The sequence below is a fragment of the Rhodococcus sp. NPDC059968 genome, assembly GCF_042738615.1.
Taxonomy (GTDB): domain Bacteria; phylum Actinomycetota; class Actinomycetes; order Mycobacteriales; family Mycobacteriaceae; genus Rhodococcus_F.
The window spans coordinates 1-57,671 of record NZ_JBHWUE010000001.1 but is presented as its reverse complement, the minus strand read 5'-3'; the positions used below and the strand labels follow the sequence as shown (position 1 = coordinate 57,671).

Annotated in this window: 53 protein-coding genes and 3 pseudogenes (1 of these 56 running past the window's edge); 31 read left to right on the top strand and 25 right to left on the bottom strand. The window is 68.4% G+C overall.

Going from position 1 to position 57,671, the window contains the following annotated elements:
- The 4 genes in view from ACFWAY_RS00280 to ACFWAY_RS00265 are tightly spaced (each overlapping or abutting the next) and all read right to left on the bottom strand, a layout consistent with a single transcriptional unit that may run on beyond the window.
- A protein-coding gene (locus ACFWAY_RS00280; RefSeq protein WP_378509486.1) for a DUF58 domain-containing protein crosses the window boundary here: on the bottom strand, positions 1–523 show its 5' end (the start). It extends 701 nt beyond the left edge of the window; 523 of the gene's 1,224 nt are visible here — the first part of the coding sequence; its start codon is at positions 521–523; its stop codon lies off the left edge, out of view.
- Positions 520–1,476 carry a MoxR family ATPase gene (locus ACFWAY_RS00275; protein WP_005263839.1) on the bottom strand — a complete coding sequence of 319 codons (957 nt, stop codon included), beginning with the start codon at positions 1,474–1,476 and terminating at the stop codon, positions 520–522. Before ACFWAY_RS00275 ends, ACFWAY_RS00280 begins: the two co-directional genes overlap by 4 nt.
- Complete coding sequence (locus tag ACFWAY_RS00270; RefSeq protein ID WP_378453469.1) at positions 1,473–1,955, bottom strand: hypothetical protein; 483 nt, start codon at positions 1,953–1,955, stop codon at positions 1,473–1,475. Before ACFWAY_RS00270 ends, ACFWAY_RS00275 begins: the two co-directional genes overlap by 4 nt.
- Entirely contained in the window at positions 1,937–2,911 is a 975-nt protein-coding gene (locus ACFWAY_RS00265; protein WP_378509485.1) for a DUF4129 domain-containing protein, read from the bottom strand. The genes ACFWAY_RS00270 and ACFWAY_RS00265 overlap by 19 nt, the downstream gene beginning before the upstream one ends.
- 115 nt (positions 2,912–3,026) lie before the next feature.
- On the opposite strand from ACFWAY_RS00265, the gene ACFWAY_RS00260 reads away from it, so the two are divergent.
- Positions 3,027–4,343 carry a TrpB-like pyridoxal phosphate-dependent enzyme gene (locus ACFWAY_RS00260; protein ID WP_378509484.1) on the top strand — a complete coding sequence of 439 codons (1,317 nt, stop codon included), beginning with the start codon at positions 3,027–3,029 and terminating at the stop codon, positions 4,341–4,343.
- 43 nt (positions 4,344–4,386) lie between these two features.
- Here ACFWAY_RS00260 and zapE read toward each other — a convergent pair whose 3' ends face one another.
- A complete protein-coding gene (gene zapE / locus ACFWAY_RS00255) occupies positions 4,387–5,304 on the bottom strand; it encodes a cell division protein ZapE (protein WP_378509729.1) in 918 nt (305 codons plus the stop codon).
- 78 nt (positions 5,305–5,382) lie between these two features.
- Between zapE and ACFWAY_RS00250 the strand changes: the two genes are divergently transcribed.
- From ACFWAY_RS00250 to ACFWAY_RS00220, 7 genes are all read left to right on the top strand, one after another.
- Positions 5,383–5,961 carry a TetR/AcrR family transcriptional regulator gene (locus ACFWAY_RS00250; RefSeq protein WP_378453472.1) on the top strand — a complete coding sequence of 193 codons (579 nt, stop codon included), beginning with the start codon at positions 5,383–5,385 and terminating at the stop codon, positions 5,959–5,961.
- A 61-nt stretch (positions 5,962–6,022) separates the two neighbouring features.
- Positions 6,023–7,270 carry a DUF6986 family protein gene (locus ACFWAY_RS00245; RefSeq protein ID WP_378509483.1) on the top strand — a complete coding sequence of 416 codons (1,248 nt, stop codon included), beginning with the start codon at positions 6,023–6,025 and terminating at the stop codon, positions 7,268–7,270.
- 88 nt (positions 7,271–7,358) lie between these two features.
- On the top strand, positions 7,359–7,514 hold the full coding sequence (locus ACFWAY_RS00240; RefSeq protein ID WP_378509482.1) for a hypothetical protein: 156 nt from the start codon (positions 7,359–7,361) through the stop codon (positions 7,512–7,514).
- Positions 7,511–8,443, top strand: coding sequence for an allantoinase PuuE (gene puuE / locus ACFWAY_RS00235; protein WP_378453475.1), 933 nt, complete (start codon positions 7,511–7,513; stop codon positions 8,441–8,443). Before ACFWAY_RS00240 ends, puuE begins: the two co-directional genes overlap by 4 nt.
- Before the next feature lie 10 nt (positions 8,444–8,453).
- Entirely contained in the window at positions 8,454–9,167 is a 714-nt protein-coding gene (locus ACFWAY_RS00230; protein ID WP_378509481.1) for a GntR family transcriptional regulator, read from the top strand.
- Positions 9,168–9,346: 179 nt separating this feature from the next.
- The gene (locus ACFWAY_RS00225; RefSeq protein ID WP_378509480.1) at positions 9,347–10,885 is read left to right on the top strand and encodes an NCS1 family nucleobase:cation symporter-1; all 1,539 of its coding nucleotides are present in this window, start codon (positions 9,347–9,349) and stop codon (positions 10,883–10,885) included.
- 12 nt (positions 10,886–10,897) lie between these two features.
- On the top strand, positions 10,898–11,626 hold the full coding sequence (locus ACFWAY_RS00220; RefSeq protein WP_378453478.1) for an aspartate/glutamate racemase family protein: 729 nt from the start codon (positions 10,898–10,900) through the stop codon (positions 11,624–11,626).
- A gap of 3 nt (positions 11,627–11,629) precedes the next feature.
- On the opposite strand, the gene ACFWAY_RS00215 is transcribed toward ACFWAY_RS00220, so the two are convergent.
- The gene (locus ACFWAY_RS00215; protein WP_378509479.1) at positions 11,630–12,193 is read right to left on the bottom strand and encodes a helix-turn-helix domain-containing protein; all 564 of its coding nucleotides are present in this window, start codon (positions 12,191–12,193) and stop codon (positions 11,630–11,632) included.
- 140 nt (positions 12,194–12,333) lie between these two features.
- Between ACFWAY_RS00215 and ACFWAY_RS00210 the strand changes: the two are divergent.
- The 11 genes and pseudogenes from ACFWAY_RS00210 to ACFWAY_RS00160 all read left to right on the top strand — a co-directional run.
- Positions 12,334–12,645 (top strand): annotated as a pseudogene (locus ACFWAY_RS00210) (solute carrier family 23 protein); the annotation flags it as partial.
- A 265-nt stretch (positions 12,646–12,910) separates the two neighbouring features.
- A complete protein-coding gene (locus ACFWAY_RS00205) occupies positions 12,911–13,141 on the top strand; it encodes a recombinase family protein (protein ID WP_378509728.1) in 231 nt (76 codons plus the stop codon).
- Between the two features lie 170 nt (positions 13,142–13,311).
- On the top strand, positions 13,312–15,117 hold the full coding sequence (locus ACFWAY_RS00200; protein WP_378509478.1) for a zinc ribbon domain-containing protein: 1,806 nt from the start codon (positions 13,312–13,314) through the stop codon (positions 15,115–15,117).
- A 3-nt stretch (positions 15,118–15,120) separates the two neighbouring features.
- A pseudogene (locus ACFWAY_RS00195) lies at positions 15,121–16,202 on the top strand (solute carrier family 23 protein); the annotation flags it as partial.
- Positions 16,183–17,143, top strand: a pseudogene (locus ACFWAY_RS00190) (isopenicillin N synthase family dioxygenase). The pseudogenes ACFWAY_RS00195 and ACFWAY_RS00190, both read left to right, overlap by 20 nt.
- A gap of 121 nt (positions 17,144–17,264) precedes the next feature.
- Entirely contained in the window at positions 17,265–17,777 is a 513-nt protein-coding gene (gene uraD / locus ACFWAY_RS00185) for a 2-oxo-4-hydroxy-4-carboxy-5-ureidoimidazoline decarboxylase (RefSeq protein ID WP_378509477.1), read from the top strand.
- Positions 17,777–18,106, top strand: a complete 330-nt coding sequence (gene uraH, locus ACFWAY_RS00180; protein ID WP_378453482.1) for a hydroxyisourate hydrolase — start codon at positions 17,777–17,779, stop codon at positions 18,104–18,106. Before uraD ends, uraH begins: the two co-directional genes overlap by 1 nt.
- 3 nt (positions 18,107–18,109) lie before the next feature.
- Entirely contained in the window at positions 18,110–19,021 is a 912-nt protein-coding gene (gene pucL, locus ACFWAY_RS00175) for a factor-independent urate hydroxylase (RefSeq protein WP_378509476.1), read from the top strand.
- A complete protein-coding gene (locus ACFWAY_RS00170; protein WP_378509727.1) occupies positions 19,021–20,388 on the top strand; it encodes an 8-oxoguanine deaminase in 1,368 nt (455 codons plus the stop codon). Before pucL ends, ACFWAY_RS00170 begins: the two co-directional genes overlap by 1 nt.
- A 4-nt stretch (positions 20,389–20,392) precedes the next feature.
- Positions 20,393–21,202, top strand: coding sequence for an FAD binding domain-containing protein (locus ACFWAY_RS00165; RefSeq protein ID WP_378509475.1), 810 nt, complete (start codon positions 20,393–20,395; stop codon positions 21,200–21,202).
- Complete coding sequence (locus tag ACFWAY_RS00160) at positions 21,199–23,910, top strand: molybdopterin-dependent oxidoreductase (RefSeq protein ID WP_378509474.1); 2,712 nt, start codon at positions 21,199–21,201, stop codon at positions 23,908–23,910. The genes ACFWAY_RS00165 and ACFWAY_RS00160 overlap by 4 nt, the downstream gene beginning before the upstream one ends.
- A gap of 32 nt (positions 23,911–23,942) precedes the next feature.
- On the opposite strand, the gene ACFWAY_RS00155 is transcribed toward ACFWAY_RS00160, so the two are convergent.
- Together ACFWAY_RS00155 and ACFWAY_RS00150 are read right to left on the bottom strand one after the other, a co-directional pair.
- Positions 23,943–24,407: an NUDIX domain-containing protein gene (locus tag ACFWAY_RS00155; RefSeq protein WP_378509473.1), complete on the bottom strand. Its 465-nt coding sequence runs from the start codon at positions 24,405–24,407 to the stop codon at positions 23,943–23,945.
- Between the two features lie 9 nt (positions 24,408–24,416).
- Positions 24,417–25,721: an NAD(P)/FAD-dependent oxidoreductase gene (locus ACFWAY_RS00150; protein ID WP_378509472.1), complete on the bottom strand. Its 1,305-nt coding sequence runs from the start codon at positions 25,719–25,721 to the stop codon at positions 24,417–24,419.
- Positions 25,722–25,875: 154 nt separating this feature from the next.
- Here ACFWAY_RS00150 and ACFWAY_RS00145 point away from each other — a divergent pair, with 154 nt between their 5' ends.
- Entirely contained in the window at positions 25,876–26,775 is a 900-nt protein-coding gene (locus ACFWAY_RS00145) for a LysR family transcriptional regulator (protein WP_009477562.1), read from the top strand.
- Here the strand turns inward: ACFWAY_RS00145 and ACFWAY_RS00140 are convergent.
- Complete coding sequence (locus tag ACFWAY_RS00140) at positions 26,772–27,773, bottom strand: alpha/beta fold hydrolase (protein ID WP_378453489.1); 1,002 nt, start codon at positions 27,771–27,773, stop codon at positions 26,772–26,774. The two genes, ACFWAY_RS00145 and ACFWAY_RS00140, sit on opposite strands and share 4 nt — an antisense overlap.
- Before the next feature lie 114 nt (positions 27,774–27,887).
- Between ACFWAY_RS00140 and ACFWAY_RS00135 the strand changes: the two genes are divergently transcribed.
- Positions 27,888–28,469, top strand: coding sequence for an NTP transferase domain-containing protein (locus ACFWAY_RS00135; protein ID WP_378509471.1), 582 nt, complete (start codon positions 27,888–27,890; stop codon positions 28,467–28,469).
- 30 nt (positions 28,470–28,499) lie between these two features.
- Positions 28,500–28,928: an ester cyclase gene (locus ACFWAY_RS00130; RefSeq protein WP_378509470.1), complete on the top strand. Its 429-nt coding sequence runs from the start codon at positions 28,500–28,502 to the stop codon at positions 28,926–28,928.
- Between the two features lie 10 nt (positions 28,929–28,938).
- On the opposite strand, the gene ACFWAY_RS00125 is transcribed toward ACFWAY_RS00130, so the two are convergent.
- Positions 28,939–29,757: an ABC transporter permease gene (locus tag ACFWAY_RS00125; protein ID WP_378453492.1), complete on the bottom strand. Its 819-nt coding sequence runs from the start codon at positions 29,755–29,757 to the stop codon at positions 28,939–28,941.
- On the bottom strand, positions 29,754–30,710 hold the full coding sequence (locus ACFWAY_RS00120; RefSeq protein ID WP_378453493.1) for an ATP-binding cassette domain-containing protein: 957 nt from the start codon (positions 30,708–30,710) through the stop codon (positions 29,754–29,756). The genes ACFWAY_RS00125 and ACFWAY_RS00120 overlap by 4 nt, the downstream gene beginning before the upstream one ends.
- A gap of 147 nt (positions 30,711–30,857) precedes the next feature.
- On the opposite strand from ACFWAY_RS00120, the gene ACFWAY_RS00115 reads away from it, so the two are divergent.
- Positions 30,858–32,498 (top strand): LuxR C-terminal-related transcriptional regulator, encoded by a 1,641-nt coding sequence (locus ACFWAY_RS00115; RefSeq protein ID WP_378509469.1) that lies wholly within the window; start codon positions 30,858–30,860, stop codon positions 32,496–32,498.
- A gap of 109 nt (positions 32,499–32,607) precedes the next feature.
- Entirely contained in the window at positions 32,608–33,717 is a 1,110-nt protein-coding gene (locus ACFWAY_RS00110) for a flavin-containing monooxygenase (RefSeq protein WP_378453495.1), read from the top strand.
- Here the strand turns inward: ACFWAY_RS00110 and ACFWAY_RS00105 are convergent.
- From ACFWAY_RS00105 to ACFWAY_RS00080, 6 genes are all read right to left on the bottom strand, one after another.
- Entirely contained in the window at positions 33,689–34,858 is a 1,170-nt protein-coding gene (locus ACFWAY_RS00105) for a lipid-transfer protein (RefSeq protein ID WP_378509468.1), read from the bottom strand. The two genes, ACFWAY_RS00110 and ACFWAY_RS00105, sit on opposite strands and share 29 nt — an antisense overlap.
- Positions 34,855–35,277, bottom strand: a complete 423-nt coding sequence (locus tag ACFWAY_RS00100) for a MaoC family dehydratase (RefSeq protein ID WP_378453497.1) — start codon at positions 35,275–35,277, stop codon at positions 34,855–34,857. The genes ACFWAY_RS00105 and ACFWAY_RS00100 overlap by 4 nt, the downstream gene beginning before the upstream one ends.
- Complete coding sequence (locus tag ACFWAY_RS00095; RefSeq protein WP_378509467.1) at positions 35,274–36,284, bottom strand: bifunctional MaoC family dehydratase N-terminal/OB-fold nucleic acid binding domain-containing protein; 1,011 nt, start codon at positions 36,282–36,284, stop codon at positions 35,274–35,276. The genes ACFWAY_RS00100 and ACFWAY_RS00095 overlap by 4 nt, the downstream gene beginning before the upstream one ends.
- Positions 36,285–36,298: 14 nt before the next feature.
- Positions 36,299–37,450, bottom strand: a complete 1,152-nt coding sequence (locus tag ACFWAY_RS00090; RefSeq protein WP_378509466.1) for an acyl-CoA dehydrogenase family protein — start codon at positions 37,448–37,450, stop codon at positions 36,299–36,301.
- Positions 37,435–38,475: an acyl-CoA dehydrogenase family protein gene (locus ACFWAY_RS00085; RefSeq protein ID WP_378509465.1), complete on the bottom strand. Its 1,041-nt coding sequence runs from the start codon at positions 38,473–38,475 to the stop codon at positions 37,435–37,437. Before ACFWAY_RS00085 ends, ACFWAY_RS00090 begins: the two co-directional genes overlap by 16 nt.
- Positions 38,476–38,558: 83 nt before the next feature.
- Positions 38,559–40,724, bottom strand: a complete 2,166-nt coding sequence (locus tag ACFWAY_RS00080; protein ID WP_378509464.1) for an acyl-CoA dehydrogenase — start codon at positions 40,722–40,724, stop codon at positions 38,559–38,561.
- A gap of 94 nt (positions 40,725–40,818) precedes the next feature.
- On the opposite strand from ACFWAY_RS00080, the gene kstR reads away from it, so the two are divergent.
- Complete coding sequence (gene kstR / locus ACFWAY_RS00075) at positions 40,819–41,457, top strand: cholesterol catabolism transcriptional regulator KstR (protein WP_005566090.1); 639 nt, start codon at positions 40,819–40,821, stop codon at positions 41,455–41,457.
- Between the two features lie 68 nt (positions 41,458–41,525).
- Entirely contained in the window at positions 41,526–44,066 is a 2,541-nt protein-coding gene (gene otsB / locus ACFWAY_RS00070) for a trehalose-phosphatase (RefSeq protein ID WP_378509463.1), read from the top strand.
- A gap of 13 nt (positions 44,067–44,079) precedes the next feature.
- On the opposite strand, the gene ACFWAY_RS00065 is transcribed toward otsB, so the two are convergent.
- A complete protein-coding gene (locus tag ACFWAY_RS00065) occupies positions 44,080–45,168 on the bottom strand; it encodes a LacI family DNA-binding transcriptional regulator (RefSeq protein WP_378453503.1) in 1,089 nt (362 codons plus the stop codon).
- Between the two features lie 138 nt (positions 45,169–45,306).
- On the opposite strand from ACFWAY_RS00065, the gene ACFWAY_RS00060 reads away from it, so the two are divergent.
- Genes ACFWAY_RS00060 through ACFWAY_RS00050 form a run of 3 tightly spaced genes read left to right on the top strand, consistent with a single transcriptional unit; the run spans position 45,307 to position 48,045 of the window.
- Positions 45,307–46,263 carry a metal ABC transporter solute-binding protein, Zn/Mn family gene (locus tag ACFWAY_RS00060; RefSeq protein WP_378509462.1) on the top strand — a complete coding sequence of 319 codons (957 nt, stop codon included), beginning with the start codon at positions 45,307–45,309 and terminating at the stop codon, positions 46,261–46,263.
- A gap of 13 nt (positions 46,264–46,276) precedes the next feature.
- Positions 46,277–47,155: a metal ABC transporter ATP-binding protein gene (locus ACFWAY_RS00055; RefSeq protein WP_378453505.1), complete on the top strand. Its 879-nt coding sequence runs from the start codon at positions 46,277–46,279 to the stop codon at positions 47,153–47,155.
- Positions 47,152–48,045 (top strand): metal ABC transporter permease, encoded by an 894-nt coding sequence (locus tag ACFWAY_RS00050; RefSeq protein ID WP_378453506.1) that lies wholly within the window; start codon positions 47,152–47,154, stop codon positions 48,043–48,045. The genes ACFWAY_RS00055 and ACFWAY_RS00050 overlap by 4 nt, the downstream gene beginning before the upstream one ends.
- 76 nt (positions 48,046–48,121) lie before the next feature.
- Here the strand turns inward: ACFWAY_RS00050 and ACFWAY_RS00045 are convergent, their stop codons facing one another.
- The 4 genes from ACFWAY_RS00045 to ACFWAY_RS00030 form a co-directional block, all read right to left on the bottom strand.
- The gene (locus ACFWAY_RS00045) at positions 48,122–48,658 is read right to left on the bottom strand and encodes a DUF3558 domain-containing protein (RefSeq protein ID WP_378509461.1); all 537 of its coding nucleotides are present in this window, start codon (positions 48,656–48,658) and stop codon (positions 48,122–48,124) included.
- Complete coding sequence (locus tag ACFWAY_RS00040; protein ID WP_378509460.1) at positions 48,655–49,068, bottom strand: hypothetical protein; 414 nt, start codon at positions 49,066–49,068, stop codon at positions 48,655–48,657. Before ACFWAY_RS00040 ends, ACFWAY_RS00045 begins: the two co-directional genes overlap by 4 nt.
- A 63-nt stretch (positions 49,069–49,131) precedes the next feature.
- On the bottom strand, positions 49,132–49,932 hold the full coding sequence (locus ACFWAY_RS00035) for an ESX secretion-associated protein EspG (RefSeq protein WP_378509459.1): 801 nt from the start codon (positions 49,930–49,932) through the stop codon (positions 49,132–49,134).
- Complete coding sequence (locus tag ACFWAY_RS00030; RefSeq protein ID WP_378509458.1) at positions 49,929–51,086, bottom strand: hypothetical protein; 1,158 nt, start codon at positions 51,084–51,086, stop codon at positions 49,929–49,931. The genes ACFWAY_RS00035 and ACFWAY_RS00030 overlap by 4 nt, the downstream gene beginning before the upstream one ends.
- A gap of 116 nt (positions 51,087–51,202) precedes the next feature.
- Here ACFWAY_RS00030 and ACFWAY_RS00025 point away from each other — a divergent pair, with 116 nt between their 5' ends.
- Positions 51,203–51,961, top strand: a complete 759-nt coding sequence (locus ACFWAY_RS00025) for a LamB/YcsF family protein (protein WP_378453511.1) — start codon at positions 51,203–51,205, stop codon at positions 51,959–51,961.
- Positions 51,961–52,581, top strand: a complete 621-nt coding sequence (gene pxpB, locus ACFWAY_RS00020) for a 5-oxoprolinase subunit PxpB (RefSeq protein WP_378509457.1) — start codon at positions 51,961–51,963, stop codon at positions 52,579–52,581. The genes ACFWAY_RS00025 and pxpB overlap by 1 nt, the downstream gene beginning before the upstream one ends.
- 44 nt (positions 52,582–52,625) lie before the next feature.
- On the opposite strand, the gene ACFWAY_RS00015 is transcribed toward pxpB, so the two are convergent.
- The 3 genes from ACFWAY_RS00015 to ACFWAY_RS00005 form a co-directional block, all read right to left on the bottom strand.
- Positions 52,626–55,907, bottom strand: a complete 3,282-nt coding sequence (locus ACFWAY_RS00015) for an NAD-glutamate dehydrogenase domain-containing protein (RefSeq protein WP_378509456.1) — start codon at positions 55,905–55,907, stop codon at positions 52,626–52,628.
- A 130-nt stretch (positions 55,908–56,037) separates the two neighbouring features.
- The gene (locus ACFWAY_RS00010; protein WP_378509455.1) at positions 56,038–57,426 is read right to left on the bottom strand and encodes an aspartate aminotransferase family protein; all 1,389 of its coding nucleotides are present in this window, start codon (positions 57,424–57,426) and stop codon (positions 56,038–56,040) included.
- Positions 57,427–57,446: 20 nt separating this feature from the next.
- On the bottom strand, positions 57,447–57,671 hold a 225-nt coding region (locus ACFWAY_RS00005), incomplete at its 5' end, for an aldehyde dehydrogenase family protein (RefSeq protein ID WP_378509454.1).

Below are 57,671 nucleotides of genomic sequence, written 5' to 3'. Positions count from 1 at the left end.
TGCGGTGCGCGCCGATGCGGTCCGGAAGGGTGGCGTGGGGCAACGGAGTCGGCATGGGTGGCGCCAGCGGGAACACCCGCAGCTCCGCGACGGGAACCGGCAGCGAAGCGGTCAGCAGGCCGCCGCCGGCACGTGCCGTGACCGTCAGTGCGGGTTCGTACCGGCCCCATCGATCCGCCGACACCACGTAGTCGCCCTCGCCGACCTGATCGACCGTGTAGCCGTCGGACGGTGCCGGTGTCACCGCGAGCTCCGCCGCGCCACAACACGCCGTCACATCCACCGAGAAGTGCACGGACTCGGATTCGAAACACCGCAGCATGTGCGCCGACGCCTCGACCCGGACGCCGGTGGCCGGACGGGGCAACCACGTCACCGTGCCGAGCGCACCCAGCATCGGGGCGGCGAACACGATCAGTTCCCACCACCGCCCCACGACACCCGCCGTCAACGCCACAGCGGCGCAGGTCGTCAATGCGAGGGCTGCCGGCGACGCCCGCCACGTCAGCTGGTGCTCCGTCATCGTGCCCTCGGCGCGGGGAGACGGCGCAACAGTTCCGCGAGGACGTCGTCGCTGCGGATACGGCGCACCCACATCTCCGGGCGCAGGCTGATGCGGTGCGCGACAGCGGGAACGGCCAGGGCCTTGATGTCCTCGGGAATGACGAAGTCCCGGCCCGAGAGGAGGGCTCGCGCCCGAGCCAGCTGGACGAGGTCGAGCTCCGCGCGGGGGCTGGCCCCGACCTCGACCTGCGGGTGATGCCGGGTGGCGTTCGCGAGCGCGACGACATATCCGAGGACGTCGTGATGAACACTGACCTGCTCGAGCGATTCGCGCATCGCCAGGAGGTCGGCGGCATCGACCACCTGCTCGACGACGACGGCGGCGGATCCCCGGTCGAGCCGTCGGCGAAGCATCTCGTGCTCGTCGGTCTCGGTGAGATACCCGAGCCGCAGGCGGAGCGCGAACCGGTCCAGCTGCGCCTCGGGTAGCGGGTAGGTGCCCTCGTACTCGATGGGATTGTCGGTGGCGAGCACGATGAAGGGACGCGGCAGGATCCGGGTGGTGCCGTCGACGCTGACCTGCCCCTCGGCCATGGCCTCGAGCAAAGCGGCCTGGGTCTTGGGCGGGGTGCGGTTGATCTCGTCGGCGAGGAGCAGGTTGGTGAAGATCGGGCCCGGACGAAATTCGAAGCGTCCCGACGGCATGTCGTAGATGGTGGCGCCGAGCAGGTCGGCGGGCAGCAGGTCGGGGGTGAACTGGACGCGCGTGAAGTCGAGCCCGAGCGCGGCAGCGAAAGATCGTGCCACCAGAGTCTTTCCGAGTCCGGGCAGATCCTCGATGAGCACGTGTCCGCCGGCGAGTACCGCGAGCAGGATCGACGTGAGTTCGTCGTGCTTGCCGACCACCGCCCGTTCGACCTCTGCCAGCACCGCGTGGGCGCGCGCGGTGGTGACCTCGGCGGGCATCGTCACAGCTGCTCCAGCCGTTGCAGGATCCGGTCGAGCACATCCCGGCCCGGACCGGGTGCGGCCCTGTCGGAGCGCTGCACGCACTCGGGATCGACCCACTGCCACAAGTCGCCGAAGAACACCTCACCCGCGGCGGCGGTGTCGGCGGGGTCGAGTCCCTGCCGCTGTCCGGTGGACTGCTGGAACTCGCGCGCCAGAAGCGGACGCAGATGGTGATCCCAGTCGCCGCGCGTACCGTCCGCCCAACTGATCAGTGATTCCGTCCGCGCCATCCAGCGGGCCGTGGCCTCGGCTCGTTCCGCCTCCAGGCCGGGCGGCTGGTCGTCGACGTCCCCGGGTGCCATGCGTCGCCGAATCTCGAAGAGCACCAGCGCGGTCACCGCTCCCGCGATCAGCACGGCCGCACTGTACCGACCGGCGGCCACCAGCGGGACCTCCACGGCCAGCACCGCCCCGACACCGGCTACCGCGACGGCGAACATGCGCCGCTCCCCAGGTCGTCGAGCACGCGCCGGAGCAGATCCGCGGCCTCGTCACGGTGCTGTTCGCCCATCGGATGCAGGCTGAACCGCGCCTCGGAGAACAGCCGCACCAGCGGCGCCGCAGCCTCGAAGTGCAGCGCTCCGAGTTGCACTGCGCGAGCCAGCACTTCGGACGGGGTGTCCGACTCCCGCGGTTCGGCGCCCGGGGCCCCGCGCAGCGCATCTTCCATGGCGGCGTAGCTGGCGATGATGGCCTCACGCGGCGGCAGAGTCGGGGCCACGACCACGGCGAGACCTTCCTCCGCCGCCCGGGCCAGCGACTGCGAGGCGGCCGGACTGTCGGGGGAACTCGCCGCGGTCCAGGCGCCGGCCCGAGCCCGGAGGGGGCGCCGGGCCACGGCACCGAGGATCAGCACGGTCACCAGCATCGGCCCGACAATCGCTGCCGCGGTCCACAATTCCGTCAGGTCCTCGCGGGCCTCCTCCACCGTGTCGGGTGGCGGACGTGTGTCGGCGGGCACGGACTCGTCGGTTCGGCCGGCCCCATTGTCGGTGGCCGGGCTCGCCGGCGACGGTTGACGGTCCGGTGGCTGGTCACCGCCGGCGGACCCGAGGAAGAACGCCGCGGCCACGAGGAGCGAGGCGAACGCAGCCCATCCGAGAATGTGCCGGCGCGAGACCGAGGACCCGGTGTCTCCGGTGAGCCCTACCGGCGGCGGGTCGGGCGCGACCCGCGGCCGACCGCTGCGAAGGGCGGACGCCAGCGCCACCGCCGCGACGACGACGGCGATCGCCGAGAGGATGATGAGAGCGCGCGTCGCACCTGCGCCCGGCTCCGACGGTGTCGCGGGGGTGTCGGGCGCGGGGACCACCCGGACGGCAAGGGTGACCGTCACGACGGCCGCCAGCAGGGCGACCGTGTGGACGACCCTGCTTCGCACGCGACGGTCCGGCATCCTCACTCCCGAGTTGCTCCTCCATCGTGACACGCGGGGACCGGGAAAATCACCCGTTCACGGCGGCGGACGGCGCAGCATGTTCCGGACGTATCCATCTACGAAGGAGTTTTACTTGACCACGTCCCCGGTAACCGGAGCCGAACTGACTCGATCGCTGGAACCTCTGGGGGTTGCGGTCCCCTCGGCCGTGCCCACGCACTGGTACAACCTTGCCGCCGATCTTCCGGAACCCGTTCCGCCGCACCTGCATCCCGGCACTCGTGAGCCGCTCGGACCGGAAGACCTGGCTCCGCTGTTTCCCGCGAGCCTGATCGAACAGGAGGTCGCGACCGAACGGTACATCGAGATCCCCGAGACGGTCCGCGAGATCTACGGCATGTGGCGGCCGTCGCCGCTGGTGCGCGCGCACCGGCTCGAGCGGGTGCTCGGCACGCCGGCACGGATCTACTACAAGTACGAGGGTGTCAGCCCGGTCGGATCACACAAACCGAACACGGCTGTGGCACAGGCCTATTACAACGCGCTCGAAGGCACCACCAAGCTCACCACCGAGACCGGCGCGGGCCAGTGGGGCGCGTCGCTCTCGTTCGCCGGGGCCCTGCTCGGCCTCGAGGTGGAGGTCTGGCAGGTCCGCGCCTCGTTCGACGCCAAGCCGTACCGCCGACTCCAGATGGAGGCCTACGGCGGCATCTGTCATCCGTCGCCGTCCGACCTCACCGAAGCCGGTCGGGCCATCCTGGCCGAGCACCCCGACACCACCGGGTCGCTGGGCATGGCGATCAGCGAGGCCGTCGAGGTGGCTGCAAACGATCCCGACGCGCACTACTCGCTGGGCAGCGTCCTCAACCACGTCATGCTCCACCAGACCGTGATCGGCCAGGAAGCGATGGCCCAGCTGGAGGAGGCGGGTGAGCCTGCCGCGCACACGGTATTCGGTTGCGCCGGCGGCGGTTCCAATCTCGCCGGCCTGACCTTCCCGTTCCTGGGGCGTAATCTGCGCGAGGGCACCACCACCCGCCTCGTCGCGTGTGAGCCGGCCGCCTGCCCGTCGCTGACGGAGGGCGAGTACCGCTACGACTTCGGTGACGTCGCAGGCCTGACGCCGCTGTTGAAGATGTACACCCTCGGCAACGACTTCGTTCCGCCCGCCATCCATGCGGGCGGACTGCGGTACCACGGCATGTCGCCGATGGTCTCGCACGCCGTCGCCCTCGGGCTGATGGAGGCGACCGCGATCGAACAGGACGACGCACTCGCCGCGGGCCTGCTCTTCGCCCGCGCCGAAGGCATCATCCCGGCGCCGGAATCCACGCACGCCGTGGCCGCGGCCATCGCGCACGCCCGCACGGTCACCGAACCGGAGGTCGTGGTCATCGGACTGTCCGGCAACGGCCAGCTGGACCTCCCCGCGTACAGCCGGTACGTCTGATCGATTTGCCGAGGCAGACGCCCCAACGGGTCTGCCTCGGTGGTCACCGGCTCAGCGTCGACAGCCTGCTCACCAGCCGGTCGAAGTCGAGCGTGCCGTCGAGTCCGGCGGACACGTCGTCCCACGACGCTTCGGCGACCAGAGTCAGCGAAGTCCCCCTGTCGTACAGCACGTCGACGACGTTCGCGAACCGCCGCACGGTCTCCGCGCCGGCCTCCCGCAGTCGGGGCACACCGGTGATCACCCAGCATCCGAACCGCTCGGACAGTTCGAGGTAGTCGGCGGGTGCGGTCGGGGTGCCGCACAGCACCGCGAACTCGAACCAGACCGTGCGATCCTGCACCGCGGAGGCCGTCACCGTGCGCGTCCCGACGGTCAGGGCGACGCGCTCGGACAGGGCCGGGGTCTCGGTTTCGGAAGCTCGGACGAAACGTCCGGAAGAGAACCTGGCGTCCGCCGTGGCCACGGTGCGGTAGTCGACGGGACCAGCCAACCGCACGACGGTCAAGTTCCGTTCCAGCACGGCAATCGACGGCGCGAACAGGTGATGGAACAGCGGATTCGGCAACAGCCCTTCCGGCGGATAGTTCGATGTGGCCACGAGCGTGATCCCGCGGGTGAACAGGACCTTCAGCAGTCGCGCGACGAGCATCGCGTCCCCGACGTCGTGCAGGTGGAACTCGTCGAAACACAGCAGCCGGACGTCCCCGAGAGCCGTGTCGATCGCGAGGTCGATGGACCCCAGCGCGTGCGCGTCGGTGTGGAGCCGGCGGAAGAACGAGTGGAAGTGCACGCGCCGCTTCGGGACCGCGACCGACCCGTAGAAGCGGTCCATCAACCACGTCTTGCCGCGTCCGACGGGTCCCCACAGGTACACGCCGCGAACTCCGGGCCTCCCCTGCCCCAGGCCCTCGGCGGTCTCGTGCAGGACGGCCGCGGCCGCGCGCTGCGCGTCGTCCAACAGAACCTCTACATCCACAGAGGAAACACTACGAATGTAGAGTCTCGTGCGACAAGCCTATGTGAGGAGGACGACACCGTGCCCGAGCGGCGTGAGCAGATAGCCGACGCGGCGATCACGATCGTCGCGCGCGAGGGCATGCGGGCGCTGACGCATCGGGCCGTCGACCGCGCACTGGATCTCCCGGGCGGGTCCACGTCCTACTACTTCCGTACCCGGCGTGCCTTGATCGAATCCGCCGTGCGCCGGCTCGCCGAACGCTCACGGCAGGAATTCGAGACCACGGCGGCCCCGCCGCTCGACCTCGCATCCCTCGCCGAGGGCGTGGCCCGGTCCCTGGACCGGCTGCTGCACACCCGCCACGACGACGTCGCCGCCCGGCACGCGCTGACCGTCGAACTGTCCGGTGACGCCGAACTGCACGCACTCCTCGCGACGTGCCTGTTCTCCCGTCCCCGCGCCACCGAATTGTTCGACGCCCTCGGTGTCGCCGACCCCGAGAGCGCGGGCGCGGACTTCGTCAGCCTCGTCGAAGGCCTGGTCTTCGACCGTTTCGTGGGAGCCCGGTCACTCGACGGCATCGAGCCCGGCACCGAACGCAGCGTGCGGCAGCTGGCGCGCGCCGTCGAGTCGTATCTGCGCGGTGTGACGGCCTGAACGAATGCCACCCGGCGCGGGGTGAACGACGAAAATCCCGCGTTTCTGCCAAGATCGTGACGTGAACCCCCAGTACCTCAGCCGTCTCCCCGACAGCGGTTTCGACCGCGTCGACGCACTCCTCGACCCCGTCGACACCGACCTCGCGGTCGCTTTTCCGGGCGATCGGCAGCAACCGCAGCCCGTCCACACCGTCTACGTGAGCGCGGCGGACGCCGGACCGGACACCCCGAGGGTGTGGGGTGAGCAGGCTGTCGAACTGCTGGACAGGCACACGAATGCGCTGTCCGAAATCGGAACGACCGGTGCGCTTCCCGACGTCCGCGCGATGCTCGAACACCGTCCGATCATGGATCTGCGGATCGATTTCGAGGACGGCTACGGCTGGCGGAGCGACGACGTCGAGGACGCCGCCGCACTGGAAGTGGGACGCACGCTCCGACTGCTCTCGTCCGACCCGTCCGGCCCGCGGTCGCTGGGCATCCGCGCGAAGGGCCTGGCCCCGCACGAGCGCCGACGCGGAATCCGGACGCTCGAACTCGTCCTCGAAGGCGCGGGTGGGGTTCCCGACGACTTCGTGTTCACGGTGCCGAAACTGCGTGCGGCCCAGCAGGTCACCGCCGTCGTCGCGTTGTGCGAGGAACTGGAGCGCGCGTACGGGCTCCCCGACAGGTCGCTGCTCTTCGAGTTGCAGATCGAGAGCCCGCAGGCCGTGCTCGGACCGGACGGCACCGTGACCGTCGCGAAGGCCATCCACCTCGCCGACGGGCGCTGCACCGGATTACACTACGGCACTTACGACTACAGCGCTGCCTGCGGAATCGCGTCCCGGTTCCAGTCGCTCGAGCATCCGGTGGCCGACCACGCCAAGTCCGTGATGCTGGTGGCGGCGGCCCAGACCGGCGTGTGGGTGTGCGACGGATCTACCCAGGTCATCCCGCAGGGCAGCGACGAGGACATCCACGCCGCGCTGGCCCGGCACTACCGGCTCGTCACCCGCTCGCTCGAACGCGGCTACTACCAGGGATGGGACATGCATCCCGGGCATCTGATCACCCGATGGCTCGCGACGTTCGACTTCTACCGCGGTGCGCTGCCCGCCGCGGCCACCCGCGTGCAGGCCTACCTCGACCGCCAGGGTGGCGGGGTGATGGACGAACCCGCCACCGCGCAGGCGCTCGCGACGGTGATCCTGCGGGGACTGGCGTGCGGCGCATTCGACGAGGACGCGGTCCGCGCGCAGGCCCCCGGATGCACGGTGGACACACTGCGTGACCTCCTCACCCGGGCGGTGGTTCCGGAGAGCTGAGCACCTCTCCGCGCACGAGGACCGCCCGCACCACCCACTCCGCCGCCCTACACTTGCCCCCACGCCCGATCAGGAGGTAGCCGCACCCGTGACCCCGAACACCTTGACCCCGCCCAGCTTCCGCGGTCTGCCGAACCTGGCCGTACGCACCCTCGGCGGGGAGATCTTCCCCGACGGCGGCATGGCGCGGTTGCGCCTGTGGGGTTCCCTGACCGGGGCTGGTCGGGCAGGCTTGGCATCATGACCCACGGTTTCGATACCAGCTACCCCCGTGACCTCGTCGGATACGGGCAGCACCCGCCCGATCCGCAGTGGCCGGGCAGCGCGAAGGTCGCCGTCCAGTTCGTCCTCAACTACGAGGAGGGCGCCGAGAACAACGTGCTCCACGGCGACGAGGCGTCGGAGACGTTCCTGTCCGAGATGGTCGGGGCCCAGCCGTTCCCGAACCGGCACATGAGCATGGAATCGATCTACGAATACGGATCGCGCGCCGGATTGTGGCGCGTGCTCCGGGCGTTCGAGCGACGAGGGCTCCCGCTCACGATCTTCGCGGTGGCGAAGGCGATGCAGCGGAACCCCGAGGCCGTCAGCGCCTTTCGCGAACTCGGTCACGAAATCGCATGCCACGGTCTCTGGTGGAAGTCGTACCAGCTCTCCGACGAGGACGCCGAGCGTAAGGACATGGCCGAGGCGGTGGAGATCCTGCGCGACCTCACCGGCGAGGCACCGCTGGGCTGGTACACCGGCCGCGACTCCCCGCTCACCCGGCAGCTGGTCGTCGAGCACGGCGGCTTCGAGTACGACTCCGATTCGTACGCCGACGACCTGCCCTACTGGGTGAAGGTCGACGCCCCAGGAAAGGGCCTCGTCGACCACCTGGTGGTGCCGTACACCCTCGACACCAACGACATGCGGTTCGCGTCGCCCGGCGGTTTCCCGAGCGGCGAGCAGTTCTTCGCGCACCTGCGGGACGCGTTCGACGTCCTGTACGCGGAGGGAACGGCCGGGGCACCGAAGATGCTGTCCGTGGGTCTGCACTGCCGCATCGCCGGCAGACCCGCCCGCACCGCGGCGCTGGAGCGTTTCCTCGATCACGTGCAGTCTCACGACGACGTCTGGGTCGCCCGGCGCATCGAGATCGCCCGCCACTGGCGCGACGTACACCCCGCCTGAGGACGGCCCGATGCCCCCGCGACGACCGTCGATGCTGGTCACGAACCTGGCCAACCGCGATCCCGGCAGCTCTCAGACCGTGATCCTTGAGGAGCTGCGCCGGGTGATCCTCAGCGGCGGCGCCCCGCCGGGCACCCCGATCCCGGTGGACGAGGTGGCCGAGCACTTCGGCGTCAGCCGCATCCCGATCCGGGAGTCGCTGAAGACGCTGATCGGCGAGGGTCTCGTCGATCATCGGGCCAACGCCGGGTACACGGTCGCCCGGCTGACCGTCGACGAACTCGAGGAGCTCTACCTGGTGCGGGGTGTCCTCGAGTCGGCGGCGCACTCCGTGGCGATCACCCTCGCCGACGAGGCGGACGACGCCCGGGCCAGGGAGGCCTACGCGGCACTCGACCGCTCTGTTCTCGAGGACGACCTGACCGCGTACCACCGGGAGAGCCGCAACTTCCACCTCGCCCTGGCGTCGCCGTGCCGGATGCAGCGGCTTCTGCACATGTTCGAGTCGGCGTGGAATATCACTGAGCCGGTACAGCCGATGTCGCAGGTGGGGACCCCGGATCGGCTGCAACTCCATCTCGGGCACCGCGACATGCTCGCGGCGTTCCTCGCCCGCGACGCCGCGGCATTGAAGGCGGCCACAGACCGGCACAACGAACAACTCGACACGGTGATCGCCGCCCTCCCCACGGACACCGGAATCTTCCGGGACACGCCCGGGTAGGCCGCCCGGCAAGATATATTCTCGGCCCGGACCGTGCGCCGGCGAGAATATATCTTCGCCGTCACAGCCAGGAAATATCCGGAAACTACTTTTGCTCCCAGCACTTCGGTGGTGTGCTTTTCACCGAGGCACCCTTACATCGAAGCAGTCGTGTCCGTACTGCACCAGGGAGCAAAACGATGACTCAGACAGCGCCCTCCAACGAGGGGGAAACCGTCCCCGGTGCACACCTGGCCGGCGCCGGGCTGATCAAGCCCGGATATCACCCGCGACTCACCAACGACGATCTCGCGCCGCTGAAGACGCAGTCGTGGACTTCGTACAACATCTTCGCGTTCTGGATGTCCGACGTGCACAGCGTCGGCGGCTACGTCACCGCGGGCAGTCTGTTCGCGCTCGGGCTGACCAGCTGGCAGGTCCTCGTCGCCCTGGTGGTCGGCATCGCGATCGTCAACGTGTTCGCGAACCTGGTGGCCAAGCCCAGCCAGGTCACCGGCGTCCCCTACCCGGTCATGTGCCGCAGCGCCTTCGGCGTTCTGGGTGCCAATGTCCCGGCCATCATCCGCGGGCTCATCGCGGTGGCCTGGTACGGAATCCAGACGTACCTGGCTTCGCACGCGTTCGTGATCCTCGGCCTGAAGATCTGGCCGGGCCTCGCGCCCTGGGCGGACGTGCACGAGCACGGATTCCTCGGACTGTCGGCCCTCGGCTGGGCCGGGTTCATGACGATGTGGGTGCTGCAGGCGCTGGTCTTCTGGCGCGGCATGGAGAGCATCCGCAAATTCATCGACTTCTGCGGCCCCGCCGTCTACGTGGTGATGCTGATGCTTGCGATCTACCTGATCAGCGAGGCCGGATGGTCGAACATCAGCCTGAACCTCGGCGAAGTGAACTACACCGGCTGGTCCGCTGTGCCCGTGGTGCTGGGCGCGATCGCCCTTGTCGTGTCGTACTTCTCGGGCCCGATGCTCAACTTCGGCGACTTTTCCCGGTACGGAAAGACGTTCGGCGCGGTCAAGCGCGGCAACTTCCTCGGCCTCCCGGTGAACTTCCTGTTCTTCTCGATCCTCACCGTCGTCACCGCCTCCGCGACTCTGCCCGTGTACGGCCGCCTGATCACCGATCCGGTCGAGACGGTCGCGCAGATGGACAACCTGTTCGCCGTCGTCCTCGGTCTCCTCACCTTCATCGTCGCCACCATCGGTATCAACATCGTCGCCAACTTCGTCTCCCCGGCATTCGACTTCTCGCACGTCAGCCCGCAGCGCATCAGCTGGCGGACGGGCGGAATGATCGCCGCCGTCGGATCCGTCCTGATCACACCGTGGAACCTGTACAACAATCCCGAGGTGATCCACTACACGCTCGAGACGCTGGGGGCGTTCATCGGACCGCTGTTCGGAATCCTCATCGCGGACTACTACCTGGTGCGCAGGCAGCGAGTGATCCTGGACGACATGTTCACCATGTCCGAGGGCGGAACATACTGGTACAAGAAGGGTTACAACCCGGCCGCGATCATCTCCACCGTCGTCGGAGCGCTGGTTGCCGTCGTACCCGTCGTCCTCAAAGCCCAGCCGTTCGGACTCGACGTGTGGGGCATGGCGGGCGCCGCCCAGTACTCGTGGTTCCTGGGCATGGGCGTCGGATTCGTCTGCTACCTCGGGTTGTCCGCCGGTGCCCGTCGCGCGAATCGCCCGTCCCCGATCGAAGCGTAGGTTCGAGACACCGTGCTCATCAAGATCGTCAATCCCAACACCACCCAGTCGATGACCGACAAGATCGGCGACTGCGCCCGCTCCGTCGCGGGCCCCGGGACGCTCGTCGAGGCGGTGAGCCCGAAGATGGGTCCCGCGTCCATCGAGAGTCACTACGACGAAGCACTCAGCGTCCCCGGGCTTCTCGAGGAGATCGCCCGCGGCGAGGAGGCGGGGGCGGACGGTTACGTGATCGCCTGCTTCGGCGACCCGGGCCTCGACGCGGCCCGCGAACTGGCGTCCGGACCCGTCCTCGGTATCGCCGAGGCGGCCATGCACGCCGCGAGTTTCCTCGGCCGCGGGTTCAGCGTCGTCACGACGCTGGGACGCACCCGGGGCCGGGCCTGGGAACTGGCCGAACGGTATGGGATGCAACGCTTCTGCCTCGGTGTGCACGCATGCGAGATCGCCGTCCTCGACCTCGACCGCGACCCGGATTCGGTGAAGGTGATCACCGAGGCCTGCCGCGTCGCCCTCGATCGCGACGGGTCGGACGCGATCGTGCTGGGGTGCGCGGGCATGGCGGACCTGTGCGCCGTCATCTCGGCGGAACTCGGGGTGCCGGTGGTCGACGGCGTGGCGGCGGCCACCCTGATGGTGCAGTCCCTCGTGACGCTCGGATTGCGGACCGGCGCGCGCGGAGAATTCGCGGCTCCCTTGCCCAAGAAGTACACCGGACTGCTCGAGGGTTTCGGCCGCTGACGGTCAGAAGGACGGCGGGGTGCTCGTGATGAGGAACCGTGCCGGTTCCGCGGCGTCGTTGAACCACCGGTGCGGCACGGTGGCCGGGTAGTACAGCGTGTCTCCCCGGTCGAGCACGTAACTCTCCTCGACGCCCACTTCCACGCGGATGCTGCCGTCGATGACGTATATGAACTCCTCGCCGGCATGTTCGGTGTGCTCGCCGGCCTGCGAACCCGGTTGCGCTGTCACCTCGTTCGGTTCCATCGCGCGCACGCCCGTGGAGCAGAACCGGAGCACGGCGCCGTCCGACAGCGCGAAGCGCCTGCCCTCGCGGCTGCGCACCAGACTCGTCGGCGTGCGCGCACCCTGTTCAAGCAGGGCGTGCGCCGTGGTTCCCAGCACCTGCGCCACCCGGTGCAGATTCATGACGCTCGGCACCGAGTGGCCGTTCTCCGCCTGACTCAGGAACGGCTGCGACAGTCCCGTTTTGGCCGCCACGTCGCGCAGGGTCAGCCCCGCGTCACGCCGGGCCGATCGGATCGCGGTGCCGATGGCGACGGCCAGTCGGTGTTGATCCTCGTCCATGAGGCGAACGCTAGCACCGTGTTTCGCGGAAACAGCGACGGATTACACGGACGAAACGAAATTGACCCTGCTTAGTAAAGATTGGCGTGCTCAATAGAACTGAACTCGAACGCTCCCTTCACTCGGACGGAGATCGACCCATGTCCTTCCACGCAGTCGACCAGCGCCTGCCTTTGATGCGGCAAGCGGCCTTCGGTCTGCAGCACGTGCTCATCATGTACACCGGCTGCATCACCGTTCCGCTGGTCTTCGGTGCCGCAGCAGGACTCGACAAGTCCACCGTCGCGTTGCTGATCAGCGCCGACCTGCTGATCGCCGGGATCATCACGATCATCCAGAGTCTCGGCGTGGGAAAGCTGGCGGGCGCACGGCTGCCGATCGTCTGCGGCGCGACGTTCGCCGGGCTGACACCGATGATCCTCATCGCGAAGGAATACGGGCTCTCAACTGTTGACGTAATGTCCAATACTTCCTGATCCTTTCTATTGTCATCGGATCGTGCGCGTCGGCGAGGCGGCGGCATACCTGAATATGTCGGTGGTGGGGTCCGGAAGGCCGCGTCCGAGAGCCGGTTACCCTCTCGGCGTACAGCTTCCGGTCAGCGAGTCTTCGATCGGGAGGATCTCGACGTCTACCTGGGTCGATCTACACCGGAGAGTGTTCAGCCGACAGGGCGGAAGCGTTGTACTGCCGGGTGTCCGGCTCGACCGGTAAGGAATCCTCGCTCGCCAATCAGGAAAGATGCTGCGTGCGAGTGCCACCGGCACCGTGTACCGGGTCTACCAGGATCGTGGTTCAGGTCTGTGGGAGACCCGGCCGGGACTGAATCGGGTGCTCGACGACGCAGCCAGGGGTCATTTCACGGTGGTGCGAGTGGTGTGGCGGGATCGGTCGGCGCGGTTTGCCGGTGGCGTGGATCGAGCGGTACCTGTCGGTGGTCGGGGTTAAGGTCGAGGTCCTGCGGGAACATGGGGACACGTCGCCGGTAGAGGAGCTGATGGATGACGTCAAGGCAGTGCTCGCGTCGTTTTCCGGCCGTTTCTACCAGTTGCGGTCGAAGCAGAGTCAACGTCGGCTTCTTCGGCGATGCGGCAGCACGGTGGGAGAGGGGCTAGCTGATGGCCGATGCCGGATTCACCGCGCTGCGGCAGTTCTCGTTCACCACCCGCCCCTACCTGGCTGTCGAGGACGCGACGGGTGCGCCGATCGGGCTCGACGACCTCGACGTTCGTGTCGGGTGGATGCTCGACCTGATCTCGGGCGCCGAAGCGCAGATGCTGTGGTGGCTGTGGCAACCGGCCACCTTCGATGTCCTGGCCGCCGGTCGTGACAGCCAAGGCCGGACACTCCCGATGCACGGTCATGTCGCTGCTGCGCGTCTCGGCTGGACCCCGCACTACCCGGACGGTGTCTACGTCCCGTCGCGTGTCACGCGGGTGGTGACCGCGCAGGCGGTAGGTACTTTGCGGGCTCTGGCATACCGAGACACCACGATCACTGCACTGTCGGCCCGGTTCGACCCGGCCACCGGCCGTCTGAGCGCACCGAGTTGTGCTGCGGAGTATGTGCCGTCCGGATTCGCCCGTGGCGTGGCGCGGCAGCTCACAGCGCGCTCACGCCGCACCGCCGGTGCGGCAGACGCGCGCCTGCGGATCACCGACGTGCAAGCACCACCCCGAACCTCGGCGATGGCTCGGCTTTCCGCAGCGGATCGACAACTCGCACACCTCACCGTCACAGACGCCGTCATGACGTTGACGGTCAAACTCCCCACCACCGTCGCCCCGACGGGACGCGCGCAATGGCGGCGGGTTCGGGTGACCGCCGCGATCCCACCGCACCTGCGCAGGCGGCCGATCAGCGAGTGGCATCTACCGACCCTGGTCCTCGACCACCGGGGGTTGCTGTGGCGGTGCGCTGCCACCGAAGCGGTCCCCGCCGCTGATGTGACATCGGGAAATATCGCGGTGGGCGTGGACTGGTCTCCGTCCACACTCGGTGCTGCCGCCATCGCCACAGAAACCCCGGAGGGGCTGGTCTCGGACTATCGAGGTTTCACGTACGACGATCGAGGTCTCGGTATCAAACTGGCTCGCCTGCAGCAGGAAGGTCAACTGCTGCACCGGAAGGCGGCCCGGTTGACACGACTGGCCGCCACCGCCCCACCCGATGTCCGCGCCCAGCTTGAGGAGAAGATCGCCGTCCTCGACGCCCACCGCGAGGCGGTGGGTATCAAGCGGGGGAAGATCAACCGGGAACTGGCGTTCCACTTCGCCCGCCAGGTCACCGGCTACGCCGCCGACGCCCAGGCGCAGCTGATTGCGGTGGAAGATCTCACCACCCTCGAGACCCGCGGACACGGACACGTCAACAACAACCGGGCCGCGCAGTCCGCCCGCCGCCAAGCCGTCGCCGCCCTCGCCCACACCGCAGCGGAGGTCGGTATCGCGGTGGTTTCGGTGCCCGCCCGGGGATCGTCCGCATTGTGTCCGGGCTGCGACGAACCACTTGCACGCCCCGGCGGCTACCACACCGCGTGGTGCCCGGGCTGCCGGGTCGGAGGCAACCGCGACCACGTCGCCGGGGTGAACCTGGCCAAACGCGCGCTCCTCGGCAGGAACAACGTCACCCGCCGGCGTGGGCGGATGCCCGCGATTCGGGTCGCCGAGCACGCGCCGGTGCGCAAGTGCCGGGACAAGAACGGTCCGACACCGCGTCGGCCGCGGCACCGCCGGGTCCGCCACAGCCTGCCCACCGTGACACCGCGGATGGGGGTGACTCCGAAACAGCATGTTCCTGCACCACAAGCGTCGGTGTGGGACACGGTCAAACCCGCACCGCCGCACGGTGATGCGTGTAGCCGTGACACACGTCCATCTCCCACGCCCGCCACGCAAGTGGCAGATAGTATGAGATCTACGTAGACGCTCCAAGCGGTGTACGGCTCGATGCTCGCGTGCGGCCTCGTCGGCCTCGCCCTCGCCGTGCCCTTCGCGCGGCTGATCCGGTTCTTCCCGCCGCTGGTCACCGGGGTCGTCCTCACCGTCGTCGGCATCTCCCTGATCGGCGTCGCCGCCGGCCTCATCGTCGGAAACGATCCGACGGCAGACGGTTTCGCGGATCCTGGCAACATCGCGCTCGCCGGTGTCGTCGTGCTCGTCGCGATCGCCTTCCACTGCCTCGGCCGCGGGATCTGGACCCAGCTCGGTGTACTCCTCGCCCTCGTGATCGGCACGCTCGCCGCGATTCCGATGGGTCTGATCGACCTGGGCGGCGTATCCGGTAGCCCTGGTTCGGCATCACCGCTCCGTTCCACTTCGGGGCACCGGAGTTCCCGATCACGGCGGTGGTCGCGATGAGCATCGTGATGGCCGTGGTGTTCGCGGAGACGACGGCGAGCATGCTGGCCCTCGGCGAGATCACCGGGAAGCCCCTCACCAAGGGTGACGTGGCCCGCGGCCTCGTCGGCGATGCGCTGTCCGGCGTACTCGGCGGCATCTTCAACGCGTTCGTCGACACCATCTTCACGCAGAACGTCGGGGCCGTCGCCACCACCCGCGTCCACAGCCGGTACGTGACGGCCACCAGCGGTGCGATCCTGATCGTCCTCGGTCTGATCCCGAAGATGGGTACCGTCGTCGCGGCCCTGCCCGCGCCGGTCGTCGGCGGTGTCGGCATCATCCTGTTCTCAACGGTCGCGGTGGTGGGGATGAACACGCTCCGCAAGGTGGATCTCAGCGTCCGGATCAACACCACCATCGTCGCGGTGTCGGTGGGCATCGGCCTGCTCCCCGAGTTCGCCGAGGGGATGTTCGAGCACTTCAACTCGTCCGCCCAGATCCTGCTCGGCAGCGGCATCACCCTTGCCGCCATCTCCGCGTTCTCCCTGAACCTGCTGTTCAACCACACCCGGATCGGCACCGCCGCCCGCGCCGCCTCTGCACCGGTCATCGCAGCAGGCCCCGTTCCGCCCACCTCCGAGGAGCCGCATGTTGGCGCCCGTGCCTGAGCCGTTCGATGTCCCCGTCATCGACATCTCCCCGTACGTGACCGGCGGGTCCGACGCCGAGTGCAACCGGGTGGCACGCGAAATCGACTCGGCCAGCGCCGCCATCGGATTCAACCAGATACTCGGTCACGGCATCCCCGAACCGGTGATCGAGGGACTCGCCGGCGCCGTCGACGACTTCTTCGCGCTGCCCCTGGAGACGAAGAAGACGTATCGCGTGGAAGGCGCCAACCGCGGATACAGCCCACCGAAGAGCGAGTCGCTCAGCCTGAGCCTGGGCGTCGAGTCGGCCACCCGGATGAACGACTTCTTCGAGGCCTACAACGTCGGAGCGGAGGCTCGGTCGTTCCCGGACCTGCACCTGTCCGAGGACGACTACGGACTGAACGTGTGGCCCGAGGTGCCCTCCTTCACCGAAGCCGTTCAGGCCTACTACGTGCACGGCGAGCGCGTCGCACGCACCCTGACGCGGATCTTCGCCGACGCCCTCGGGCTCGATCCGGGCTTCTTCACCGCCCTGACCGACCATTCCATCGACGTCCTCCGCATGAACAACTACGCGCTGCCGGAAGGCAGTGTCACCCTGGACGGCGAGCTGACCGGCATGGGTGAGCACACCGACTTCGGGCTGGTCACGGTGCTGTGGGCCGATCGTGTGGCCGGCCTGCAGGTCCTCGGGCGCGACGAGCGCTGGCACGACGTGAGTCCCGCGGAGGGGGCACTTCTCGTCAACCTCGGCGATCTCACCGCCCGGCTCACGAACGACCGGTGGATGTCGACGCTGCACCGGGTGACTCCGCCCGTCGTCGACGGAACGATCACGCGGCGGCGATCGGCGGCGTGCGAAACTGGCGGGTTCCCGTCACGGCAAGAAGAACACTGCCGCGGTGCGTGAGGCCGAGCGGGTCCTCGCCGCGGCGGAACGGGCGGCCGCCCGGTGAACCGTGAACACGCGGACGCCCGAGCGGTCACGGGTCTCGTCGAGTTCTTCGAATCGACCTCCACCCGTGCGCCATAGTGGTAGCCAGAGGTACCGAAAAGGCGCACGAGCGAGGAGCCCTCATGACCGAACCGCCCGGCCTGATCGCGTTCAACGCACTGAGCGACGCGCGGGCCGCCGATCTGCTCGTGCGGTGCTGCTCGTCGACGGTGTGGGCGCAGCGGATGGCCGCCGGCCGTCCGTTCCCGTCCGCCGACGCGCTGTATACCGCCGCCGACGACGTTCTCGGAGACCTGACGGAGTCCGAGATCGACGCGGCCCTGGCCGGCCACCCGAGGATCGGGGACCGGGCGGACAACCCGTCGTCCGCGCGCGAACAGTCGGCGGTCGCCTCCGCCGACGACGACGTCCGCGCGCGCCTGCGGGCCGGTAACGAGGAGTACGAGCAGAAGTTCGGGCACGTCTACCTGGTGTGCGCGTCTGGCCGGTCGGCGCACGAACTGCTCGACGTGCTGCGCGACCGCCTCGGCAACGACGGCGCCACGGAGCGCAAGATTCTGCGGACCGAACTGGCCGCCATCAATCGGATACGCCTCGAACGCCTTCTCGGCGAGATCGGAGACACCGAGCACTGATGTCCAAGATCCTCAGCACCCACGTGCTCGACGCCACCGACGGCACACCCGCGGCCGGCATGCACGTTCACCTGCTGTCACCTGAACGCGACGTCATCGCGAGCGCGACGACCGATTCGGACGGCCGCATCGCCGAGATCGCACCCGACGGTCTGATCGCTGCCACCTATTCGCTGGTCTTCGAGACCGGCGAGTACTTCGCCGCCCGCGGCCAGGAGACGTTCTACCCGGAGGTATCCGTCACCTTCGTCCTCGACGACCCGCAGCGCGGATATCACGTCCCGTTGCTGTTGTCCCCCTTCGCGTATTCCACCTACCGCGGGAGCTGAAGAATGACCGACCTCACCGGCGCCATCGTCCTGGGCGACAACCAGTACGGCAAAGCCGAGAACCGCATCGTGCGGATCTACCGCGACACCCCCCGGCACGAAATCCGGGACGTGAGCGTGTCGACCTGCCTGCGCGGCGACTTCTCGGCGGCACATCTCGCCGGCGACCAGAGTTCGGTGCTGCCCACCGACACCCAGAAGCAGACGGCGTACTCCTACGCGAAGGAGAAGGGACTCGACTCCATCGAGGAGTACGGGCTGACGCTGGCACGGCACTTCGTGAACGACGTGGCCCCGGTCGAGGGCGCCCGCATCGAGATCGAGGAATACGCCTGGCAGCGCGCGGTGGTCGACGGAGCGGAGCACGACCACACCTGGGTGCGCAAGGGTGAGGAGGTGCGCACCACGGCGATCACCGTCGACGCCGACGGCACGTGGGTGGTCGGCGGGCTGAAGGATCTGGTGATCCTCAAGTCCACCGGCAGCGAGTTCTTCGGATTCCTGAAGGACGAGTACACGATCCTCGAGGAGACCCACGACCGGGTGATGGCGACTTCGCTTGTCGTGCAATGGCGGTTCGTCACCACCGACGTGGACTGGAACAGTGTCTACGCCGGCATCAAGGAGCAGATCGTCACGACGTTCGCGACCGTCCATTCGCTCGCCCTGCAGCAGACGCTGTACGAGATCGGCAAGGCGATCCTCGAGCGCTACCCCGTGCTCGCGGAAGTGCGCCTGTCCGCGCCGAACAAGCATCACTTCGCCCACGACCTCGCTCGCTTCGGGGTGGAGAACGACAACGAGGTCTTCCACGCCGCCGACCGTCCGTACGGCCTGATCCAGGCGACGGTGCAGCGGTCCGATGCTCCGGACGCCGGACCCGCGTGGTCGGCGTACGCGGGCTGGCTCAGCTGATGTCCGCCGGCCCGGGCACCGTCGTCGTCTCCGGCGCGTACGTCACCACTGTGGACGCGGCGGGCACCGAGTATCCGGACGGTTACGTCGTCGTGCGGGGCAACGGCATCGTCGACGTCGGTGCCGGTCCCGCACCGGTGATCGAGGGCGCGAGGGTGGTCGACGGACGGGGTTGCCTGCTCACCCCCGGACTGGTGAACACACACCATCACCTGTACCAGTGGATCACCCGCGGGCTCGCCGCCGACGACACCCTGTTCGGCTGGCTGACCACCCTCTACCCGATCTGGGCGGGCATCGACGCCGACGCCGTCCGGACCGCGGCCACCGGCGGTCTCGCCTGGCTGGCGAAGCACGGATGCACGACCACGACGGACCACCACTACGTCGTGCCACGCGACGGCGGCGACGTGTTCGCCGCCGAGATCGAGGCCGCACAGACCGTCGGGCTCCGGTTCCACCCCAGCCGAGGGTCGATGGACCTCGGCCACAGTCAGGGCGGACTGCCACCCGACTCGGTAGTGGAGCGTCTCGACGACGTCCTGAAGGGCACGCAGCATGTCATCGACCGCTGGCACGAGCCGGCACCCGACTCGATGCTGAGGATCGCGGTGGCCCCCTGCTCCCCGTTCTCCGTCACCGGCGACCTCCTGACCGAGGCCGCGGCCCTCGCCCGTTCCGCAGGAGTGCGGCTTCACACCCACCTCGCGGAAACCCGTGACGAGCAGAGCTTTTGCCTCGAGCGGTTCGGCTGCAGCCCGGTGCAGTACATGGAGCAACTCGGCTGGGTAGGCCCCGACGTCTGGTACGCGCATGCCGTCCACCTGGACGACGCCGCAATCGGCACGATGGCAGGCACCGGCACCGGGGTAGCCCACTGCCCCACGTCCAATGCGCGCCTCGGCGCCGGGATCGCCCGCGCCAGGGATCTCCACGCGGCGGGGGTTCCGCTGGGGCTCGGGGTCGACGGCGCCGCCAGCAACGAGGCGTGCAACATGCTCGAGGAGGCCCGGCACGCCGTGCTGTTCGCGCGGGCCCGCGGCGGCCCGGGCGAGATGACGGTGCGTACCGCCCTCGAACTCGCCACGCGCGGCGGAGCCCGGGTCCTCGGCAGGGAGGACGAACTCGGCTCCCTCGAGCCCGGCAAACTGGCCGACCTCGCACTGTGGCGGGTCGACACCCTCGCACATTCCGGCATCACCGATCCGGTGGCGGCACTCGTACTCGGAGTCACACCGCCCCTGGAGTTGCTTCTGGTGAACGGGCGAGCCGTCGTCGAGCGTGGGAGAGTGATCACCGTGAACGAGGAGAACGTCGCCGCGGAGGTCGAGCAGGCCCACCGGGCCCTGGTGCGCAAGGCCGGGTGAGTCGATGGATCTGTCGTTCGTGACGGAACTCTCGGCCCCACGCAGCCGTGACGACCTGCCCGCCCCGGAACCCGGAACGGCGTACCTGGCGGGCGGCACCTGGCTGTATTCGGAACCGCAGCCCACGGTCACCCGACTGGTGGACCTGACCACCCTCGACTGGCCGGCGATCACCGTCCACGACGACGGACTCGAGCTCGCCGCGACGTGCACCATCGAGAACCTCTGCAACACAACGCTTCCCGCCGAGTGGACGGCGACGAGCCTGTTCCGGCCGTGCGCCGAGTCCCTGGTCGCGTCGTGGAAGATCTGGCACACCGCGACCGTCGGCGGCAACCTCGCGCTGGCGCTCCCGGCCGGGGCGATGATCACGCTGTGCTGCGCGCTCGACGCCGAACTCCTGATCTGGACTGCCGACGGGGGTGAGAGCCGAGTTCCGGTCGACCGTTTCGTCACCGATGCCGGTCGCACGGTGCTCGGAGCCGGTGAACTGATCCGCAGCATCCACCTCCCCGCCACCGCGTTGCGGGGCCGCACGGCGCTGCGCAAGATCGCGTACTCGCCGCTCGGACGGTCCGGCGCCCTGCTGGCCGGGCGTGTCGCCGCGGACGGTTTCGCACTGACCGTCACCGCATCGACCGTCCGCCCGTTCGTCCTCCGCTTCCCCGCCGTTCCCGGCCCCGACGTATTGAGCGAGTCTCTGTCGGAACGGATCTCCCCCGACGACTACCTGACCGACGCGCACGGCGCCGCGGACTGGCGCCGTCACGTCACGGGAGTCCTCGCCGAGGAGATCAGGAGGGAGCTGGAATGAAGTTGACGGTCGACGGTAAGTCGGTGGATGCCGACCCACGGCCCGGTCAGTGCCTGCGCACCTTCCTGCGGGAGCAGCAGCGGTTCGCGGTCAAGAAGGGCTGCGACGCCGGCGATTGCGGCGCCTGTTCCGTGCTGCTCGACGGCGCTCCGGTGCACTCGTGTGTGGTGCCGGCGCATCGCGCCGAGAACCGCGAGGTGACCACCGCGGCCGGCCTCGGCAGTCCCGATCGACTCCACCCCGTGCAACAGCAGTTCGTCGAGGCGGCGGGCTTCCAGTGCGGGTTCTGCACCCCCGGGATGGTGGTGACCGCGTCCGCGCTCGACTCCGGTCAACGGGCCGACCTGCCGCGCTCACTGAAGGGGAATCTGTGCCGCTGCACCGGCTATCGCGCCATTCGCGACGCCGTCGGCGGCATATGTACAACCGAATCAGACAGTGCCGGTAAGTCGTTCGGCCGATCGATTCCCGCACCTGCCGCCACCCGGGTGGTGTGCGGCGCCGAGCCCTACACCCTCGACCTGGCCGTCGAGGGCCTGACCCACATCCAGATCCTCGGCAGCCCACATGCGCACGCCCGCATCACCCGACTCGACACGTCCGCCGCGGAGCAGCTGCCCGGCGTCCACGCGGTACTCACTCACCGCGACAGTCCCGACGTCGCCTTCTCCACGGCCCGCCACGAGTTCCGCACAGACGACCCCGACGACACCTACGTGTTCGACACCATCCTCCGGTTCCGGGGGCAGCGCGTCGCGGCCGTCGTCGCCGACTCCGTCGACATCGCCCGGCGCGCAGTGGAACTGATCGAGGTGGAGTACGAAATACTGGAGCCCGTCTTCGATCCCGACCTGGCACGCCGCCCCGGTGCACCCCTGCTGCACGGTGACAAGGGCGCCGATTCCCGGATCGCGGACCCGGCCCGGAACCTGGTGGCCGAGGTCCACGGCGAAGTCGGCGACCTCGCCGCCGGGCTCGCGGCGGCGCGGGACACGGGTGCCGTGGTGGAGGGCACGTGGCAGACGCAACGCGTGCAGCACGCGCATCTCGAAACCCACTCGGCCATCGGCTGGCTCGACTCCGACGGGCGGCTCACCCTCCGCAGCAGCACCCAGGTACCCTTCCTCGTCCGCGACGAACTCGCCCACCTGTTCTCGCTCGACCGCGCACAGGTCCGGGTGTTCACCGCCCGGATCGGGGGCGGCTTCGGCGCCAAGCAGGAGATGCTGGTGGAGGATCTCGTCGCCCTCGCCGCTCTGCGCACCGGCCGACCGGTGCAGTACGAGTTCACCCGCTCCGACCAATTCACGATCGCCCCGTGCCGGCATCCCATGCGGGTCTCGGTGAAAGTCGGCGCCGACGGCGGTGGAAAGCTGACGGCGCTCGCCGTCGACGTGCTCTCGGACGCCGGTGCGTACGGCAACCATTCGGTGGGCGTGATGTTCCACGGCTGCAGCGAATCCGTTGCGCTGTACCGGTCGCCGAACAAGCGGGTGGACGCCCAGGCCGTCTACACCAACAACCTGCCGTCCGGGGCGTTCCGCGGTTACGGCCTCGGCCAGGTCATCTTCGCGGTGGAGTCCGCGCTCGATCAGCTGGCGACGCAACTGGGCATCGATCCGTTCGAACTGCGCCGCCGCAACGTGGTCGTTCCGGGTGACGACTTCGTCGACGCCGAGGTGGAGCACGGCGACCTCACGTACGGCAGCTACGGACTCGACCAATGCCTCGACCTGGCGGAGGCCGCACTGCGCCGCGGCAACGACGTGCGTCCGCCGGACGGCCCACAGTGGCGAGTCGGTGAAGGCATGGCGGCGTCCATGATCGCGACCATTCCGCCGCGTGGACACTTCGCGGACGTGTCCTGCACCCTCGTCGAGGGCGGCCGGTACGAACTTCGGGTGGGCACAGCCGAGTTCGGCAACGGCACCACCACCGTGCACGCCCAGCTCGCGGCGTCCGCGTTGGGCACCACCGCCGACCGGATCATCGTGCTGCAATCCGACACCGACGTCGCCGGGCACGACACCGGCGCGTTCGGTTCGGCCGGCACGGTGGTCGCGGGGAAGGCGGTGCATCTCGCGGGAACCCGGTTGCGGGAGCAGCTGTTCGAGGTCGCTCGCCGCGTGGCGGGTGCGGCCGAGGACAGCGACTGCGCGCTGACACCCGACGCTGTCGAGGTCGCCGGGCGGGTCGTCGAACTCGACAAGCTGGTGCCCGAGGGACCGCTCCGCGCCGAGGGCAGGCACGACGGCACCCCCCGCTCGGTGGTGTTCAATGTGCACGCGTTCCGGGTGGCGGTCGACACCGTCACCGGGGAGGTCCGGATCCTGCAGTCCATCCAGGCGGCGGATGCCGGCACGGTCCTCAACCCGCAGCAGTGCCGCGGGCAGGTCGAGGGCGGCGTCGCGCAGGCGATCGGCAGCGCACTGTACGAGGAGATCCTGCTCGACGGCGCCGGGACCGTGCTCAACCCGCAGCTCCGGAATTATCACCTTCCACAGCTCGTAGATGTGCCGGACACCGAGGTGTATTTCGCGGACACCTACGACGAACTGGGCCCGCACGGCGCCAAGTCGATGAGCGAGTCCCCGTACAACCCGGTCGCCCCGGCCCTGGCCAACGCGATCGCGGACGCCACCGGCGCCCGGCTTCGGCGGATCCCGATGACCCCCGCCGCCGTCTGGCGTGCGCTCCCGCGCCCGTGAGTACTTATTAACGTCCCGCGGTTAATAAGTACTCACGGGCGGCGAAGCCGCAGGGCGTCGACGATCGGACGCTGCCCCTTGACCAGCTTCGTCTCCGCCTCGCTCGCCGGGAACCAGCGGGCGTCGTCGACCTCGGGGAACTGCTGAAGCCTCCCCGACCGCGGCGGCCATTCCAGCTCGAACGTGTTGCTTTCGACGAAGGTGACGTCCTCGCTCACCTCCGCCACGTAGACCGTGATCACTTTGCGTGAGGGCTGCCGGAATTCTCCGAGCAACTCGTACTCGACGGCCGGCGGCGGCGCGCCGATCTCTTCCTCGAACTCGCGCAGTGCGGCCGCGTGGGGGTCTTCGCCCTCGGCGTATTCGCCCTTGGGGATCGACCACGCAGCCTCGTCCTTGCGCGCCCAGAATGGGCCGCCCATGTGCACGATCCACAACTGGAGCACTCCCGCATCGTCGGTGCGATACAGGAGTACTCCAGCGCTGGTGACGGTCATGGACCCAGGCTAGGCTGCGGCGTCCTCGCGCTGCTCGCGCAGCTCGGCAGGTTCGATCTCCTGGGCGTAGTGGAAGTGCGGGCGCCGGTGTCCGAGGAACGAACCGAACCACGACATCACCGCGACGTACCGGTTGCGGAATCCGACCAGGTAGACGAGGTGCACGGCGAGCCACAGGAACCAGGCGAGCACACCGGTCAGCTCGATCTTGCCGACGCGGGTGATCGCACGGAACCGGTTGATGATCGCCATGCTGCCCTTGTCGCGGTACGTGAACGGCGTTCCGAGGGCGCGTTTCCCGGTGATGATGGCCGCGACGTGCCGTCCACCCTGCATCGCGAACGGCGACTGGGCTGGCAGGTTGTTCAGCGACGCCATGTCGCCGATCGCGTAGACGTCGTCGTAACGACCCACCGTGAGGTCCTCGTCGACCAGCAGGCGGCCGCCGCGGCCGGTCTCGCAGCCGGTCCGTTCCGCGAGCACCGCAGCGAAGTCGTTGGCCTGGATGCCTGCCGACCAGATGATCGTGTCCGCCGTGAGGCGCTTCTCGAAGCCGGTGCTCGGCGACGACAGGGTGGCGCCGTGTTCGTCGATATCGGTCACCATCGTGCCCAGCACCACCTCGACGCCGGCCCGTTCGAGCGAGTCCTGGGTGTACTTGCTGAGCTTGCCGCCGAACACGGGCAGCGTCTCCCCCGCACCTTCGACGAGGGTGACGGTGACGTCTTCGGACGTGATGTCGCGGAGCGACTTCTCGAAGTAGCGGCCCGCCAGTTCCTTGATCTGACCTGCCAGTTCGACACCGGTCGGACCGGCGCCGATCACGATGAAGTGCAGCAGGTCGCGGCGACGCTCCGGGTCGGAGGTGGTGTGTGCCTCCTCGAAGCAGCGGACGATCTGACGGCGCAGCCGGTCGGCGTCGGCGACGGTCTTGAGCGCGTACGTGACCTCGGCGAACTCGTCGTGACCGAAGTAGGCCTGCCGGGCGCCCGTCGCGGCGATCAGGCTGTCGTAACCGATCGTGTGGCTTACCCCGCCTGCCTCGTAGACGACCACTTTCTTGTCCGGGTCGACGTCGACGACGCGGCCGAGCCGGACGTCACCGCTGGGGTACTTCGCGAGGATCGCGCGGATGGACGGGGCGATCTCGCCGGGCGAGATGACACCGGTGGCGACCTGGTACAGGAGGGGCTGGAACAGATGCTCGGTGGTCTCGGAAATCAGCACGAACGGCGTGCCTGCCTTGCCGAGCTTCTTCGCCGCCGCGAGTGCGCCGAATCCCGATCCCACGATGACGACCTGTGTGCGATCCACCGAAAACCTCCTACTGCTTCTGGCGTCTACTTAGCGCCGCGTATGAGCTCCACATTAGGGATCGCCCGTTGTTAATTGCCAGTAAGCTGGGGAAATCGAAATTGTGTTATCTCGATTGCTCATAAGTCGTCACAGAAGGACGTAACCTCAGGTCATGGAGTTCCGACAGCTTCGCTACTTCCTCGCGGTCGGCGAGGAGGGCAGTTTCTCGCGCGCGGCGCAACGCTGCTTCATCTCCCAGTCGGCGATCAGCCACCAGATCGCCAAACTCGAACACGAGTTGGGCACCACCCTCCTGGAACGGTCGACTCGTGCCACCCGGCTGACCGCGGCCGGCGAACGGCTGATGCCCATCGCGGCCGAGATGATGGGCCTCGAAGCCCGCGCGCTGTCGGTGGGACTCGATCCCCGCAACCGGCTCCGCATCAGCGCGAGCATGAGCTTCGCGACGCAGAGCCTCGAGGCGATATCGGCTGTCCGCGAAGACTTCCCACAACTCGACATCGAGTTCGTCATCAAGGACTTCACCGACCGGATGACCGCCGTCGCGTCGGGGGACGCCGATCTCGCACTCATTCGCGGCGGCGTCGATCGGCCGGGGCTCGAAACCGTGGAATTCGGGCTCGAGGACCTGGTGATCGTGACGTCGAGCAAACACCCACTGGCGGGGGTCTCGACCGTCGACCTGAGCGAACTGGCGCCGTACCCCCTGCTACTGCCGCCACGCAGCAGTCAGATCCTGATCCACACCGTGGTCGAGGACGCGTTCCGGCAGGTCGGGCAGCGCGTCATGCTCGGACCGTCGATCCCCAGCGACCACACGGCCACCCTCGACGTCCTCACGACTCCGCGGTCGTGGACGGTGCTGTACGCCGACACCGCCGACGCGACACCCCGCCGCGGGCTGAGCTTCCTGCGTGAGGCGCACGACCGACTGCGCATCCCGGTGTGCGGGGTCGTCCGGAGCGGAACGGCGACGAGACCCGAACTCACCCACCTGTTCCGCGCGCTCGCGCAGTCGATCGCCGGGTCCCGCGGATCCGCCGAAACTTAGGCGTCGATCAGTCCGTGCCGATCGACCCACGTGAGCACGTGGTCGAGCATCGTGTCGGGAACCTCGAGCTGCGGGGTGTGCCCCACGTTCCCGAGAATCACGCTGTCCCACCGCGGGTTTGCCCTCGCCACCTTGCGGGCCGCCGCGACCGGAACCAGTCGGTCGCGGTCGCCGTGGAGCAGGAGCACTGGTTGTCCGATCGACTGCATGGTGTCGAGATATCGACGCGGGCGGGCCAGGACCCGCATCAGTGACCGGCTGGCCTGAAGGAACGCCGCATCCTCGGACGGCAGCCCGCGCCGGTATCCCGCGAGAGCCGCTGCGGCGTCGAGGGAATCTTCCGACGCCCGGCCCGGCTCGGCGAAACACAGGTCGATCATCCGCTCGACCAACTGCCGGTCCGTCAACTTCCTGCTCGAGTACTGCAAGAACCGTTCCCCCACGAACGGCGTGAAGTACATCGCGAACTGCGCGGCGATCCGCGGGTCCGGGATCCGTTGCGCGACAGGCAGTGCGGGATCAACGAGAACCAGAGCCGAGACCGTCTCGGGGTGCGCCGCCGCCTCGAACAACGAGATCATGCCGCCCATCGAATTGCCCATCAAGATCACGGGACCGCCGACGACGTCACGAAGGAAGCGATGCAGTACCTTCGCGTTGGCGCCGACCCCCGTCCGGCGGCGGCCGGACGGACTGAGCCCGAATCCGGGGAGATCCACGGTCAGCACCCGGGTGCGCTCCGCGAGGACCGGTGCGATCCGGACCCAGTTGAGATGCGAGCCGCCGAGGCCGTGAACCATGACCACGGGAGTAGATCCGGTGTCGTCACCGTATTCGACCCAGTGGACAGGACCGTCGATGTCGACGACGCTGCCGGAGCCGCCCCACTGCTGCGCGAACTCCTGCTGGGGAGGTTCGCCGACTCTGTTCGGATCCACCTTGTGTCCGTCCGTTCCGGCCGTTGGCGTGTCGAGGCCACCGGCCAGTCTACGGCGCACGCCGCGACACGGGTGCGTGACGCCGAGCTCGCGTGGAGGAATTCGCGACGTCGACGCGCACTCGGCCCGGCAGAAGTAAGTTGAACGCATGCGATGCGGACCGGTGAGACCACGATGAGGATCGGGGGCGTGCTGCTCGCCGCCGGGGCCGGTTCGCGCATGGGTATGCCCAAGGCACTCGTCGTCGGCGCGGACGGAGAGCCGTGGCTCGCGCGCGGCGTGCGAGTGCTGTCGGACGCGGGATGCGAGCCGACCGTCGTGGTGCTCGGTGCCCGCGCCGACGAGGCCGAGGGCCTACTGCCCGCCAGTGTCCCCGTCACCGTCGGGATCGCGGAGGACTGGCAGTCGGGGCTGTCTGCCTCCCTGCGCCGGGGGCTGGAGGTCGCGGCGACGTTCGACGACGTCGATGCCGTCGTCATCACCCTCGTCGATCTCCCCGACCTCGGCGTCGACGCCGTCCGACGGGTGGCGACGGTGCCGCCCGGCGACGCCCGCTCGACGCTCCGCCAGGCCCACTACGCCGGACGTCCGGGCCACCCCGTGCTGATCGGCCGGGACCACTGGCTCCCGTTGCGGCGCAGCCTCACCGGAGACTCCGGGGCACGCAAGTACCTCGGGGAACACGGCGCCGAGCCCGTCGACTGCTCCGACCTGGGCTCGGGGCGCGACGTCGATTCGCCGCGCGAACTCCGCTAAACCTTTGGACGAACGGCAGACAATGGAGTCATGTCACTGGAAACGAACAAGGAATTGATCCGGCGTTTCTACACCGAGATCGACACAGGCAACATCGACGCTCTGGACGAACTCGTCGACGAGAATTACCTCGACCACTCACCGCCGCCGTTTCCCGGCCTCGAAGCGCCGGGGCGTGAGGGACTGAAACAGGCGTTCCGGTTGTTCTGGGAGGCCACACCGGGGACGCACCTGATCGAGGATCAGGTGGCCGAGGGCGACAAAGTCGTTACCCGGCTACTGTGCGCCGGAACTCACACGGGTGATCTCCCCGGCATTCCCGCGACGGGGAACCACATGGAAATGACCGCCACCGTCATCCACCGCATCGAAAACGGTCGGATCGCGGAGAAGTGGTCGGACAAGGACGTCCTCGCCATGCTCCAGCAGCTGGGGGTGATCCCCGCCGCGGCGCGGTGACCGCCACCCTTCAGCGGCTGACGGCCTTTTTGTACCGCCGGATCGCGAACGGCACGAAGATCACCAGCAGCACCGCCGACCATGCCAGTGAGGCGATGACCGGGTGCTGCAACGGCCACGCGTCGGGAACGGTCATGGCCGGGTTGGTGTTTCCGAACAGTTCCCGCACGGCCTGCGTCACCGCGGACACCGGATTCCATTCCGCGATCACCTTCAGCGGACCGGGCAGGTTCGTGGTCTCGACGAACGTGTTCGCGATGAAGGACAGCGGGAATATGACGATGAAGCTGGCGTTGTTGAACACCTCCGGCGTCCGGATCCAGAGGCCGACCACCGCCATCACCCACGACAGCGCGTAGGCGAACAACAGCAGGAGCAGGTAGCCGAGCACCGCTTCGCCGAGGCTCGAGTGGATCCGCCACCCGATGATCAGGCCGGTCAGCGACATCACGACGAGGCTGACGATGTTGATCAGGACGTCAGTGGAGGTGCGGCCGAGGAGGACGGCGGACGGGGCCATCGGCAGCGACCGGAACCGGTCGATGATCCCCTTCTGCAGATCCTCGACCATCCCGAGGCCCGTCCACGTGGCCCCGAAGATGACTGTCTGCGTGAAGATCCCGGCGATCAGGAACTCGCGGTAGGACATCCCGGGAACCTGGATGGCGCTACCGAACACGTACGCGAACAGCAGCACGAACATGATCGGCGACAATGTGGTGAACACGATGAGGTCGGGGACGCGCTTGATCTTGATCATGTTGCGCTTGGCGATCGTGAGCCCGTCCGCGAGCGCGGTGTGCACGGACGCCGTCTGTGGGGCGCTCATGAGACGTGCTCCTCTTCGGCTTCGTGTCCGGTCAGGGTGAGGAAGACGTCGTCGAGGGTCGGTCTGCGCAGACCGACGTCGAACACCTTCACTCCTCGATTGGAGAGTCGGCCCAAGGCTTCGACGAGGGCGTCCGCACCGCCGGTCACCGGCACCGTCACCCGGCGGACGTTCTCTTCCACCAGGATGTCGCCTGCGGCGAGCGGGGCCAGTTCGTCGCGCACGACCGAGAGCTCGATGCCCTCCCGGACGCTCAGCTCGATGCGCTCACCGCCCACGCGGTCCTTCAATTCGTCGGCGGTTCCGCGGGCGATGACCGATCCGTGGTCGATCACCGCGATCTGGTCGGCGAGCCGCTCGGCCTCTTCCATGTACTGCGTGGTCAGGAGAAGCGTGGTGCCCCTGGCGACCAGATTGTCGATGACATCCCACAGAGCCAGCCGGGCACGGGGGTCGAGCCCGGTGGTCGGTTCGTCGAGGAACAACACTTCCGGCTCGGCCACGAGCGCTCCCGCGAGGTCGAGACGCCGGCGCATGCCACCCGAGTAGCCCTTGACGGGACGATCTCCCGCCTCGACCAGGTCGAACTGTTCGAGCAGCTCACGGGCGCGTGCCTTACTCCGCTTGGACCCGAGGTGGTAGAGCCGCCCGACCATCTCGAGGTTCTCGAAACCGGTGAGGTACTCGTCGACGGCCGCGTACTGTCCCGAGGCTCCGATCCTGGATCGGAGCACGCGCGCATCGTGGACGACGTCGAGACCGGCCACCTCCGCCCGGCCGGCATCGGGGACGAGAAGGGTGGTGAAGACCCGCACCGCCGTCGTCTTGCCGGCACCGTTCGGTCCGAGCAGCGCCATCACCGTTCCCGAGGGGACCGCGAGGTCGACCCCGTCCAGTGCCGTGACCTTGCCGTACTTCTTGACCAGACCCACTGCCGTTATCGCATCGACCATCAGAAGTTCCCATCCGTTGGCGTGTGGACCCAGTGTGACTCGAGGCACCGACAGGGTGCACGGATTATTCGACGTTCCCGGCAGGCCCGGTGCGGCGGTAGTCTGAAATCCGAGCAGGTCAGCGCAGATCTTCGGCAGGAGACAGTGATGTCCGACGCGGCGCCGGAACTCCGGACGGGCCGTGCGGCCTTCGATCGACGAGACTGGCGCGACACCTACGCACGACTGTCGGGCGCCGACCGGCAGAACCCGCTGTCCGGTGACGACCTCGAACTGGTCGCCACCGCCGCCTACCTGCTCGGTGAGGACGACGCCAGCACCGAATGGTGGGAACGGGCGGTGCACGAGTGGGCCCGCGCGGGTCGACCGGTGCGCTCCGCCCGGTGCGCGTTCTGGCTCTCGTTCGTCCTGATCATGCGGGGTGAGCAGGCGCGTGGCGGCGGCTGGCTGAGCAGGGCCCAGCGACTACTGGACACCGCGGGCGTGGACTGCGCCGAGCGTGGCTACCTGCTGGTGCCGCAGGGACTGCAACGGATCGACGACGGTGACGGCACCGCCGCCCGGGACATCTTCCGCACGGTGACGGAGACGGGCGCCCGGTTCGCCGACCCGGATCTGACGACGCTCGGGGTGCTGGGCACCGGCCATTCGCTCGTCCTCCTGGGGGACGTCGCCGAGGCAGTGTCCGCGTTCGACGAGGCGATGGTCGGGGTGACGTCCGACGAGGTGTCTCCGGTGGTGGCGGGAATCGTGTACTGCGCCGTGATCGAGCAGTGCCAGAACATCTGCGATCTCCGCCGGTCCAGGGAATGGACTGTGGCGCTGGAGGAGTGGTGCTCTTCGCAACCCGACCTCGTCCCCTACCGCGGTCAGTGCCTCGTCCACCGCGCCGAGATCCTGCAACTGCAGGGCGATTGGCCCACGGCGATGGACTCGGCGCGGCGGGCGCACGAGCGGCTCGCCTCGCATGCCGCGGCCGGGTCCGCCGCCTACGTGATGGCCGACCTCCATCGCCTGCGCGGCGAGGTCGCCCAGGCCGAGAAACTGTTTCTGGATGCGAACCGCTGGGGCAGGCGACCGCAGCCCGGACTCGCGCTGCTGCGGATGGCGCAGGGGCGGGTCGGCAGCGCGGTCGCCTCGATCCGCTGTGCGGTGGACGAGTCCACCGGCGCCGTGGAACGCGCCCGGTTGCTGCCCGCCTTCGTGGACATCCTGCTCGCCGCCGACGACGTCCCGGCGGCCCGAATCGCCGCCGACGAACTCGACTCGATCGCAACACGGTTCGCCATCCCCTACCTGTGCGCACTGTCCGCGCAGGCGTCGGGTTCGGTGCTGCACGCCGAAGGACGGGGTAGCGACGCGCTGACCGTTCTGCGCGACGCGTGGCGGCGCTGGCAGGACATCGGCGCGCCCTACGAGTGCGCGCGGGTCCGGGAGTCGGTCGCGCTGGTGTGCCGCGACCTGGGTGACGACGACACCGCGCAGATGGAGCACGACCTCGCGTCCGCCACCTACCGGCAACTGGGCGCGGTCCCGGACCTCGAGCGACTGCGGGCAGAGTTCCTCCCCGACTCGACGGTCAGCACTCCCCTCACCCCGCGTGAAGTGTGCGTGCTCCGCCTCGTGGCGGCGGGCAAGAGCAACCGCGCGGTGGCGACGGAACTGTTCCTCAGCGAGAAGACGGTCGCGCGGCACCTGAGCAACATCTTCGTCAAGCTGGGGATCTCGTCACGGTCCGCGGCCACGGCCTATGCCTACGAGCATCGCCTCGTCGGCCCGACTACATGAAAGTACCCATACGGTCGTACATATCTGCGCCATTCTCCCGACGCGCCACGATCGGCCCGGTCATAGCGTTGAGCATGACCACCGATCACCCCAGGGAAGAAGACAGACTATGTCCACAGAACGCTTAGACACGATCGTGATCGGTGCCGGACAGGCCGGCCTCGCGACCGGATACCACCTCTCCCGATGCGGGCAGCGATTCGTGATCCTCGACGCCCACGACCGCGTCGGGGACGTGTGGCGGGAGCGGTTCGACTCGCTCCGGCTCTACAGTCCCGCCCGGTACGACGGTCTGCCCGGCTGGGGAATTCCCGCCCGGGGTTGGTCCTGGCCAGGGAAGGACGAGGTCGCCGACTACTTCGAGGCCTACGCGCAGCGATTCGCACTGCCGATCCGGACGGGCACCACCGTCGACGGCCTGTCCCGTGTCGGCGACCGCTACGTCGTCACGGCGGGGACCGACCGATTCGAGGCCGACAACGTCGTCGTCGCCTCCGGGACCTGGCAGTCCCCGGTCATCCCGGATCTCGCCGAGCGCCTCGACCCTCGAATCCGGCAACTGCATTCGAGCGACTACCGCAATCCCTCCCAACTACAGGACGGGCCTGTACTGGTCGTCGGGTGCAGCCACTCCGGCGCGGATATCGCGCTGGAGGTCTCCCGCTCGCATCGCACCACGATCTGCGGGCCCGTCCGCGGTGAGGTGCCGTTCGACATCGAGGGACGCCTCGCCCACATCGCGGTCCCGATCATGTGGTTCATGGCCAATCACGTTCTGACGGAACGCACACCCGTCGGGCGGAAGATGCGGACCCACGTCCGCTCGGGTGGCGGACCACTCCTGCGGGTCAAACGAGCCGACCTGGCCGCCGCCGGCGTGGAGCACTTCCTCGTGAAGGTCACCGGCGTCCGCGACGGCAGACCGGTCCTCGACGACGGCACCGCACTCGACGTCCGCAACGTCGTCTGGTGCACCGGGTTCCGCAAGGACACGTCGTGGATCCAGATCCCCGTCACCGGTTCGGACGGGTGGCCCGAGCAGTCCCGCGGAGTCTCGCCGGACCATCCCGGACTGTATTTCGTCGGTCTGCCGTTCCTGCAGGCGTTCGCCTCGATGCTCACCGGCGGGGTGGGCCGGGATGCCCGGTACGTCGCGAAACATATCGCGCGCAGACAGGCACGGGCCGGACTCAGGCCGTCAGCACCAGCCCTGACGTAGGCACACCGGTCCCCGCGGTGACGAGGACGTTCTGCGCACCGGAGACCTGGTTCACGGACGTGCCGCGGATCTGACGCACGCCCTCGGCGATCCCGTTCATCCCGTGGATGTACGCCTCGCCGAGCTGGCCTCCGTGGGTGTTGAGCGGCAGACTGCCGTCGAGGTCGATGGCGCCGTCGGCGACGAAGTCCTTGGCCTCACCGCGGCCACAGAAGCCGAGTTCTTCGAGCTGCATCAATACGTATGGGGTGAAGTGGTCGTAGAGGACGGCCAGATCCATGTCCTGCGGTCCGAGTCCGGCTTGATCCCACAGCTGCCTGCCGACCAGCTCCATCTCGGGCAGTCCCGCGAGCTCCGGACGGTAGTAGCTGGTCATGATGTACTGGTCGCTGCCGCTCCCCTGGGCCGCCGCCGCGATCACGGCCGGTTTCTGCTTCAGATCCTTCGCCCGCTCCGGTGACGTGACCACGATCGCGATGCCGCCGTCGGACTCCTGGCAGCAGTCGAGCAGGTGCAGGGGTTCGGCGATGAAGCGGGAATTCTGGTGGTCGTCGAGCGTGATCGGTTTGCCGTAGAAGAAAGCGTTCGGATTGGTGGCGGCGTGCTTACGATCGGTGACCGCGATTCGCCCGAAATCAGCACTTGTAGCACCATATTCGTGCATGTACCGCTGGGCGACCATCGCGACGAACGCCGCCGGCGTCGACAGGCCGTGCGGGTAGGAGAACGCATTGTCGGTACCCGACGAGTTCACCTGCTGCACCAGGCCGAAGTTCACCTGCCCGAACCGCATTCCGGACCGCTCGTTGAACGCCCGGTACGCCACCACCACGTCGGCGACACCGGTGGCCACGGCCATCGCCGCCTGCTGCACGGTCGCGCACGCCGCGCCGCCGCCGTAGTGGATGCGACTGAAGAACTTCAGGTCCGGAATACCGACCGAACGGGCAACGGCCGCTTCGGTGTTGGTGTCCATCGTGAAGGACGTCAGGCCGTCGACGTCCGCGGGGGTCAGGCCCGCATCCTCGAGCGCCGCCGTGACCGCCTCGGCCGCCAGCCGTAATTCGCTGCGGCCCGAGTCCTTCGAGAAGTCCGTGGCGCCGATACCGACGATGACAGCCTTGCCCGACAGCCCGCTCATGCATCCGCTCCGTTCGTGCGTCCGTCCAGGACGAGGGTCACCTTCGACGTGATGTGGTCGCCGAGACCGTTCTTCCCGACGACGTCCAGCGTGACGACGCCGTCGTCCACCGACGCCACCGTGCCGCTCAGTGTGAGGGTGTCGTAGGCGTACCAGGGGACGCCGAGGCGCAATGCGATCGACTTGATCACCGCGTTCGGCCCCGCCCAGTCGGTGACGAACCGCTGCACCAGACCCGTGTCGGTGAGGATGTTGACGAAGATGTCCTTCGACCCGCGTTGCTGCGCCAGGTCGCGGTCGTGGTGGACGTCCTGGAAGTCGCGTGTCGCCAGTGCGGCCGAGACGACGAACGTCGGGTCGCCGGTGACGGTCAATTCCGGAAGCGTCGTTCCCACCACGACATCGAGAGTGGACGTCATGACTGCTCCTTCGCTCCGCGCTGCCACGCGTACAGGGTCCACGGCGCGCCACCCGTCTCTTCGTCGCCCGGGAAGTCGAGGTAGATCGCCTCCACCGGCATCCCGACCGTCACCTCCGCGGGCTCGACGCCGCGCAGTTCGCCTAGCATGCGGACGCCTTCCTCCAGTTCGACCAGCGCCACTACGAACGGCAGCGAGCGTCCCGGGACCTTCGGCGCGTGGTGGACCACGTAACTGAACACCGTGCCGCGGCCCGACGCGACGACGTAGTCCGTCGTCTCCGCCTTGTCCTTCCACAGCGCGGGCACCGGCGGGTGCTGCAGCGATCCGTCCTCACGCTTCTGGATCCGCAGTTCGTGCGCGGCCACGCCGTCCCAGAAGAACTGGGTGTCCTGCGAGGCGCTGGGCCGCATCATCTTGGTGGGGTCCAGATCGTCGAAGGACGCGCCCTGACCGTTCGCCGACTGTGCCACCGGTTCAGCGGGTTTGGGCGCGAACTTGAGGATGCGGAACAGCATCTCGGCCACGACCTCGTCGCTGCCGTCGTCGTTCGCGACCCGCCACAGGCTGCGGGTGGTGAAGAACCACCCCTCACCGAGGCCCGTCCTCTTCGGACCCACGAGGTCCTCGAGGGTCGTGGTGATGGTGACCTCCTCACCGACCCTCAGGTAGCGGTGGTAGATCTGATCGCAGTTGGTGGCGACGACGGACGTGAACCCGGCCTCGTCGAGGATTGTCGTCATGCGCCCGAGCGGGTCGTCGGATTGCCGGACGGCGTTCAGGCCCTGCATCGTCCACACCTGCGCCATCGCGGGCGGGGCCACGATGCCGTCGTGTCCCGCTGCCCGCGCCGCTGCCTCGTCGACGTAGATAGGATTCCTGTCGCCGATCGCCTCCACCCAGTTGCGGATCATCGGCAGGTTGATCGGGTCCCGCCCGGGGCGAGGAGCGCTCGGACCCGCCGACCGGACCTCTTCCGCGGCAGCGAGGATCTGTTCGGAACTCATTTCGCGCGGCGCTCCTATCGCGGGACTCGGGGAAGTTTCAGACCGGCTGTCGCGATCAGCTCGCGCATCACCTCGTTGACACCGCCACCGAACGTGATCACGAGGTTGCGCTTCACCTGCATGTCGAGCCACCTCATGAGGTCTGCGGTCTCCGGCTCGGAGGGGTCGCCGTAGCGTCCGACGATCTCCTCGACGAGCCTGCCGATGCGCTGAATACGTTCGGTGGCGAACACTTTCGTCGCGGACGCGTCGGCGATGTCGATGGCGTCCGCCTCACTCGACGCCACCTGCCAGTTGAGTAGTTCGTTGAGGCGGTACGTCGCGTGGATCTCGCCGAGCGCGCGCCGCACGTCCGGCTCGTCGAGCAGGTCGTGTGTGACGGCCCAGTTGCGGATGCGGTCGTAGAGACCTCCGACCCGGCCTGCCGGTCCGAGCATGACGCGTTCGTGGTTGAGCTGGGTGGTGATCAGTCGCCAGCCCTGATTCTCCTCACCGACCAGCATGTCTGCGGGAACCCGGACGTCGGAGTAGTAGGTGGCGTTGACGTGATGCGCACCGTCGCACGTGATGATCGGCGTCCAACTGTAGCCCGGGTCCTTGGTGTCCATGATCAGGATGGAGATGCCACGGTGACGCGAATCCGCCGAGCCCGTGCGGACGGCGAGCCACAGGTAATCGGCGTCGTGACCGCCGGTGGTGAAGATCTTCTGCCCGTTGACCACGTACTCGTCGCCCACCCGCACGGCCGTCGTCCGCAGCGCCGCAAGGTCGGTGCCCGCTTCCGGTTCGGTGTAGCCGATCGCGAAGTGCACCTCGCCGGCCAGGATCGCGGGCAGGAATTTGCGCTTCTGCTCCTCGGTCCCGTACTTCTGCAGCGTCGGACCCACCGTCTGCAACGTCACCGAGGGCAGCGGAACATCGGCTCGCACAGCCTCGTTCACGAAGATCTGCTGTTCGATCTCACCGAATCCGCGGCCACCGAACTCGACCGGCCAGCCCACACCGAGCCAGCCGTCCTTGCCCATCCGGCGGATGACCTCACGGTAGGTGCTGCCGTGGCGCTCGGTGCGCATCACCTCGGCCTCGGCCGGCGAGATCAGCCCGGAGAAGTAGCGCCGGAGTTCCGATTGCAACTCACGCTGATCGTCGGTCAGATCGATGAACACCGGGCCCCCACGAGGTCGAGTCGGTACGAGGCGCCGCCCACGAGGCGGGCCAGGTCTTTGGCGGTCGAGTAGTAGCGGTGCAGCGGATACGTGACGTCGACGCCGATCCCGCCGTGTAGGTGGTGCAGAACCTGCATGGCGGCAGGCACTTCGGCGGCGATCCAGTACGCCATCACGTCCAGATCGTCCTGGGCGTCCAGTCCTTCGGACACGCGCCACGACGCCGCGAGCGCCGACACATGGAGGGTGCGGGACGTGACGTAGACGTCGGCGATCTGCTGCGACACGGCCTGGAACGTGGCGAGCGGCTTGCCGAACTGGTGGCGCGTCGCGAGGTGCTCGCCTGCCAGAGCCGTTGCGCCCGACAGCAGTCCGTCCGCGACCGCCCCGATGGACGCCAGTGCGATGCGGTAGAGCGTCTGCACCGCGTCGTCGCCGGCCGCGAGCAGTTCGCCCCGCGCACCGTCGAACGTGATCGCGAATTCGGGGCTACCCGATGCCGAGGGGGTCGGCGTGAGCGTGACGCCGTCCGCGGCCGGGTCCACCAGCACCACCCCGGTGTCCGTGGGCACGAGGATCCGGTGTGCCCGCTCGGCGAACGGAACCGCGAGCACGCGCCCGGTGACGGAGTAGCCGTCCCCGTCCGCGACCGCGGTCACCGAAGGCCGTGCCGGGAACTGCGCCCCGGGTTCGGCGAGCGCCGCGGTGAACGTGCGGCCGTCGGCGAGACCGGTGAGCAGTGCGTCCTGTTGTGCGTCGTCGCCCAGCGCGACGATGGGCAGCACACCGAATCCGAGCGTTGCGAGGGCCGGGACCTGCGCCGCCTTCCGCCCGACTTCGGTGAGCAGCGCACCGACGTCGGTGACCGAGAGACCTTCGCCGCCGAGACGTTCCGGCAGCGCGAGGGTCAGCAGGTCGGCGTCGGCGAACGCGGCCCAGAGGGCGTCGCCGTCGAGGTCGCGGGCCAGCAGTCCGGCCGCGACCTGAGCCACGGCCTCCTGGGTTTCGTCTCGAGTGAAGTCCACGCTGACAATCCCACTTTCGATTTAGAACGTGTTCTAGTTGTATCACCATCCCGGACCTCGCGAAAGACCAATCGCCGCCCGGCTCAGCCCCGCGGCAGCCCGAGAATCCGCTCGGCCGCGACCGTCAGCAGGATCTGCGTCGTTCCGCCCGCGATGGACAGGCAGCGCGTGTTGAGGAACTCCCGCGCCAGCGGCCCCTCCACCCAGCCGTCCGGGCCGCCGAGTTCCATCGCGAATTCCGCGACCGCCTGCCGCTGCCGGACACCGACGAGCTTGCGGACGCTCGATTCGGGTCCGGGGTCCTGGCCGTCCAGTTGCCGGAGCGTGGTGCGCAGTTCGAGCTGGGAGCCGACGAGCGCGTTGCCGATGAGGTGACCGAGCTTGTCGTCGGTCAGCGGGTCACCGTCCCCGGCGAGCGCGAGCAGTTCCTCCATCGCCTCGCCGAGCGAGGACCCTCCGCCCATCGCGACCCGCTCGTTGGCCAGCGTGGTGCGAGCCAGCTTCCAGCCGTCCCCGAGGTTCCCGACCACCAGGTCGTCGGGCACGAACACGTCCTCGAGGTACACCTCGTTGAACAGGGCGTCGCCGGTGATCTCGCGCAGCGGCGAGATGGTGATGCCGGGGCTCGTCATGTCGACGAGGAAATAGCTGATGCCCTTGTGCTTGGGCACGTCCCGATCGGTGCGAGCAAGGCAGATCGCCCAGTCCGCCTCCTGCGCCCTCGACGTCCACACCTTCTGACCGTTCAGCTTCCACCCGCCGTCCACCTTCTCCGCGGACGTCCGCAGCGCCGCGAGGTCGGAGCCGGCGCCGGGTTCGCTGAACAGCTGGCACCAGATGATCTCGCCGCGCAGCGTCGGGGTGGCGAATCGCTCGATCTGCTCGGCGCTGCCGTGCTCGAGGATGGTCGGCACGGCCCACCAGCCGATCACGAGGTCGGGTCTGCCGACCCCGGCGGCCGCCAGCTCCTCCTCGATCAGGATCTGCTCCGCGGCGCGCGCACCCCGCCCGTAGGGTGCGGGCCAGTGCGGGGCCAGGTAGCCCGATTCCGCGAGGGCCGCGCGTCGCTGCGACTCCGGCCGCGCCACCAGCTCGGCGATCTCGGCGCGGATCTGCCCCCGTTCGTCGTCGAGCCCAGACAGGTCGATCGACAGGTTCCTGCGGGCACCGGCCCGCGTCAGTTCCGTGACCCGCGCCCGCCAGCGGGCGGAGCCGCCGAGCAGCTGCCGCAGCGACGTCGCCCGGCGCAGGTAGAAGTGCGCGTCGTGTTCCCAGGTGAAGCCGATCCCGCCGAGCACCTGGATGCAGTCCTTGGCAGTCTCGACGGCGGCGTCGAGCGTGATCGACGCCGCGACGGCGGCCGCGATCGGCAGCTCGCCGCTGTCCGCGTGCCACGCGTCCTCCGCCGCCACGGCCGCATCCCACGCCGCCGCGCCGGACTGTTCGACGCGGCACAGCATCTCCGCACACAGGTGCTTGATCGCCTGGAACGATCCGATCGGTTTGCCGAACTGCTCGCGAATCTTGGCGTACTCCACCGCCGTTCGCAGACACCAGATTGCAATGCCGGACGCCTCCGCTGCGGCGAGGGTCGCCGCGAGGTCGGGCACGAGCCCGTCCCGCACCCCCGTGACCACCCGGTCGGCCGCCACCGCCACGCCGACGCAGCGCACCCGCGCGAGCGGGCGGCTCTTGTCGATCGTGTCGGCGACCGTGATGTCCAGGCCGTCGGCTTCGCCGTCGACCAGACACCACACGACGCCGTCGCCCGCGTCGGCGGGCAGCAGCACGGACACCCCCGCGTCACCGCCGATCGCGAAGCCCGCGTCGCCGGTGACCGTCAGCCCGCCGTCGGCCCCGAGGGTCGCGTTCACCGGGGAGTTGCTGCCGAGAGCCACCGCGCACGGCATCGCGCCGTCGGCGAGATCCTCGGACCACCGTTTCGCGGCGGCACCGGAGCTGCGCCCGACGATCAGAGCCGCGAGAGCGGTCGAGAGAACAGGACCCGGGACGAGTTCAGTCGCGGCCTGTTCGAGCATCGCGGCGAGATCGACGATCTCCGCTCCCGACCCACCGACCTCGTCGGGCACGGCGACCGAAAAAATTCCGAGCGACGCGAAGGACGGCCACGTCGTGCGCCACGAATCTGCTGGTCCTTGCCGTACTGTGACCAGCGGGTCCGTGGACCGCGCCCAGGCCTGGATCGAACCCGCTGCAGCCCTCTGTTCGTCGGTGGTGGCGATTGTCACAACGGGTATCCGCCTCTCCTGAATGACACATTCGTCTAGAACGTGTTCTAATATGACACCTGGCCATGAGTCAAGGCGCGAAGGAAAACAGGTAATGACGACCAGCTCTCGATCACGGTCCACGACGGTCGCTGCGGCGACGCTGGGCGAGGACGATCTCAGTTCCAACGCGCAGAAGGAACGGCGCAAGCGGATCCTCGACGCGACCCTGGCCCTGGCCTCCAAGGGCGGATACGAAGCCGTGCAGATGCGGGCCGTCGCCGAACGCGCCGACGTCGCCGTGGGCACTCTGTACCGCTACTTCCCGTCCAAGGTGCACCTACTGGTGTCGGCGCTCGCCCGCGAGTTCGAGCGGATCGACTCGCGGGGCAAGAACCCGCCGGGCCGGAACCCGCTCGAGCGGATGCAACTGATCCTCAGCCAGATCACCCGGGCCATGCAGCGCGACCCACTGCTGACCGAGGCCATGACGCGCGCGTTCATGTTCGCCGACGCGTCCGCCGCCGCCGAGGTCGATCAGGTGGGCAAGCTGATGGACCGTCTGTTCGCCCGCGCGATGACGGACACCGAGCCCACCGAAGACCAGTTGGCCGTCGCCCGCGTCATCTCCGACGTGTGGCTGTCGAACCTGGTGGCCTGGCTCACACGCCGCTCGTCCGCGACCGATGTCGCGAATCGGCTCGAACTCACCGTCGAACTGCTGCTCGGTGACGGAAGCCGCAGACCCGAGTAGGACGCGATCGGGGCACAGCCCCGGCCGAGAACGCGCTCACAGCCGTCACATCCCCTAGATTTGAACCTGTGAGCGCCCATGATCTGCCCATCGAACTTCGTCGTGCCCTCTCGAGGGTTGCGCGGACCCCTCGCCTGCTCGTCGCTTCCGATTACGACGGCACGATGGCCCCCATCGTCTCCGACCCCGAGAAGGCGTTCCCCCACGCCGAATCGGTGCGCGCTCTCCGCGCCCTGGCCAGCCTCGCGGGAACGACGGCGGCCGTGATCTCGGGCCGCGCACTCAAGGACCTCGCCGCGCTGTCGCGGCTGCCCGCCGAGGTTCAACTGGTCGGCAGCCACGGCTCGGAATTCGACATCGGGTTCATCCATGCGATCGACGCCGACGCCAAGAAACTTCTCGGTGAGATCACCGAGGAACTCAACCGGATCGCCAAGCTGCACGCCGGCACGTCGGTGGAGGCGAAACCGGCGAGCGTCGCCCTCCACGTCCGCAACGCCGACGCCGAAGAAGGCGCCCTGGCCCTGGCCGCGGTGCGCGCCGACGCCGGGCAGCGCGTGGGCGTGCAGGTCACCGAGGGCAAGGCCGTCATCGAACTGGCCGTCGTCGCCACCGACAAGGGCCATGCCCTCGACCTGATCCGCCACCAGGACGGCGCGACGGCAGCCGTCTTCGTCGGCGACGACGTCACCGACGAGAAGGCGTTCGCGCGTCTCCAGGGCCCCGACCTCGGCGTGAAGGTGGGCCCCGGCGACAGCCTCGCCGAGTTCCGGGTGTCGAGCACCGAAGACGTGGCCGCGGCCCTCGCGTTCCTGCTGGAGGAGCGCCGCACCTGGCTGTCCGGGGCACACGCGCCGCCCATCGAGCGCCTCACCATGCTCGCCAGCCCGCGGACCGTCGCCCTCGTCACCCCCGACGCGACCCTCACCTGGCTGTGTCATCCCGAACCCGACTCGGCGTCCGTGTTCGCGCATCTGCTCGGTGGACCGGAAGCCGGCCACTTCAGCGTCGGCCCGCACCGCAGCGCACTGCCGCTGAGCCAGCGGTACATCGACAGCACCATGACCGTGCAGACACGGTGGGCCAGCCTGTCCGTCACCGACTACCTGCCGCACGACGTCCGTCTGGGCCGCACCGACCTGACCCGGGTGATCAGCGGCAAGGCCGCCGCCGTCGTAACGTTCGCACCGCGGCCCGAGTTCGGGCAGGGCCAGGTCATCCTCGAGGCCGTCAGCGAGGGACTGCGGGTGCACGGCACCAACGAGCCGATCGTCCTGCGTTCCCCCGGTGTGCAGTGGAACGTCACGTCCGACGGCAACCAGCAGACCGCGCATGCCGTCGTCGACCCGTCCGGCGGCGACGTCATCCTGGAATTGCGATGCGGCACCGAAGAACTCGGACCTTCGGAGACGCCCGAGCAGGAGCGCCGAGCACTGGCCGAATCGTACTGGTCGGACTGGGCGAAGAGCCTCACCCTGCCCACGCTCAAACCCGACCTGATGAAGCGCTCCGCGCTCACCCTCCGCGGTCTGGTGCACGTCGACTCCGGAGCGATCATGGCGGCCGCCACCACCTCGCTGCCCGAGGAGATCGGCGGCGTCCGCAACTGGGACTACCGCTACTGCTGGCTGCGCGACGCGGCGCTCACCGCGTCCGCGCTCGTCAGCCTCGGTTCCCTCAGCGAGGCCGAGGGCTACCTCGACTGGGTGCACGACGTCCTCGAGACCCTGCCCGGCCCCGAACGCCTGCACCCCCTCTACACGCTGCACGGTGGCGGTCTGCCGCCCGAGGCCGTCATCGACTCGCTGCCCGGCTACGCGGGCTCACGGCCGGTCCGCATCGGCAACGCGGCCAACCAGCAGGTCCAACTCGACGTGTTCGGACCCATCGTCGAACTCATCCACGACCTGTCCCACGCCCGCGAGAAGCAGGGCGCCCCGGTGGCGCTCAACGACCGCGACTGGGAACTGGTGTGCGCCATGGTCGAGGCCGTCGAACGTCGCTGGTTCGAACCCGACCACGGCATCTGGGAAATCCGCGACAACCCGCGTCACCACGTGTATTCCAAGGTGATGGGGTGGGTCACCATCGACCGCGCGGTAGCGCTGGCCGAGCACTTCGGCCGCGACATCGAGCCCGGCTGGACGCCGTTGCGCGACAAGATCGCGGATGAGGTGCGCGAGAAGGGCTGGAAAGACGAGGTCCGCTCGTACACCGCCGCCTACGACGGCACCGACCTCGACGCCGCCACCCTGTACATCGGACTGTCCGGGCTGATCGACCCGTCGGACGAGAAGTTCGCGGCCACCGTCACGGCGACCGAGGCGGAACTGCGCAGCGGCTCGACCGTGTACCGGTACCACCACGACGACGGACTGCCCGGCACCGAGGGCGGGTTCCACCTCTGCGCGGCGTGGCTGGTCGAGGCGTACCTGCTGATCGGGCAGCGGTCACAGGCGGAGGCACTGTTCGCGCAACTGGTCGACGCCGCCGGGCCGACCGGACTGCTCAGCGAGGAGTACGACCCCGTCGCCGAGCGGTCGCTGGGCAACCACCCCCAGGCGTACAGCCACCTGGGACTGCTCCGTTGCGCTCAACTCCTGGCCTGAGAGGGAGGCCGGGTCAGCGCTTGGCGGGCCCGGCCGTCGAACCCCGCAGCAGTTCGGTCTCGAGCATCTCGACGGTCGCGACGCCGGAGTGCGACGGGGACATGAGCAGGGCGCCTGCCCGGCGACCCTTCTCCTCCTGAGGTTGCCGCACGGTGGTCAGGCCCTCGCGGAGTGCGTCGTCGACGCCGTCGAATCCGGTGATCGACAGCCGGCCGGGCACGTCGATGCCCTGCCAGCGCGCCCAGTCCAGCGCGCCGAGCGCGAGGACGTCGGTGGTGCACACGAGCGCGGTGATCCGCGGATTAACGCCGAGTGCCTGCGCGGCAGCGGCGTGCCCCGACTTCCCGGTGTGCTCGAACCGCTCGACGACGGTCAGCGTCCGAGGGTCCAGGCCGGCGTCGGACATGGCGTCGCGCACTCCCTCGATGCGTTCACGCTGGACGTGGAAGTTCGGTGACCGCAGACGCTCGACGTCGGCCACCCCGTCCGAGCGGTCGCGCCCGAGCCTCATGCTCAGCACGCCGATGTCGCGGTGGCCGAGCCCGATCAGATAGTCGGCGAGACCCCGCATCGCGCCGCGGTCGTCGATGCCGATGAGCGATGCCCCCGGGATCTCCCGCGGCTGATCGCACACGACCACCGGCAGGTGACGCTCGCACACCGCCGCGAGGTACGGGTCGTCGTCCGCCACCGAATACACGACGAACCCGTCGACGCCCGCCTGCTGCACGACCGCGGCGGCGTCCGCCTCCTCGCGACCCGGACCCGCCGGAATCAGGAGCAGACCCTGCCCGGCGGCCTCGCACGACTCGGCCAGTCCGGACAGAAAGCTCATCGCGGCGGGGTCGCGGAAGGAGTAGCTGAGGGCTTCGGTGAGCAGCAGTCCCACGGCACCGGCCTTGCGGGTGCGCAGGGATCGGGCCACCGGGTCGGGGCCGGGGTAGCCGCGGCGCTTGGCCGCCTGCATCACGCGGTCGCGGAGTTCCGCGGAGAGTTGATCGGGCCGGTTGTAGGCGTTGGACACCGTCGTTCGCGAAATATTGAGCTCGGCCGCGAGCGACGCCAGCGTGGCTTGGCGACGAGGCTGTCGAGACCTGGGCATAGGGGGACGTTAGTACCCGGCCCGCGTTCGGGCGCGTCGGGGCTGCACCGAAAGTGCACTACCAGGACCTATCCGCTAAAGTGCAACGGTAACGGTTTCCAATAGCGTTTAGCGTTCGTCTTCGGTCAGGAGTTTTCTGTGCGCGCTTCCTCAGGTTTTCGTGCCGCCACGGCGGCCGTCGGGCTGTCGTTCGCCGCGGCCCTCACCCTCACCGCCTGCGGCTCCGACACGACCAGTGACGGCGCGCTGACCGTCGTCGCGTCGACGAACGTGTGGGGCAGCGTCGCGCAGGCAGTCGCCGGCGACAAGGTGGACGTCACCTCGATCATCACCGAACCGTCGTCCGACCCGCACTCGTTCGAGGCGAGCCCCACCGACGCCGCCAAGCTCACCGACGCCTCCCTGATCGTCTACAACGGCGGCGGGTACGACCACTTCGTCGACGACATCATCGGCACCAGTAACAGCGACCAGCTCACGGTCAACGCGTTCGACCTCCTCGAGGGCGGCGCGCACGCGGGCGAGGACGAGCACTCGGACGGCGGAGACTCGCACGAGGGCCACGATCACGGCGACGTGAACGAACACGTCTGGTTCGACGTCGACACCGTCGACGCCACCGCGCAGTCCATCGCGGACAAGCTCGGCCAACTCGACCCCGACAACGCCGACGCCTACAAGGCCAATGCCGCCACCTTCCACGGTCAGCTCGAGCAGATCTCCGCGATCACCGACGGAATCGCGGCAGCCCACAAGGACGCACCCGTCGCCCAGACCGAACCGATCGCCTACTACCTGCTGCAGTCCGCGGGCCTGAAGGACGTCACCCCGCCCGATTTCACGAGCGCCATCGAGAACGGCAACGACCCCGCACCCGCCGCCATCGCCGCCACGCGACAGCTGCTCACCGACAAGCAGGTGCAGGCCCTCGTCTACAACGTGCAGACGCAGGACCGGGTCACCCAGGACGTGCGGGCCACGGCCGAGTCGGCGGGAATCCCCATCGTCGAGGTGACCGAAACCCTGCCCGAAGGCCTGGACTACATTCAGTGGCAGACCAAGACCGCCGAGTCGCTTGCTGCGGCTCTGCAATAGAACTGATCGGCTTGTGACAGAACCCACTTCGAAGAACGCCGGCAACGGTCGCGTCCCCGCACTGGAACTGACGGGGGCGCGACTGTCCTTCGGCGAACGCACACTCTGGCAGGACCTCGACATCACCGTGGAACCCGGCGAATTCGTCGCCGTCCTCGGACCCAACGGGTCGGGCAAGACGTCCCTGCTGAAGGTGCTGCTCGGCCAGCTCGCCCTCAGCTCCGGCACCGCGCGCATCGCCGGATCACCGGCGCGGAAGGGTAATTCGCACGTCGGATACATCCCCCAGCAGAAGTCGCTCGACGACGGGCTGCCACTGCGGGGCCGCGACCTCGTCGGCCTCGGAGTCGACGGCCACCAGTGGGGAACCGGCCTCCTCCGGCGAGGCCGGCGCCGTGCGATCGTCGACGCGGCAATCGCCGAAGTCGGCGCCCAGAACTACGCGGACGCGCCGATCGGTTCCATGTCCGGCGGCGAGCAGCAACGACTGCGTATCGCGCAGGCCCTCGTCGGCAATCCGCAGATCCTGCTGTGCGACGAACCGCTGCTCAGCCTCGACCTGGCCAACCAGAATCTCGTGTCGGGACTCATCGACCGGCGGCGACGCACCCACGACACCGCGGTCCTGTTCGTCACCCACGAGATCAACCCGATCCTCCCGCTCGTCGACCGCGTGCTCTACCTCGTCGACGGACAGTTCCGCATCGGCAAACCGGAAGAGGTCATGACGTCGGAGGTGCTGTCCGAGCTGTACCGCACCGACGTCGAGGTGCTGCACGTACGCGGCCGTCTCGTCGTGATCGGCACCGGCGACGCCATCGACGCGCTCGGCAGCGCGGGCGGCCTCCGCCCCGGCGAGGGTGTGCACCACACGGACGAGGGACACGCATGAGCAACAAGTTCACCGACGCGATGTCGCACATGTTCGATGTCTCGGCCACCGTCGACCTCCTGCAGTACGACTTCGTCCAGCAGGCATTGATCGCCGGCGCCATCCTCGGCCTGCTGGCAGGAGCCATCGGCCCGCTCATCGTGAGCAGGCAGATGTCGTTCGCCGTGCACGGCACGAGCGAGCTGTCCCTGACCGGTGCGTCGGCGGCCCTGCTCATCGGCGTCAGCGTCGGAGCCGGCGCCATCGCCGGGTCGGTGGTCGCGGCGGTCCTGTTCGGACTACTCGGCGCGAAGGCCCGCGACCGTGACTCCGTCATCGGCGTCATCATGGCGTTCGGGCTCGGCCTGTCGGTGCTGTTCATCTGGTCGTACCAAGGGCGCACCGGCACTAGTTTCTCGCTGCTGATCGGCCAGATCGTGGCGCCAGGAGACAGCGGCCTGCAACTGCTGCTGCTCTGCGCTGTGCTGGTCATCGGGGCCCTCGGCCTGATCTACCGTCCCCTCCTGTTCGCCAGCACCGACCCCGACGTCGCCGAGGCCCGCGGCGTGCCGGTCCGTGCGCTGTCGATCGTGTTCGCCGTGCTCGTCGGCATCACAGCCGCCCTCGGCGTCCAGATCGTCGGTGCCCTGCTGGTGATGGCACTGCTCATCACCCCCGCCGCAGCCGCCGCCTACGTCACCGCCAGCCCATTGAAGGCCACGATCCTGTCGATCGTGTTCGCCGAACTCGCCGCCGTCGGCGGCATCCTGCTGTCGCTCGCACCCGGTGTGCCCGTGTCGAGCTTCGTCACCACGATCTCGTTCGTCATCTACCTCGTGTGCCGGCTCAGCGGATCCTCCCGACGCAAGAACGCGGGACGCATCACCCCCACCCACACACACACGCACTGAACCGCCACTCTCCGCGATCCGACGGCCGAACCGGCCCTCCCACGCCGAAGAGTGGAGGCTCAGTACAACTTCTGACCTACAGGTGGTCGGGGAAATACGGCGCCAGCGTCGTCGCCACCTTCGTCGCCTGATCACACGCCGCGTCGACGGTCGTGAAATCCTCCAACTCGCTGTACCCGATCATGAACTCGAGAATCCCCGGCTCGATCGCCACCGACACCGTGCACGCACTGCCGCCACGGAAATCCGACACCAGAGCACGCCGCCCGCCGATCTCGGTCTCACTCAGGACGTCGAAGCGGTCGTCGCTCTTCACGCTGTCGGGTGCTTCACCGATTGCCGAAATGACGATCCCTGAATACGAATCTTGCGACTGAAATCCGCATCCGAAGTTCTGAGGATTGTCGCGGTCCGGCATGCGATCGGGTGGCCGGGCATCCAAGCGGACAGCCGCCAGAGCTTCCGAACTGAATCCGTCGCACGGGTGAAATGTGATCTCAGGAACTGGCGTCTCGTCCGCCTGTCCGTCGACCGGCTCCGCACAGCCACCAGCGACCAAGACGCCCATGGTAATTGCGAACGGCAATACGAAGCGCCGGACGCGAGTATTCACAGCTCAGATCCTGCGGTTCCGAGGCTTGCAGCGATGGCCTCATCCTGCGCGGTATAGCTGGCGAGAACTGCTTCGAACATCGATTTCATATCCTTCACATACGACTGGTGCGCGGTGAGCAATCCGACCGCAGTGTTCGCTACGCCGATGCCGCTTCCCCCGATTGCTTTCTCGTCGAATTTGCGAGCCAACTCCCGCGCGGACTCGATGTCTTTCTCACCGATACCCAAGTCGGTTGCGCGCAGTTCGTGGCGCGCCCGGTTTGCGAGTTCCCCCATACGCCGCGCGTGGTCATCGCACAGCTTGATGCACTGCTCGATGCCGGCGGGGTCGAGTTCGAGCCTGCCTCCCCCGACGACGTTTTCGGTGAAAGCCTTCCATCCGGCTTTTGGTGCTTCTGGCCCCGCCATGTTGGTGTCCCCTCCGTGTGTCCTGCTGTGTCCCCACCTGTGCAATCGCCGGCGCGTGGCAATCTACCAACCGCGGGCACCGACCGACCCCGCTCGAGGAGTGGTACCGACCCTGATCAGGGTGTCGAGCGAAGATACGAGCTGTTCGGGGCCTGCCGGGTGCGCAGCGGCAGGATCGTGCGGTCCGATCGCGTAACGTCCGTCGCCGGCGATGTCGATCCATTGCATGACGCCGACGTCCCTGCCGGTGCCGTAACGGGGGCCGCGGAAGACCCGGATCTTCCCGCGTCCCGCGTATCCCTTCTGCACGGCGGATTCGAGTCGCGGGGCGGGCGCCGCCCTATTGACCTCCTGCAGGATTCCTCGAGAGAAGTGGGTGTCCTGTTCGTCCCGACGCTGGAACCGGCGGCGGCCGGCGGCGTTCTGCGGGATCAGCCCGATCAGCTGGGCGCCCAGGCGCCCGGCCGCACCGGCGCCGATCAGCTGGGCGCCCAGGCGCCCGGCCGCACCGGCGCCGATCACCACGTCGCCGCCGATCTGCGGTACCCGGCCGGGGAGCTGCGACGCGATCACCACCCATTGCCGGTGTTGCGCACCGATGATGCGGATCGGGGTCTCATCGGCGCTGGAACCGGAGATCTCGACATACGCCTCGGGCTCGGCGAGCACGCCCAACGCCGACCTCACATCGTCGTGTTCGGCTCCCGCGAAGGCTTCTCGTATCCGGTTCTGCTCGGCGACATATGCATTGAGCCCGGGGTGTGCGCTCACTATCCGGAACGGGTACGGGGTGCGGTCCTGCCCGGTGCCGGCCCACAGCACGTCGAACAGTTCGGGTCGCAGCCGCCAGTTGCGCATGTTCATGCGCCGATCACCGGTGGCGAGACGGGGGGCAGTTTGCCGATCAACTCGTTGCCGTTGTCGAGGGTGATCAGGTAGTCGGGCGTCTTGTGTTCCTTGTCCTCGCCGCCGCCCTTGGCGCCCCCTGCGCCGCCCATCATTCCCCCGCCCATCGGGCCGGTGCCCCGCATTCCGGTACCGGCGTGACCTCCGGCGGTGGCCCCCGCCACCCCGGGTGTGGTGCCGGGCCGTGCCACGGTCCCCGGCCGATTCCCGGTGCCGACGCCACCGCCGAGTCCGCCGACGCCGAGCCCGCCTCCACCAGGACCCCCACCCGCACCTGCGGATCGTGAGCCGGCGCCCGAGGACGAATCGGCGCTGGAAGGCATGCCCGACCGGCTCTGCGCCTGATCACCCGTCACCGAGGCCGGGGCCGTCGTCGCCGGTGCGGTGGCAGCCGACGGCGTGGTTGCTGCATTCTGCTGCGTGCCGTCCGCAGCGGGTGCGCCGTCCACACTTGGCTCGGCGGAGGGGTCGTTCACGGGAGCGTCGCCGGAATTCGGCTGCCCGGCGCTCGGTCCGCCGAACCGATCGGTCGAACTCGGGGTGCCGCCCGCGTAGTCGACACCGGGCCCGGCCGGACCCGAAGGAACGTCGACGATGCTCTCCGGCTTCGTGAACGACGGGACGTTGCCGTCCGACGTCGCGAGTCCCGGGTTGTAGATCGTGGCCATCTTCTCGCGCGCTTCGCCCTCGCGCCGGTAGTACTCGTCTTCGGTGTCCGTGTCCCAGGGCGTCAACTTGTCCCACAGTCCGGTGCCGATGGTTTCGGGGACCTGCGACCGAAGCGACGCGACCGTCTCCGCCAGCGGCGTCAGCGCGGCCGCCACTCCGTGAAGTTGCTCCTGCGCCTGCGGCGCGGAGGTCGAGTACCGCTCGGTCTCGCCGTATGCCGCCGACGCGGCAGCACCTTGCCAGCTCTCGCTGATCGTCTTCTTGATCGCGTCGCTGACCTCGACGATCGCGTGGTGGGCCGTCGTCCCCAGTTCGGCCCAGGCTCTTGCGATGCCGCTGACGTGCTCGACATTCATGCCGGCGACGGCACTCGCGATCCTCGCGTGGTCCCACTGGTCCGAGTGAAAGTTCTCGGGATCCTTGATATATGCCGGGTCGGTCACGATTCCCCCTCCGATGACGCACAGTCAATTGTTCTGACGCAGCAGGACCCTCACCGGTTCCGCCCGCCCCCGCGAGAAATCTACAAGACGGCACTCGGAACCCTAGTATCGAATATGTGCCGGCAATCGATCTGAACAGCGACCTCGGCGAGAGCTACGGCGCCTGGACCCTCGGCGACGACCTGGCGATGCTGAAGCTCGTGACCAGCGCCAACGTGGCCTGCGGCTTTCATGCGGGCGATCCCGCGACCCTGTTGGCCACCTGTTCGGCGGCGGCCGAGCTGACGGTGCGGATCGGCGCGCAGGTGGGCTACCACGACCTCGCCGGGTTCGGGCGCCGGTTCATCGACGTAGCCCCACGTGACCTGACGGCCGACGTCGTCTATCAGATCGGCGCCCTCGACGGTCTCGCCCAGGTTTCCGGCTCGGCGGTGGCGTACGTGAAACCGCACGGCGCGCTGTACAACGCAATCGTGCATCATCGCGAGCAGGCCCGCGCGGTGGTCGAGGCGGTCAGCGCGTACGACCCGACGCTTCCGGTCCTCGGTCTGCCCGGTTCCGTGTTCCTCGAGGAGGCCGAGAAGGCGGGACTGCGGACGGTCACCGAGGCGTTCGCCGACCGCGCATACACCCCCGAGGGAACGCTGGTGCCGCGCACGACGGACGGGGCCGTCCTGCACGATCCCGCGGTGGTGGCCGAACGGGTCCGCAGTCTCGTCGTCGATCACACCGTCGAAGCGATCGACGGCACAGTACTCACGGTCACCGCCGAATCCGTCTGCGTGCACGGTGATACGCCCGCAGCTGTCGAGATGGCCACTGCCATCCGGTCGTTGCTCGACACCGAGGGCATCACGGTGGAGGCGTTCGTGTGATGCGCATCCTCGACGTCGGAGAAAGCGCAGTCCTCGCCGAGTTCGAGGACCTCGGCACCGTGCTCGCGCATTTTCGTGCGCTGGACGACTCCCGGCCACCCGGAGTCGTGGAGGTGATCCCGGCTGCGCGCACCATCCTGGTGCGGTTCGACCACGGCGCGACCAGCCGTGACCGCGTCGCCAAGTGGGTGCGGACCACGGAACCGGAGGCGGCGGTCGCCGAGGATTCCCCCGACGAGATCCGGATAGCCGTGCGCTACGACGGTCCCGACCTCGAGGACGTGGCCGAGCTGACCGGTCTGGGTGTCGACGGCGTCGTCGCCGCACACACCGGAACACCGTGGACGGTGGCGTTCTGCGGCTTCGCCCCCGGTTTCGGCTACCTCACCGGCGGCGCACCCGAACTGCACGTGCCGCGACGCGCGACGCCTCGGACCTCAGTCCCCGCCGGGACCGTGGCATTGGGAGGCGAGTTCACGGGAATCTATCCCCGCAGCTCGCCCGGCGGCTGGCAACTCATCGGCACCACCGACGAACCCATCTGGGATGCCGAACGCACTCCCCCCGCTCTGCTCCGCCCCGGCGTCGTCGTGCGCTTCGCGCCTGTGAGTACTTATTAACCGCCCGACGTTAATAAGTACTCACAGGCGCGAAGCGCGTTATGTCAGTGCAGATCTGCCATGGACCGCATATGGCGCGCCGCGACCGACAGCGATGCGAGATCAGGGGTGGCTGCGGCGTCGATCTCCCCCAGCGTCCGACGAGCACGCTCAATCCTCGCCCGGTTCGTACTCTCCCACAGCAGAATCCGGGAGTCCGGCGCATCACCGGGCTCCCCCGACGACAGTACGTCCCGTGTCAGGAGCCTGACGCTGCGGTACAGGTCGTCCCGCAGCGCCACCCGGGCGAGGGTGTGCCACCGCTCGCCCCGCGGAAGCGCCGACACCTTGATCAGCCACTGATCCACGCCGAGGTGATCGGAGAGCGCGAAGTAGAGCGGCGCCACCTCGGCGACGTCGTGCTCCAGTTCGCGGGCGACGTCGACGATGTCGAGCAGGCTGAACCGGTAGAGGCCATCCGCGATTCGCCGGGCGGTGGACGTCTCGACGCCCGCCTCGTCGTAGAGGCGACGCGTTTCCTCCATCGCCAGCACCTCCGCGCCGCGGAGCCATCCGCCGACGTCACCGGAATGCGTGTGGACGTGGCGTCGGAAATTGTCGATCTCGGCGTCCACCGACAGCGGCTGACGACGGTTGGCGAGGAACCACCGCGACGCCCGGTCGAGCAGCCGTCGGGCCTCGACGACCAGCTCGTACTCTGTCGCCGGTGGCAGCTTCGCCGCGGCGATGTCGGACCAGAGTTCCGCGAGCCCGAACACTTCCGACGTGATGACGAACGCGCGCACCACATCCGCGGGCGCGGCCCCCGTCTCCTCACGCAGCCGGTACGCATACGTGAGCCCGCCGCGGGCGAAGATGTCGTTCACGATCTCGGTGGCGAGGATCTCCTGGCGGAGGGGGTGCGCGTCGACGGGGAGGACGGAGCGCAGCGCAGCCGGGAAGTACGCGCCGAGCCGTTCGGAGAAGTACCCGTCGGCGAAGACGTCCGTATCCTCGAGTTCCGCTTTGAGATCCAGCTTGGCGTGGGCGAGGAGCGTCGCCAGTTCCGGCGAGGTCAGTCCGAGCCCCGCCTCCGACAATTCGGCGAACCCCTCGGCGTTCGGGAGCGCCTCCAGCTCGCAGTCCAGACCGCGCTTGTCGACCAGGTCGTTCACCATCCTCGAGTGCACGTCCACCATCCGGTGGGCGTTCGACCGGGCGTCGCCGAGTACCCGGTTCTGCGCGCGATTGTTCGCGAGCACGAGTTCCGACACGTCGTCGGTGAGCGCCCCGAGCAGGTCCGAGCGCCGAGTCGGGTCCAGCCTCTGGTCGACGGGCAGCGAGTCGAGCAGGATCTTGATGTTCACCTCGTGGTCCGAGCAGTCCACTCCGGCCGAGTTGTCCAGTGCATCCGTGTTGACGAGTCCACCCGCGCGGGCGAATTCGATGCGGGCGAGCGGCGTCATGCCCAGGTTGCCGCCCTCGGCGACGGCGCGTGCACGCAGTCGGCCCGCGTCGATCCGGACGGTGTCGTTCGCTTTGTCACCCGCGTCCGTGTGCGACTCCGACGAGGCCTTGACGTACGTCCCGACTCCGCCGTTGAACAGCAGGTCCACCGGGGCGGCGAGGATGGCGCGGATCATCTCCGGCGGCGTCAACGTCGTCACCGACGGAGCGAGGCCGAGCGCCGTCCGTATCTGGCTGCTCACCGGGATCGACTTGCTCTCGCGCGACCAGACGCCGCCACCCTCACTGATGAGGGTCCGGTCATAGTCGGCCCACGACGACCTCGGCAGCTCGAACAACCGGCGGCGTTCCTGCCAGGCCTGCTCCCGGCCGGGAGTGGGGTCGACGAAGATGTGGCGGTGGTCGAACGCGGCGACCAGCCCGATGCCGGCACTCGCCAGCATGGCGTTCCCGAAGACGTCGCCGCTCATGTCGCCGATCCCCGTAACTCTGAAACTGTCACGGTCGACATCGATACCGAGTTCGGCCAGATGCCGGGTGACGCTCACCCACGCACCCTTCGCGGTGATGCCCATCTTCTTGTGGTCGTAGCCGACCGAACCGCCGGACGCGAACGCGTCACCGAGCCAGAAGTCGTACGTCCGGGCAACCTCGTTGGCGGCGTCGGAGAACGTGGCAGTGCCCTTGTCCGCCGCCACCACGAGGTAGGGGTCGTCACCGTCCCGGCACACGACACGGTCCGGATGAACTGATTCGGCTGTGTCCGAACGGTTATCGGTGACGTCGAGCAGACCGGAGATGAACTGCCGGTAGCACTCCTGGCCGGTGGACGACGGATTGCGCACGACGAAACCGCCCTTGGCGCCCGCGGGCACGATGACGGCGTTCTTCACCGCCTGCGCCTTGACGAGTCCGAGGATCTCGGTGCGGTAGTCGTCGAGACGGTCGGACCAGCGGAGCCCGCCGCGCGCGACGGGTCCGTATCGCAGGTGCACGCCCTCCATTTCCGGTGAATACACGAAGACCTCGTAGAACGGCCGCGGTCGCGGAAGCTCGTCGATCTCGGCGGAGCGGAACTTCAGCGACAACTGGGGCCGAGCCGGACCGAGGGCTCCGTCCCGATAGAAGTTCGTGCGGGTCGTCGCCGCGACGAGGCTCGAGTAGGCGCGCAGGATCCGGTCGGCGTCGAGGCCCTCCACCTCGGCCAGCAGCGATTCGACTCGGCGCGCACGCGGTTCGACTTCGCCGTCGCGGGACGTGCCGCCACCGGGACGGGATGGATCGAAGTGCGCGTGGAACAGATCCACGAGCGCCGACGCGAACTCGGGACGCGACAGCAGGACCGCCTCGATCCGGCCCTGGTCGTAGGGCAGAGCACTCTGCCGCAGGAAGCGTGCGTACGCGCGCAGGAGCACCACCTCCCGCCAGTCGAGGCCGGCGGCTAGCACCAGCACGTTGAACCGGTCCGCCTCCGCGCGGCCCGACCACATCGCACGAAACGTTTCCAGGACGGCCTCGGGTTCGACAGATCCCGACGCCACCGCGGACGCGACGAGCGGTCCCGCGGACACCCGGAAGTCGTAGAGCCGGCACACCAATCCGTCGGCGCGGCGGAACACCGACGTCCGCTGGTCGACGACCTCGAGGTCGAGACTCCCGAGGAGTCGGAGCACCCGCTCGAGCGACACGGTCGAGCCTCCGCTGTAGAGCGTGACCCGGAATTGCCGGTTTTCGTTCGGTCCGACGGTGTCGACGTGCAGGTCGAATGCGTCGGCGGTCAGTCGGTCGAGGATGGCGACGTCGGGAACCGGCGGCCGATCCCGTTCCTCGACATAGCCTTCCGGCAGGGACAGTGCGAGCGTGGACGTGGTCGAGCTCATAGATTCTCTCCGTTGAGATCCGGGCGCCGTGTGGTTGTCGTGGAAAACGAGAAAGATCCGCCCCGCGGGCGCCATTGACCGCGGGACGGATCGAGTGTCAGGACACGGGTGTGTCGGCAGACGGGGTGTGTCAGGAGTTGCGGTGTGCGTCCGCGATGTCGAGGACAGTGTCGAGGATCGCGAGCCCCTCACGGGCCTCGGCCTCGGTGACGGTGCACGGCGGCACAGCGTGAATGCGATTGAAGTTGGCGAACGGCAGCAATCCACCCGCCTTGCACGCCGCGATCACTTCGTTCATCGCCGGACTGGAGGTGCCGTACGGTGCGAGCGGTTCCTTCGTGGCACGGTCGGAGACCAGTTCGATCGCCCAGAACACGCCGAGCCCGCGGACTTCACCGATCGACGGGTGCCGGTCGGCGAGGCCACGCAGCCCGGGACCGAGGATTTCGCTGCCGATCCGGGCCGCGTTCTCGACGATCCGCTCGTCCTCCATCGCGTTGATCGTCGCAACGGCGGCCGCGGTGGCGAGCGGGTGTCCCGAGTAGGTGAGTCCGCCGGGGTACGGCCGGTCGGCGAACGTCGCCGCGATCTTCTCGCTGATCGCGACACCGCCGAGCGGCACGTAGCCGGAGTTGACCCCCTTCGCGAACGTGATCAGGTCGGGAACGACACCGAAATGGTCGATCGCGAACCACTTTCCTGTCCGGCCGAACCCGGACATCACCTCGTCGGCGATGAACACGATGCCGTAGCGGTCGCAGATCTCGCGCACACCGGCCATGTAACCGAGCGGGGGCACCATGATCCCCGCGGTCCCGGGAACCGATTCGAGCACGATCGCTGCGATCGAGTTCGGCCCCTCGAGACGGATCAGCTGGTCGAGGTGCTCGAGCGCACGCTCGGTTTCCTGCTGCTCGTTCTCGGAGTGGAACTGCGACCGGTACAGGAACGGTCCGTGGAAGTGGACGACTCCGCTGTTGCCGTAGTCGTTGGGCCACCGGCGCGGATCGCCGGTGAGGTTGATCGCGGTGTCCGTGCCACCGTGGTACGAGCGGTACCGCGACAGCACCTTGTAGCGGCCGGTGTGCAGCCGAGCCATGCGCACCGCGTGCTCGTTGGCGTCAGCGCCGCCGTTGGTGAAGAACACCTTGTTCAGGTCACCCGGGGTCCGCTCGGCGATCAGCCGCGCGGCCTCGGAGCGGGCGTCGTTCGCGTACTGCGGTGCGATGGTGCACAACTTCGCGGCCTGGTCCTGAATGGCGGCAACGACTTTCGGGTGCTGGTGCCCGATGTTCGTGTTGACGAGCTGGGACGAGAAGTCGAGCATGCGGTTCCCGGCGCCGTCCCACACGTACGAACCCTCGGACGCGAGGATCGTCATCGGGGTGATCTGCTCCTGCGCGGACCACGAATGAAACACGTGCGCACGGTCGAGGGCATACGCCCGCTCCCCCTCGGCGCGGGCCGCGTCGAGGGACTGACCGGTGGGGAGGAGTTCCTGGGAGACTGTCGTCGTCATGACCGTAGGTCCTTTCCGGCTCAGTTGTTCTGGGGGAAGCCGAGGTTGAGGCCGCCGTGGCTGGGGTCGAGCCAGCGGGTGGTGACGACCTTGCCGCGGGTGAAGAAGTGCACGCCTTCGGTGCCGTGCGCATGGCTGTCGCCGAACAGCGAGTTCTTCCAGCCACCGAAGGAGTAGTAGGCCATCGGGACGGGGATGGGGACGTTGATGCCGACCATGCCGACCTCGACCTCGTTCTGGAATCG

Coding starts and splice junctions, on each gene's coding strand:
- ACFWAY_RS00015 (WP_378509456.1), bottom strand. CDS start 55,907: ATGAGCTCGACCACGTCCACGCTCGCACTGTCCCTGCCGGAAGGCTAT.
- ACFWAY_RS00170 (WP_378509727.1), top strand. CDS start 19,021: ATGTCCGCCGGCCCGGGCACCGTCGTCGTCTCCGGCGCGTACGTCACC.
- ACFWAY_RS00105 (WP_378509468.1), bottom strand. CDS start 34,858: ATGAGCGGGCTGTCGGGCAAGGCTGTCATCGTCGGTATCGGCGCCACG.
- ACFWAY_RS00120 (WP_378453493.1), bottom strand. CDS start 30,710: ATGGTCGATGCGATAACGGCAGTGGGTCTGGTCAAGAAGTACGGCAAG.
- pxpB (WP_378509457.1), top strand. CDS start 51,961: ATGCGCATCCTCGACGTCGGAGAAAGCGCAGTCCTCGCCGAGTTCGAG.
- ACFWAY_RS00010 (WP_378509455.1), bottom strand. CDS start 57,426: ATGACGACGACAGTCTCCCAGGAACTCCTCCCCACCGGTCAGTCCCTC.
- ACFWAY_RS00100 (WP_378453497.1), bottom strand. CDS start 35,277: ATGACGTCCACTCTCGATGTCGTGGTGGGAACGACGCTTCCGGAATTG.
- kstR (WP_005566090.1), top strand. CDS start 40,819: ATGACGACCAGCTCTCGATCACGGTCCACGACGGTCGCTGCGGCGACG.
- ACFWAY_RS00270 (WP_378453469.1), bottom strand. CDS start 1,955: ATGTTCGCCGTCGCGGTAGCCGGTGTCGGGGCGGTGCTGGCCGTGGAG.
- uraD (WP_378509477.1), top strand. CDS start 17,265: ATGACCGAACCGCCCGGCCTGATCGCGTTCAACGCACTGAGCGACGCG.
- ACFWAY_RS00155 (WP_378509473.1), bottom strand. CDS start 24,407: ATGACCGTCACCAGCGCTGGAGTACTCCTGTATCGCACCGACGATGCG.
- uraH (WP_378453482.1), top strand. CDS start 17,777: ATGTCCAAGATCCTCAGCACCCACGTGCTCGACGCCACCGACGGCACA.
- ACFWAY_RS00160 (WP_378509474.1), top strand. CDS start 21,199: ATGAAGTTGACGGTCGACGGTAAGTCGGTGGATGCCGACCCACGGCCC.
- pucL (WP_378509476.1), top strand. CDS start 18,110: ATGACCGACCTCACCGGCGCCATCGTCCTGGGCGACAACCAGTACGGC.
- ACFWAY_RS00215 (WP_378509479.1), bottom strand. CDS start 12,193: ATGGACGAGGATCAACACCGACTGGCCGTCGCCATCGGCACCGCGATC.
- ACFWAY_RS00050 (WP_378453506.1), top strand. CDS start 47,152: ATGAGCAACAAGTTCACCGACGCGATGTCGCACATGTTCGATGTCTCG.
- ACFWAY_RS00040 (WP_378509460.1), bottom strand. CDS start 49,068: ATGGCGGGGCCAGAAGCACCAAAAGCCGGATGGAAGGCTTTCACCGAA.
- ACFWAY_RS00145 (WP_009477562.1), top strand. CDS start 25,876: ATGGAGTTCCGACAGCTTCGCTACTTCCTCGCGGTCGGCGAGGAGGGC.
- ACFWAY_RS00125 (WP_378453492.1), bottom strand. CDS start 29,757: ATGAGCGCCCCACAGACGGCGTCCGTGCACACCGCGCTCGCGGACGGG.
- ACFWAY_RS00230 (WP_378509481.1), top strand. CDS start 8,454: ATGCCCCCGCGACGACCGTCGATGCTGGTCACGAACCTGGCCAACCGC.
- ACFWAY_RS00110 (WP_378453495.1), top strand. CDS start 32,608: ATGTCCACAGAACGCTTAGACACGATCGTGATCGGTGCCGGACAGGCC.
- ACFWAY_RS00165 (WP_378509475.1), top strand. CDS start 20,393: ATGGATCTGTCGTTCGTGACGGAACTCTCGGCCCCACGCAGCCGTGAC.
- ACFWAY_RS00200 (WP_378509478.1), top strand. CDS start 13,312: ATGGCCGATGCCGGATTCACCGCGCTGCGGCAGTTCTCGTTCACCACC.
- ACFWAY_RS00135 (WP_378509471.1), top strand. CDS start 27,888: ATGAGGATCGGGGGCGTGCTGCTCGCCGCCGGGGCCGGTTCGCGCATG.
- ACFWAY_RS00095 (WP_378509467.1), bottom strand. CDS start 36,284: ATGAGTTCCGAACAGATCCTCGCTGCCGCGGAAGAGGTCCGGTCGGCG.
- ACFWAY_RS00035 (WP_378509459.1), bottom strand. CDS start 49,932: ATGAACATGCGCAACTGGCGGCTGCGACCCGAACTGTTCGACGTGCTG.
- puuE (WP_378453475.1), top strand. CDS start 7,511: ATGACCCACGGTTTCGATACCAGCTACCCCCGTGACCTCGTCGGATAC.
- ACFWAY_RS00265 (WP_378509485.1), bottom strand. CDS start 2,911: ATGCCGGACCGTCGCGTGCGAAGCAGGGTCGTCCACACGGTCGCCCTG.
- ACFWAY_RS00115 (WP_378509469.1), top strand. CDS start 30,858: ATGTCCGACGCGGCGCCGGAACTCCGGACGGGCCGTGCGGCCTTCGAT.
- ACFWAY_RS00130 (WP_378509470.1), top strand. CDS start 28,500: ATGTCACTGGAAACGAACAAGGAATTGATCCGGCGTTTCTACACCGAG.
- ACFWAY_RS00065 (WP_378453503.1), bottom strand. CDS start 45,168: ATGCCCAGGTCTCGACAGCCTCGTCGCCAAGCCACGCTGGCGTCGCTC.
- ACFWAY_RS00225 (WP_378509480.1), top strand. CDS start 9,347: ATGACTCAGACAGCGCCCTCCAACGAGGGGGAAACCGTCCCCGGTGCA.